The organism is Sphingobacterium sp. UBA5639, assembly GCF_002421245.1.
Lineage (GTDB): Bacteria > Bacteroidota > Bacteroidia > Sphingobacteriales > Sphingobacteriaceae > Sphingobacterium > Sphingobacterium multivorum.
The window spans coordinates 57,672-113,702 of record NZ_DIJR01000011.1; the positions used below are offsets into that span (position 1 = coordinate 57,672).

Annotated in this window: 70 protein-coding genes (1 of these 70 cut by a window edge); 5 read left to right on the forward strand and 65 right to left on the reverse strand. The window is 38.7% G+C overall.

Annotated features, from left to right (window positions below):
- From B4Z90_RS08020 to B4Z90_RS08225, 43 genes are all read right to left on the reverse strand, one after another.
- Positions 1-501: the beginning of a phage tail tape measure protein gene (locus B4Z90_RS08020; RefSeq protein ID WP_286801853.1), read on the reverse strand. The gene continues 2,931 nt to the left of window position 1, outside the view; the window shows 501 of its 3,432 coding nt (coding positions 1-501); the start codon lies at positions 499-501; its stop codon lies off the left edge, out of view.
- Between the two features lie 82 nt (positions 502-583).
- Positions 584-2,656 carry a hypothetical protein gene (locus B4Z90_RS08025; protein WP_286801854.1) on the reverse strand — a complete coding sequence of 691 codons (2,073 nt, stop codon included), beginning with the start codon at positions 2,654-2,656 and terminating at the stop codon, positions 584-586.
- Position 2,657: 1 nt separating this feature from the next.
- Complete coding sequence (locus B4Z90_RS08030; RefSeq protein WP_349681256.1) at positions 2,658-3,047, reverse strand: N-acetylmuramoyl-L-alanine amidase; 390 nt, start codon at positions 3,045-3,047, stop codon at positions 2,658-2,660.
- 336 nt (positions 3,048-3,383) lie between these two features.
- On the reverse strand, positions 3,384-6,155 hold the full coding sequence (locus tag B4Z90_RS08035) for a hypothetical protein (RefSeq protein WP_286801855.1): 2,772 nt from the start codon (positions 6,153-6,155) through the stop codon (positions 3,384-3,386).
- 4 nt (positions 6,156-6,159) lie between these two features.
- Positions 6,160-6,528: a hypothetical protein gene (locus B4Z90_RS08040; protein ID WP_286801856.1), complete on the reverse strand. Its 369-nt coding sequence runs from the start codon at positions 6,526-6,528 to the stop codon at positions 6,160-6,162.
- Between the two features lie 8 nt (positions 6,529-6,536).
- Positions 6,537-8,123: a hypothetical protein gene (locus tag B4Z90_RS08045; protein WP_286801858.1), complete on the reverse strand. Its 1,587-nt coding sequence runs from the start codon at positions 8,121-8,123 to the stop codon at positions 6,537-6,539.
- 140 nt (positions 8,124-8,263) lie between these two features.
- Complete coding sequence (locus B4Z90_RS08050; RefSeq protein WP_286801859.1) at positions 8,264-8,734, reverse strand: hypothetical protein; 471 nt, start codon at positions 8,732-8,734, stop codon at positions 8,264-8,266.
- Entirely contained in the window at positions 8,731-9,561 is an 831-nt protein-coding gene (locus B4Z90_RS08055) for a hypothetical protein (protein WP_286801860.1), read from the reverse strand. Before B4Z90_RS08055 ends, B4Z90_RS08050 begins: the two co-directional genes overlap by 4 nt.
- Positions 9,533-10,063: a hypothetical protein gene (locus B4Z90_RS08060; protein WP_286801861.1), complete on the reverse strand. Its 531-nt coding sequence runs from the start codon at positions 10,061-10,063 to the stop codon at positions 9,533-9,535. The genes B4Z90_RS08055 and B4Z90_RS08060 overlap by 29 nt, the downstream gene beginning before the upstream one ends.
- Entirely contained in the window at positions 10,053-10,775 is a 723-nt protein-coding gene (locus tag B4Z90_RS08065; protein WP_286801862.1) for a hypothetical protein, read from the reverse strand. The genes B4Z90_RS08060 and B4Z90_RS08065 overlap by 11 nt, the downstream gene beginning before the upstream one ends.
- Positions 10,776-10,907: 132 nt before the next feature.
- A complete protein-coding gene (locus tag B4Z90_RS08070; RefSeq protein ID WP_286801863.1) occupies positions 10,908-11,429 on the reverse strand; it encodes a hypothetical protein in 522 nt (173 codons plus the stop codon).
- A 148-nt stretch (positions 11,430-11,577) separates the two neighbouring features.
- A complete protein-coding gene (locus tag B4Z90_RS08075; protein ID WP_286801864.1) occupies positions 11,578-12,039 on the reverse strand; it encodes a lysozyme in 462 nt (153 codons plus the stop codon).
- Complete coding sequence (locus tag B4Z90_RS08080; RefSeq protein WP_286801865.1) at positions 11,996-12,406, reverse strand: hypothetical protein; 411 nt, start codon at positions 12,404-12,406, stop codon at positions 11,996-11,998. Before B4Z90_RS08080 ends, B4Z90_RS08075 begins: the two co-directional genes overlap by 44 nt.
- Position 12,407: 1 nt before the next feature.
- Positions 12,408-13,451: a DUF6712 family protein gene (locus B4Z90_RS08085; protein ID WP_286801866.1), complete on the reverse strand. Its 1,044-nt coding sequence runs from the start codon at positions 13,449-13,451 to the stop codon at positions 12,408-12,410.
- An 11-nt stretch (positions 13,452-13,462) separates the two neighbouring features.
- Positions 13,463-14,827, reverse strand: a complete 1,365-nt coding sequence (locus tag B4Z90_RS08090) for a hypothetical protein (protein ID WP_286801867.1) — start codon at positions 14,825-14,827, stop codon at positions 13,463-13,465.
- Positions 14,824-15,099, reverse strand: coding sequence for a hypothetical protein (locus B4Z90_RS08095; protein WP_286801870.1), 276 nt, complete (start codon positions 15,097-15,099; stop codon positions 14,824-14,826). The genes B4Z90_RS08090 and B4Z90_RS08095 overlap by 4 nt, the downstream gene beginning before the upstream one ends.
- Positions 15,100-15,382: 283 nt before the next feature.
- Entirely contained in the window at positions 15,383-16,216 is an 834-nt protein-coding gene (locus B4Z90_RS08100; RefSeq protein ID WP_286801871.1) for a DNA adenine methylase, read from the reverse strand.
- Positions 16,217-16,366: 150 nt separating this feature from the next.
- Entirely contained in the window at positions 16,367-17,881 is a 1,515-nt protein-coding gene (locus B4Z90_RS08105; protein WP_286801872.1) for a hypothetical protein, read from the reverse strand.
- Positions 17,874-18,458: a hypothetical protein gene (locus B4Z90_RS08110; RefSeq protein ID WP_286709567.1), complete on the reverse strand. Its 585-nt coding sequence runs from the start codon at positions 18,456-18,458 to the stop codon at positions 17,874-17,876. Before B4Z90_RS08110 ends, B4Z90_RS08105 begins: the two co-directional genes overlap by 8 nt.
- Positions 18,451-19,158, reverse strand: coding sequence for a hypothetical protein (locus B4Z90_RS08115; RefSeq protein ID WP_286801874.1), 708 nt, complete (start codon positions 19,156-19,158; stop codon positions 18,451-18,453). The genes B4Z90_RS08110 and B4Z90_RS08115 overlap by 8 nt, the downstream gene beginning before the upstream one ends.
- 28 nt (positions 19,159-19,186) lie before the next feature.
- Entirely contained in the window at positions 19,187-19,435 is a 249-nt protein-coding gene (locus B4Z90_RS08120) for a hypothetical protein (protein ID WP_286709565.1), read from the reverse strand.
- A 68-nt stretch (positions 19,436-19,503) separates the two neighbouring features.
- Positions 19,504-20,211, reverse strand: a complete 708-nt coding sequence (locus B4Z90_RS08125; RefSeq protein WP_286801876.1) for a hypothetical protein — start codon at positions 20,209-20,211, stop codon at positions 19,504-19,506.
- A gap of 33 nt (positions 20,212-20,244) precedes the next feature.
- Entirely contained in the window at positions 20,245-20,733 is a 489-nt protein-coding gene (locus tag B4Z90_RS08130) for a hypothetical protein (RefSeq protein ID WP_286709563.1), read from the reverse strand.
- Positions 20,734-20,817: 84 nt separating this feature from the next.
- The gene (locus B4Z90_RS08135; RefSeq protein WP_286709562.1) at positions 20,818-21,789 is read right to left on the reverse strand and encodes a hypothetical protein; all 972 of its coding nucleotides are present in this window, start codon (positions 21,787-21,789) and stop codon (positions 20,818-20,820) included.
- Between the two features lie 33 nt (positions 21,790-21,822).
- Positions 21,823-23,106: a S49 family peptidase gene (locus B4Z90_RS08140; protein ID WP_286709561.1), complete on the reverse strand. Its 1,284-nt coding sequence runs from the start codon at positions 23,104-23,106 to the stop codon at positions 21,823-21,825.
- Between the two features lie 60 nt (positions 23,107-23,166).
- Positions 23,167-23,643: a hypothetical protein gene (locus B4Z90_RS08145; RefSeq protein WP_286709560.1), complete on the reverse strand. Its 477-nt coding sequence runs from the start codon at positions 23,641-23,643 to the stop codon at positions 23,167-23,169.
- A gap of 107 nt (positions 23,644-23,750) precedes the next feature.
- Positions 23,751-24,239, reverse strand: a complete 489-nt coding sequence (locus B4Z90_RS08150; RefSeq protein WP_153848611.1) for a hypothetical protein — start codon at positions 24,237-24,239, stop codon at positions 23,751-23,753.
- Between the two features lie 433 nt (positions 24,240-24,672).
- Positions 24,673-25,248, reverse strand: a complete 576-nt coding sequence (locus tag B4Z90_RS08155; RefSeq protein WP_286709559.1) for a hypothetical protein — start codon at positions 25,246-25,248, stop codon at positions 24,673-24,675.
- Positions 25,249-25,254: 6 nt separating this feature from the next.
- Entirely contained in the window at positions 25,255-25,713 is a 459-nt protein-coding gene (locus B4Z90_RS08160; protein WP_286709558.1) for an RNA polymerase sigma factor, read from the reverse strand.
- Entirely contained in the window at positions 25,706-25,885 is a 180-nt protein-coding gene (locus B4Z90_RS25165; protein WP_376745401.1) for a hypothetical protein, read from the reverse strand. Before B4Z90_RS25165 ends, B4Z90_RS08160 begins: the two co-directional genes overlap by 8 nt.
- A gap of 11 nt (positions 25,886-25,896) precedes the next feature.
- Complete coding sequence (locus B4Z90_RS08165; protein ID WP_286709557.1) at positions 25,897-26,112, reverse strand: hypothetical protein; 216 nt, start codon at positions 26,110-26,112, stop codon at positions 25,897-25,899.
- Between the two features lie 7 nt (positions 26,113-26,119).
- Positions 26,120-29,686 (reverse strand): DNA primase, encoded by a 3,567-nt coding sequence (dnaG, locus tag B4Z90_RS08170; RefSeq protein WP_286709556.1) that lies wholly within the window; start codon positions 29,684-29,686, stop codon positions 26,120-26,122.
- 73 nt (positions 29,687-29,759) lie between these two features.
- The gene (locus B4Z90_RS08175; RefSeq protein WP_286709555.1) at positions 29,760-30,062 is read right to left on the reverse strand and encodes a hypothetical protein; all 303 of its coding nucleotides are present in this window, start codon (positions 30,060-30,062) and stop codon (positions 29,760-29,762) included.
- A gap of 65 nt (positions 30,063-30,127) precedes the next feature.
- Positions 30,128-31,006 (reverse strand): hypothetical protein, encoded by an 879-nt coding sequence (locus B4Z90_RS08180; RefSeq protein ID WP_286709554.1) that lies wholly within the window; start codon positions 31,004-31,006, stop codon positions 30,128-30,130.
- A 15-nt stretch (positions 31,007-31,021) separates the two neighbouring features.
- The gene (locus tag B4Z90_RS08185; RefSeq protein ID WP_286709553.1) at positions 31,022-31,450 is read right to left on the reverse strand and encodes a hypothetical protein; all 429 of its coding nucleotides are present in this window, start codon (positions 31,448-31,450) and stop codon (positions 31,022-31,024) included.
- 92 nt (positions 31,451-31,542) lie between these two features.
- Complete coding sequence (locus B4Z90_RS08190; protein ID WP_286709552.1) at positions 31,543-31,890, reverse strand: hypothetical protein; 348 nt, start codon at positions 31,888-31,890, stop codon at positions 31,543-31,545.
- 2 nt (positions 31,891-31,892) lie between these two features.
- Positions 31,893-32,234: a hypothetical protein gene (locus B4Z90_RS08195; RefSeq protein ID WP_286709551.1), complete on the reverse strand. Its 342-nt coding sequence runs from the start codon at positions 32,232-32,234 to the stop codon at positions 31,893-31,895.
- Entirely contained in the window at positions 32,231-32,563 is a 333-nt protein-coding gene (locus B4Z90_RS08200) for a hypothetical protein (protein ID WP_286709550.1), read from the reverse strand. Before B4Z90_RS08200 ends, B4Z90_RS08195 begins: the two co-directional genes overlap by 4 nt.
- Positions 32,564-32,670: 107 nt before the next feature.
- The gene (locus B4Z90_RS08205) at positions 32,671-32,952 is read right to left on the reverse strand and encodes a hypothetical protein (protein ID WP_286709549.1); all 282 of its coding nucleotides are present in this window, start codon (positions 32,950-32,952) and stop codon (positions 32,671-32,673) included.
- A gap of 12 nt (positions 32,953-32,964) precedes the next feature.
- The gene (locus B4Z90_RS08210) at positions 32,965-33,381 is read right to left on the reverse strand and encodes a hypothetical protein (RefSeq protein ID WP_286709548.1); all 417 of its coding nucleotides are present in this window, start codon (positions 33,379-33,381) and stop codon (positions 32,965-32,967) included.
- 18 nt (positions 33,382-33,399) lie between these two features.
- A complete protein-coding gene (locus tag B4Z90_RS08215) occupies positions 33,400-33,726 on the reverse strand; it encodes a hypothetical protein (protein WP_286801880.1) in 327 nt (108 codons plus the stop codon).
- Positions 33,727-33,731: 5 nt separating this feature from the next.
- Positions 33,732-34,313: a response regulator transcription factor gene (locus B4Z90_RS08220; RefSeq protein WP_286801882.1), complete on the reverse strand. Its 582-nt coding sequence runs from the start codon at positions 34,311-34,313 to the stop codon at positions 33,732-33,734.
- A gap of 18 nt (positions 34,314-34,331) precedes the next feature.
- Entirely contained in the window at positions 34,332-34,556 is a 225-nt protein-coding gene (locus tag B4Z90_RS08225) for a hypothetical protein (protein WP_286801883.1), read from the reverse strand.
- Between the two features lie 139 nt (positions 34,557-34,695).
- Here B4Z90_RS08225 and B4Z90_RS08230 point away from each other — a divergent pair, with 139 nt between their 5' ends.
- Genes B4Z90_RS08230 through B4Z90_RS08245 form a run of 4 tightly spaced genes read left to right on the forward strand, consistent with a single transcriptional unit; the run spans position 34,696 to position 36,326 of the window.
- Positions 34,696-35,100, forward strand: coding sequence for a helix-turn-helix domain-containing protein (locus B4Z90_RS08230; protein ID WP_286801884.1), 405 nt, complete (start codon positions 34,696-34,698; stop codon positions 35,098-35,100).
- A gap of 22 nt (positions 35,101-35,122) precedes the next feature.
- On the forward strand, positions 35,123-35,551 hold the full coding sequence (locus B4Z90_RS08235) for a hypothetical protein (protein ID WP_286801885.1): 429 nt from the start codon (positions 35,123-35,125) through the stop codon (positions 35,549-35,551).
- A 46-nt stretch (positions 35,552-35,597) separates the two neighbouring features.
- Positions 35,598-36,143, forward strand: a complete 546-nt coding sequence (locus B4Z90_RS08240; RefSeq protein ID WP_286801886.1) for a hypothetical protein — start codon at positions 35,598-35,600, stop codon at positions 36,141-36,143.
- Between the two features lie 9 nt (positions 36,144-36,152).
- Positions 36,153-36,326 (forward strand): hypothetical protein, encoded by a 174-nt coding sequence (locus B4Z90_RS08245; protein ID WP_153847543.1) that lies wholly within the window; start codon positions 36,153-36,155, stop codon positions 36,324-36,326.
- 134 nt (positions 36,327-36,460) lie between these two features.
- Here the strand turns inward: B4Z90_RS08245 and B4Z90_RS08250 are convergent, their stop codons facing one another.
- From B4Z90_RS08250 to B4Z90_RS08340, 20 genes are all read right to left on the reverse strand, one after another.
- Positions 36,461-36,907: a hypothetical protein gene (locus B4Z90_RS08250; protein WP_286801888.1), complete on the reverse strand. Its 447-nt coding sequence runs from the start codon at positions 36,905-36,907 to the stop codon at positions 36,461-36,463.
- Between the two features lies 1 nt (position 36,908).
- The gene (locus tag B4Z90_RS08255; RefSeq protein ID WP_286801890.1) at positions 36,909-38,216 is read right to left on the reverse strand and encodes a hypothetical protein; all 1,308 of its coding nucleotides are present in this window, start codon (positions 38,214-38,216) and stop codon (positions 36,909-36,911) included.
- A 72-nt stretch (positions 38,217-38,288) separates the two neighbouring features.
- A complete protein-coding gene (locus B4Z90_RS08260) occupies positions 38,289-39,500 on the reverse strand; it encodes a phage tail protein (protein WP_286801891.1) in 1,212 nt (403 codons plus the stop codon).
- On the reverse strand, positions 39,500-40,012 hold the full coding sequence (locus B4Z90_RS08265) for a hypothetical protein (RefSeq protein ID WP_286801892.1): 513 nt from the start codon (positions 40,010-40,012) through the stop codon (positions 39,500-39,502). Before B4Z90_RS08265 ends, B4Z90_RS08260 begins: the two co-directional genes overlap by 1 nt.
- A 1-nt stretch (position 40,013) precedes the next feature.
- Positions 40,014-44,804 (reverse strand): phage tail tape measure protein, encoded by a 4,791-nt coding sequence (locus B4Z90_RS08270; RefSeq protein WP_286801893.1) that lies wholly within the window; start codon positions 44,802-44,804, stop codon positions 40,014-40,016.
- A 157-nt stretch (positions 44,805-44,961) separates the two neighbouring features.
- Positions 44,962-45,357, reverse strand: a complete 396-nt coding sequence (locus tag B4Z90_RS08275) for a hypothetical protein (protein WP_286801895.1) — start codon at positions 45,355-45,357, stop codon at positions 44,962-44,964.
- A gap of 670 nt (positions 45,358-46,027) precedes the next feature.
- Positions 46,028-46,564, reverse strand: a complete 537-nt coding sequence (locus B4Z90_RS08280) for a hypothetical protein (RefSeq protein ID WP_286801896.1) — start codon at positions 46,562-46,564, stop codon at positions 46,028-46,030.
- Between the two features lie 84 nt (positions 46,565-46,648).
- Positions 46,649-47,050, reverse strand: coding sequence for a hypothetical protein (locus B4Z90_RS08285; RefSeq protein WP_286801897.1), 402 nt, complete (start codon positions 47,048-47,050; stop codon positions 46,649-46,651).
- A 2-nt stretch (positions 47,051-47,052) separates the two neighbouring features.
- On the reverse strand, positions 47,053-47,679 hold the full coding sequence (locus tag B4Z90_RS08290; RefSeq protein ID WP_286801899.1) for a hypothetical protein: 627 nt from the start codon (positions 47,677-47,679) through the stop codon (positions 47,053-47,055).
- Between the two features lie 46 nt (positions 47,680-47,725).
- Positions 47,726-48,103, reverse strand: coding sequence for a hypothetical protein (locus B4Z90_RS08295; protein WP_286801900.1), 378 nt, complete (start codon positions 48,101-48,103; stop codon positions 47,726-47,728).
- Between the two features lie 87 nt (positions 48,104-48,190).
- Positions 48,191-48,457: a helix-turn-helix domain-containing protein gene (locus B4Z90_RS08300; RefSeq protein WP_286801901.1), complete on the reverse strand. Its 267-nt coding sequence runs from the start codon at positions 48,455-48,457 to the stop codon at positions 48,191-48,193.
- A gap of 155 nt (positions 48,458-48,612) precedes the next feature.
- Positions 48,613-48,894, reverse strand: a complete 282-nt coding sequence (locus B4Z90_RS08305) for a hypothetical protein (RefSeq protein ID WP_286801903.1) — start codon at positions 48,892-48,894, stop codon at positions 48,613-48,615.
- Between the two features lie 211 nt (positions 48,895-49,105).
- Positions 49,106-49,540 carry a hypothetical protein gene (locus tag B4Z90_RS08310; protein WP_286801905.1) on the reverse strand — a complete coding sequence of 145 codons (435 nt, stop codon included), beginning with the start codon at positions 49,538-49,540 and terminating at the stop codon, positions 49,106-49,108.
- Positions 49,527-49,841 (reverse strand): hypothetical protein, encoded by a 315-nt coding sequence (locus tag B4Z90_RS08315; protein WP_286801906.1) that lies wholly within the window; start codon positions 49,839-49,841, stop codon positions 49,527-49,529. The genes B4Z90_RS08310 and B4Z90_RS08315 overlap by 14 nt, the downstream gene beginning before the upstream one ends.
- Positions 49,842-49,879: 38 nt before the next feature.
- Positions 49,880-50,254 carry a hypothetical protein gene (locus tag B4Z90_RS08320; protein WP_286801907.1) on the reverse strand — a complete coding sequence of 125 codons (375 nt, stop codon included), beginning with the start codon at positions 50,252-50,254 and terminating at the stop codon, positions 49,880-49,882.
- A complete protein-coding gene (locus B4Z90_RS08325) occupies positions 50,247-50,618 on the reverse strand; it encodes a hypothetical protein (RefSeq protein WP_286801908.1) in 372 nt (123 codons plus the stop codon). Before B4Z90_RS08325 ends, B4Z90_RS08320 begins: the two co-directional genes overlap by 8 nt.
- Positions 50,619-50,863: 245 nt before the next feature.
- Positions 50,864-53,467, reverse strand: a complete 2,604-nt coding sequence (locus B4Z90_RS08330) for a bifunctional DNA primase/polymerase (protein WP_286801909.1) — start codon at positions 53,465-53,467, stop codon at positions 50,864-50,866.
- Positions 53,468-53,599: 132 nt separating this feature from the next.
- On the reverse strand, positions 53,600-53,863 hold the full coding sequence (locus tag B4Z90_RS08335; RefSeq protein ID WP_286801911.1) for a helix-turn-helix domain-containing protein: 264 nt from the start codon (positions 53,861-53,863) through the stop codon (positions 53,600-53,602).
- Positions 53,864-53,867: 4 nt separating this feature from the next.
- Entirely contained in the window at positions 53,868-54,044 is a 177-nt protein-coding gene (locus tag B4Z90_RS25170; protein WP_376746124.1) for a helix-turn-helix domain-containing protein, read from the reverse strand.
- A 128-nt stretch (positions 54,045-54,172) separates the two neighbouring features.
- Positions 54,173-54,349, reverse strand: coding sequence for a hypothetical protein (locus B4Z90_RS08340; RefSeq protein WP_286801913.1), 177 nt, complete (start codon positions 54,347-54,349; stop codon positions 54,173-54,175).
- 196 nt (positions 54,350-54,545) lie between these two features.
- On the opposite strand from B4Z90_RS08340, the gene B4Z90_RS08345 reads away from it, so the two are divergent.
- Positions 54,546-54,836: a hypothetical protein gene (locus B4Z90_RS08345; protein WP_286801914.1), complete on the forward strand. Its 291-nt coding sequence runs from the start codon at positions 54,546-54,548 to the stop codon at positions 54,834-54,836.
- Between the two features lie 527 nt (positions 54,837-55,363).
- On the opposite strand, the gene B4Z90_RS08350 is transcribed toward B4Z90_RS08345, so the two are convergent.
- Positions 55,364-55,588 (reverse strand): hypothetical protein, encoded by a 225-nt coding sequence (locus B4Z90_RS08350; RefSeq protein WP_286801915.1) that lies wholly within the window; start codon positions 55,586-55,588, stop codon positions 55,364-55,366.
- Positions 55,575-55,967, reverse strand: a complete 393-nt coding sequence (locus B4Z90_RS08355; RefSeq protein ID WP_286801916.1) for a hypothetical protein — start codon at positions 55,965-55,967, stop codon at positions 55,575-55,577. The genes B4Z90_RS08350 and B4Z90_RS08355 overlap by 14 nt, the downstream gene beginning before the upstream one ends.
- Positions 55,968-56,031: the final 64 nt, after the last annotated feature.

The window sequence follows — 56,031 nt, forward strand, 5'->3', positions numbered from 1 at the left end:
CACATCTTCGACTGTAGAATAACCCAATTTACCAGCAACCTGAGCTAAGCCTAGCAGTTCATCTTTTGCCGTCCTAGTATCAATTTTTTGAAGGGATCTATTTACGGCTTCAACCTGGACTTCAGTTAATCCAGTGGTTTTCATAACCCCGGCAAACGAATCAGAAAGTTTACTGTTTTGAGAAATAATGTTCTTAGCAACATCGATGAAAGATCCACCTATGGTAGCACCGATTGCCAATTTGGCCAACTCAGCAAGCTCGCCCTTGAGATTAAAGAAACTTTCTCGCGTGCCCTCGGCTTCGTCTCGCAGGCTCTTCAGACGATCCTTGACCTGATCAAGGATTTTACTTTTCTCAGCGAATTCCTCTGATCCCCTGGGCAACAATGCCAATTCATTCCGCAACCTCGTGGCTGAGGCTTTAAGCTGCTTTAACGTGTCGTCAGCTGCATTTGCATTGAGGTAAATATTTACCCCTCTATTTTCATTATTCGAAGCCATGCAACGAAATTCCTTCCGGAATTTTTGCATGAAACGACAACGGCCCCTGGAAGGAGCCGTCTACCAAAACTATAAAACTTGATTAATAAGGAATGTATTGACCATCTAGCTGAACAACCCAGTGACCCATGATTTCAAATTTATCATGCAATAAAGAAGGATCGCTTACCACATAATACATTAGGGCGTCCCTTCCGTTATACCTCCACCAATATCGATCGACATTTGAAGCCAGGACAACAACATTCTCAGATACTACATAATCATTATAAGGTCCCTCTTCCCGGATGGACTGATCATCAAAATTGACGATTCTCCTGTCAACATGTACATTGAGTTTATTTACAGAGAGAGCAGGAATAGAAGTTTGACTGTCCTGGTATAACTCTAATATGAGATCAGCATAAGTTCGATAGCTATTGCCGTTAGGTTTATTCTTTAACAGGACCTTAGCATAAAGCTTTCCTTCCGGATCAATCGTCTCTGGAGAATTGACAACCACCCTAAATCCGGATGCTATTGCATTTAGATCATAATGTGGATAACAGATCACCTTCGCATCGATGCGCTCAGAATTATTCGCCGGCTCAAATGTAACCTTGTCGATCAGTGCCTCTACTTTGGCTTTATTTACATCCGCAATCAGCAACTTTTGCAGTGGATTAATAGCCATAAACTGAATAACATCAAACTTTGCTGAGATTTCCACCTGTTCAGAGATGCAGTAATAAGCATACCATGCCAAAGAAAAACGATTGATTACCCCCTTTTCACCGCCCAGAGCTAGCGAATTATTAAATGTTCTATTAAGATTGCCGATATCATCCGCTGTAGCTTCAGCGATCCATACTGGACCGCCAAATCCGACCGAACCTTTATAGGAAAGCAGCCGGAAAGCAAAAGAATTTTTGCCATAGGTATTATCTGCATTGTATGCCGGCATCTCGGATAGAGCGACCCCATAGCAATTGCCCATCTGAGTCTTCCGGGGCAACCTTACATTTTCAATATCCCAAAGTTTATCAGCCCACATAAACGGCCGGCCAATAGCCATCTCCACTTCTTTAAATGAATCCGTATACCCCACAATGACCGATCCTTCATATGGCAGCACCTTGTACATTTCATCTGCATCATCTACTTTAGCAAGCAATTTATAGGCACTAATTGACTGCCTTTTTATCGACACAGAGTCTTTGATCTGCATACCGGATATATCCAACCGGTTAGGTTCGGACAATATCTTGGTAGCTTTCTCAAAGTAGGCCTTTTTGGTCTGTGAGTCAAAATAGATCATCACCCGATGATCATTGCGCAGCGCCTTGAAAAAATCTGCAATGGATAACTTCGGCAAATGCTGCGCAGGGTTTATCATACCATTTGCCAAAATATCATCGCCAGTCCTAGTGCCGGTATTATCTATGATCAGCGATTTTATAAAACTGTCATCCAAATAAGATCCATCAGCCTGAAATCCGAGATAAGTACACACTTCTTTGATCACCCAGGTCAAGTAGAAAAATGCACCATACAACCTAGTTCCCCCTTTTATTGCATACCCATCCGAAAAATCATTGATTACAGACTGTTCGAAATCAACACCATTCGAGCCATCATTTTTAGTCTTGAGCTCGCCATCGGCCATAGGATTAAAATAGGTCGGCATACAAAATGGATAGACGCCGATAGAGCTATTTATAGCTACAATTTTATCATTGATCCCTGCTCCAGGTCCATCGATCCGGATCGATTTATGAGAAACAAACTTTGAATTTACCGTCGTGGTGAATACTTCAGCAATTGTCTTATCCCTCATTAGATCAGCCACAATTGAATTGTCAATCGTCAAATAACCTTCGTATTTGCTTCGAGCGGAAATATCGTACTCCAGTTTCGCGCGCTTCCAGGACATTCCCAGGAGCGAAATATTCACATCGATGGACTTTCGGCCAAGCCGGTTCTCAAGGAACCGGCCATAGCCCAAAGCCATATCATTTTTCTCCGTCGGCGGAAAAGTCACCGGATACGTATAGGATCCCTTCAAAACAGTCTCCTCATTAAATGTCGTCGCAACGAATTCAACGGTCAATTTACTGTCTGGGGAAACATCCAGCACGACGCCATCATCCGTAATAATTGCAAATGGTAGAGTCATTCTATTTAATTAGCGGTTTGAACTTTGCCCAGGGGAATTGTGGTCCTGGATCAGGCTTTCTTCCAGGAGCGATATCGGAGTGGCCAATGATCTCCTTGATTGGATAATTGGCGATTAAAGTTTTGCAAACTTCAATTGCCGCACTGATCTGCACATCTGTATATTGCTGTGTGCCTGTGTTCTGAAGCTCGATTCCGATGCTATAGGAATTTAACCCGGTTAAGCCTCTCCATTTGCTCACTCCAGCATGCCAGGCTTTTTGATTGAACGGCACCAGCTGAGTGACCACGCCATCCCGGCTAATATGCAAATGCGCCGATATCTGGCTCTTTGGATCGGTCATCCAGTTGATCGCACTGGTCGCATTCGGTGCTGCATCGTAATGCATCACGATATAAATTGGGGATATTACGTTCCCTTTGTTTGGAGTGGGACGGAACCCGACTTGAGTTCCGTCGCTGTTGTATAGAAGATTGTGTTTTATTTGCATAAATTTATATTTTTAATTACAAAGTATCCAATGAGCATCTCTCCCCGGCTCTTTGGATATATTGTATTGATTCTTTCCCGGTCTTCATCCCCTTTTTAAGTTAATGCCCCCGAAGGGGCTTTTTTTCAATTTAATTCCCACTCCCAATGTCTTTCAAAAAATGGATCTGAACCATTATTTAAAGGCAGTTTAGCCATCAAAATATTATGTCTGTATACTTTTATTTCCATCTTTTTATTAAAAATTGAAGTTTTCATCAAACATTGCAAAAACTACTTCTTCTCCCAATTGATTGAGGTGAATACCGTCAATTGTGAATGTTTGGCCTGTTTGTCCACTACCAGCCAAAGAACCATTATAGATGTTAACATTGTCCTCTACTGATCTTTCAATAGCTACTTCCGTAATCCTGTTGAATAAGTCGATGACTGGAACATTTAAGTCGCTAAATCGTGACTTGATATTCTCTACATCAGCCTGACAAGACACAAATTCATTTGTAGATGTATATCCACTAAGGAATTCCCCTGTATTGCTAATAAAATTTGAATAAGTCGCGCCCCATAGAATATATGGCATCACTAGATACCCTTTATTTTTTAAATTATTATATTTTTCGATAAATTGAGCTCCATAATTCTGCGATGATAAATTTCTAGTCGGCACACCAAAGGAATGGTTAAGTACAGGCAATTGCCAAAGTATTAAATCAGGTTTGAAAGCGTCAACCATCCAACTTTCATATCTTTGCAGCATCGAGATATTATGACTTCCTTTGCTCGCACAGATGTATGTGAACATGTGTTCATAAGGACTGTACTCTATGCCCCAATAACCAAATCGGCCCGGCCCAACATTTTTTACGGAAATTACCTTTGAGTTAAGGTTTGTGAGAGACCTAAATTTTAAACGTCGTTGTGCATCATCTTTATAAAAACCCAATGTGCTGGAGGTATCAGCTTCCTTGAAACTTACAGTGTACCCATTTGCTTCTGCCCATGACGACCCATTCCATACCTCCACAATCCCATTACCTTCCGATATGTTAACCATTGTCATAGTCGCCCAAGATTTATCTGTGTGAAGTATAAGCGACAATCTTTTGATGTTTGCAGGCATCGCAAAAGTAATACCGGCGTTATCACCCCCATCAATAACCTTTGTTATTGGGTAATAGTATGACCCACCTGTTAATCCCCAATTATCATTATCAATTTCTTTTATAGTAGAGGTACCTCCACCTAAAACTTCGTTAAAAATTCCCTCATAATCAAATCTTCTATATTTTTGTTCTTTCCAACGAAGCTTTTCTTCAAGATATGAATTAAGATTATATTCAGTACAAAAAGGAGGGCGTTGATTTGCATCAGGTCTAGTCGGTGACCATTTAAGATTCGTACTTATACTGTCCCCAATCTGAACTAACGTGACATCTTGCTGTCTTTTATTGTATTTGTCAACGAAAGACAAAATATAAGATAAAAAAGGCGATTTACTTCTTGTTTTTTTAGGCTTCCAATTATCTACTATTTTAGGTTCTTTAGTTTCTAATACTGTTAATCGACCATTTATGCTACCTTCATCTATTTTGTAAAGTCTGATATAGTCAATTAAAGCATCAATGTTACTAGGTAGCCTCAACATAAAACCTATAGTCCCATCCGCCCTGATATCACTAGAAGTAAGGCTCATTGTGCCTTTTAAAATTTCGTATTCACCCTTAATTTTTGAATTTAAGACAGCAAATGATTTTAAATTTGGAGCATACGTCCATATCCCTAATTGCACTGCCTCATCAGAGATTCTTTTTAACTTGATTTCAACCGTATAATCTCCAGCTCCATTCGACAATACTTCTGTTACGCCCTGTAACAATCCAGCGTTACCATAATTAACAACTTGAACACGAGCATTACCATTTTCCCAACTTAAATTCCATTTAGCTTCATTAACTGCCCAATTGCTTAAATCATTGTTGAAGTCGGAGTTTTTTAAAAAATTCTTCGAAACACCAATAGTTTCGGTAAGATTTTCCACATCTGAATTTAACTTATCGACATTTTCTTTTATAGGAAGAGTGCTTGAAACTTCAATGACAGAAACATTGTAAACTTCGATTTGTACATTTTTATTCGCTCCAACAACAATTAAATAAGATCCATCTTCAGTAATATCAACATCAAGACTTATCTGCTTCCTTTGATTCACTGAAAATGATACAGAAACATTTTTATTAAAACCTGTCTTCTGAACAAGCAAGCGAATATCAGTAGACGTACTGCTCAAAAGTTTTATGTCTGCGGACGCTTTATATTTCTTCCCCGACTGTAAATTCGCTCTACTATATACTCCGGCGTCAACACTATTATTTGTGTTTACAGTCATTACTTTGTCAGTTACACTGTAATCAATGACAGGTTCATTTTTTAACCAACCGGTCAAGCCATAAGTGAAATCGCCATTGCTAAGAAGATTGGTGTTTGTCCCAAAAATTTCTTTATTAATGGTTTTAATATTATTTATATCTGTCCAGCTACTTAAATCGGATAATAAAGCGGTGTTATTACTTTTCAGACTGACATAGGTAACACCATCAGCACCGCGTACCTGCGCATCTTTATCGTAGCCGCCGACTTTAGCAGGGTCGAAAAGGGGGAGCAAGCCCTGACCATCGGCTCCTTTAGGCAGCGCCACACTACTTGCTAAGCTCCAGGTTGTACCGTTCCACCAGTTAGTATTTTTCTTCCCTGCAGGTGCTTCCCAAGGCGTGCCAGTCGCTACAGGAGGATTGGCTGCAGTTCCGTTAACAAACCACCCAATAACATCCTCCATTTTTCTGTTTGCTCCTGGAGGTCCAGGAGCCAATATTGTTGGAGTAGCTGAGCTTGCCCCACCTTTGATCGTTTTCAATTGAATAGATGCTTCAATCGTTGCATTCTTTACCTGTTGTGCCATATCCGCGACAACTTTTGTCCCTGCAAATACGCTTACTTTATATGATTTTGCCATTATTTTACTTAGTTACAATTCCGGTTAATATTAATTTTCCCTTGACAAATGTTGTCCGCTCGGTACCGTCGATTACAAGGATATCATAGAAATACACGTCCTTTTTAAGTTCGATCGTATTTAATCCAAAATTCATAGTCAATTTTGTCGGCTCGATCGTTAGGCCTCCATTTGCTTTAGTAAGTTCAAGAGCTATTTCCGAAGCGTTTAAATCGTCTTTGAACTGTACACGAATTTCTTTTCCGGCCAAGCTAAAAGGCACGATTTCACCAGTGTCTTTCTCGATCACTTCCCATCCCCAAAATTGATATTCTTCAGTAGTCCCCCGGACGAGAGTAATATCAAACTCATTTAGATCTATATTATAATCCATATCAATATTTAGTTATCAAAAAATTGCTCTTGAGAATGTTGGCTACTAATTTCAAATGACACAGCAAATAGACCGTTTCCATCTTGAGACTCATCGATGGATGATGATGAAATATTCACTGGCCACCATTCTTTCTTGAACAGCTCCAGTTTCCAACGACTTAAAATAAAATCACGAAAGCCAACGATTTCAGAATATGATTTATATCCAGAACTGATTTTCTCCTTATTCTCAAGAACAATATCCAGGTCAATATTCTCGCCTTTCTTCAGATCAAACGTTCCGGCTTGAGATATAATAGCATTACTCTTTTCAATTTCGTAGGAAATAGCTTTTTTCCCTGAAGTGAAAAGCGTCTCAGGAGATCCAAGAGAATTTTGAAAAAGAAAGACACGCTGATATTGATGTAATGTATCATCAACAAAAAATCGAATTATATTTGAAATCTTTTTACCCTCCGCATGCAGCCAAACCTTATATGAGACGATATCCAATTCTGGATAATAGGTATTTGCATTTATTTGAACGAGTCCAACCGGAATAATTACCTTCTCAAATTGTTTAATTTCAACAATTGAATAAGCTGTAAATGAGAACGGCATCCCATCACTGTAAACCACTTCAACCTCCACTTTGACTTCCGTATATGTTTCATTTAGATTGAACCAGGACAACCAATTCGGTTGGTCAGGAATTACTTTTTTGTCTTGAGTTGTACAGAGAAAACGAACTGATTCATTTACTGAAATTGATTCTCCAAAACTTAAATTTTGCAAGTTTTTTGGAAGCCCTCCATAAACGGCGAAAAACAGATCCGTAACGACTGAAGTCCTGGGACCTTGGGGCTCTCCGGATAATTCTGTTGCTCTCAAATAGAATTGCTTGATACATTTGCTTTTTACAATACCCACATCCTCTACCGATAAGATATCTGGTCCGTCACTTAGACACAACGAGGATAGAGGTTTTGAGAAATCCCAAGAGGCATTGCCATTGATATCAGGAACTAAAGCCGCAGAAACAACAGAGCGTTCAGCCAACGAAAGATCGATCGCAATAAGCTCTACAAAAATTTTAAGATTAGGTGTATAATTTTTTGACACTGGCGTTTGAGGTGTCTCAATAGCCACAGCAAGATCATTAGTAACATCTTGAATTTGCACATCTAAAGAAACATCATTCTCAATTGAGCTAAACTTGATTTTCTGACCGTCGACCTCTCCAACAAATAAAGATGACAGGTTAAATGCATTCAGTATTGCATTCTTAACTTTTACCAACCAATCTTGCTTTGTCTCAGTTGGACCAATTCGATGAGGAATTTTAAACTTGTTAATAGGACTCGCATATTCACATGAGAACAGAAATTTCGTTTGTTTTACAATTAAAGTGAACGACCAATCAAGATAATAATAATAAGTTTTTTCAGGAGTATGGAGTTCACTATCTACGACATTATCAACCTGGCTAAAGTCCAAAGTAAATATCAAAGGACGACCAGCCTCTAAAATTACTTGATCAGTATGGAATTCAAATACTATTGGATTTCTCGACCAGGAGACTTTATTGGGTTGCTTAACGATTGAAATTGCCATATCACAAAGATGGCTCTCAAAATAAATTTTGAAACGACAATTAATTGGTAAACTGGGATACAACAATATGAGAAATACGGTAAATAAAAAAGCCGGTGATATCTCATCAGCGGCCTAACTAAACAAATTAAAAAAAGAAATTACAATTTTATACTATCTCTTATTCCCAATTCAGCGTAATAACCGAAATGATTATCACCGATTGGGCCGATCGAGTCTCCATTCCAAATTTGAGGATCGAACATAAAAGGCTCCTGTCCCGGCACTTGAGGAGCATACCTCAATCTGTTGAAATACAAATAAAGCCGATCCAATACGCTTTCAGCTTTATCAATAACTTCAGTTTTCCTACGCATGTTGTCCAATGGCACAAATTGTACACATACAACAAGGCCTTCTTTAAGCCAAATATTACCATTTGCATTATTCTTTTTCGGGCTTTTGGCATAAGGAGGGACAAGCAAAACCATTCGATCCCCGATATCCTGTAAAATTGCAGCAGCTTCATCTGCACTGCAATCGAAAATAGCTGGAGCTTCTTCAGTGTGCAGAAGATCAGGATCCGCGATCGCGAACGCTGTAATAAGCTCCATGTATCTTGTTAGCGTCATTTCCTATTCTTCTTAATTTCTTTAAATTTAATCTGACCACGTTCTAAGCTCATTAGCGTAGTATGCACAAACTCACTTTCCAACGTTTCAGCTGTCCTACCTTTTTCACCGACAAGATCATCAAAAGTTCCTAACCATCCATAACGAGGCACTTTCTGTTTCGGCGTGTCAATTTTCTGATTCTTCTTTTTAGGGAAAATATGTGGATAATTGTCAAAAGCTTTCCATCTGGAAGCTAGATAGTACAAGTAGATACCGTCTTTAATAGACAGATCGAGATCCTTAAGTTCTTCAGCCCGGAATTCAGTCAAATTAGAATTGAACTTTTCACGGAGATCTCCGCAATATTCTACATTTCCAATCTCATGTGCAGCACCCTTTCCTTCCGGTCTATACAATACAGCAATCAACTTATTCAAGGTTTCAGGTTTCTTATGTTCCCAGTACTGAAGAAAGTATGTTTCAGCCATCACGAATTCTCCAAAACGCATATTACCTAAAAGCGGATCAGGCCCTAAATAACGGATATCGTTATGTGTAAATTCCGGAAGTATATTGATTGATATCTCCACTTTGTTAAATACCCATTCAACCAATTTAAAAGCTTGCTGAAGGTGTGGCAGATCAAACCGGTCTATTCCATCTTTTGCGCTAAAGGCCAACAAATACAATACTCTAACCAATTTATCACTGACCGTCATTCGAGGAAGTTCCTTGAGATATAATTGAGCAAGATTCGGATATATATTCAAAGGGACTTCATCCCAGCTCTGAGGTACATCGGCTACCCATTCCTGATCAGCGCCGGTTATTGTTAGTTTTTCCATTTTTATCGTTTAATTTTTCAGGTTCTTCAGGTAGAGGACTAGATAAATACTCCCTCTCAAATTCCTTTTGACTTTTTTCTTTTGATAGATGTTCAAGCCATGTTGGATCGAGGCTGGGATTATAATTTAGAAAAAGCTGACGTTTGAATTCAGGAATTTCTTTAGCAATTTTCAACCAACCGAGTGCCCCTACAGATCGAGCTTTAAAAGTTTCAGATATTTGTGACTGAATATATTCGGTCATTGTTGATTTATTAATAATATTTTTACCCGGAACAATATCAATTTTGTCAGGGAAAAAACCTCCTGCTTTAATCCTATCTCTCAAAACCAACCGCCCGAAGATTAAATTTATCCCAGGATTCGCCGGATCAAATGAGACTACGATCCGCATTTCATAACATTTAAGTTCCCTTGCTTTTTCAACATATTTCAAAAGGTCTTGTAAACGGACCGCTATTGGAACATTTTCCCTAAATACTTCGACAAACCTATACGCCATTATCAACTCCTTTCACGGCTAAAATAGCCATCTGTTTAACCCAAAAAGTTGTCATAAATTCACAATACTTTACTCCTTTCTCTTTCAACCAATCTGAATAGGTTTTACCAACACCACGTTCCAAGGTTAACTCAGCAATCATCTTGTCGATATCATATTGCGTTTTACCAACGCTTCCTATTTTCTCAATAAAAAACTCAGTAAAAGATCTACTTGCAATTTCTTCGGATTGTAGCCACGCATCAAACACTTTTCCACGCGCTATTGTATCCGCCAGTATAGGGCCACACATAGCCATTGCTTTACAAAATTTCATCATAGATTCTCCAGCCAATGAAGCTGATCCTCCTAGCAATGAAATTTCTCTAGCTCTCTTTTCGGAAGATTCAATCATTTGTTTTTTAAGCAGCCCCATATTTTCCCACAGATAAAATGGTGTTGCTTCCAATTCTGCTAAGCTCAAGGAATTAACCAAAGAATTATGGTATTTAGCACGCTCATAAGCTTTTTGATCTTTTTCTAAAAAGAAGAAATAGCCCTCTTCCCAATCACTTGAAGTTCTATAAGCAAAAAACTCTTCGACGGAACATTTTACACCATCTTCTAAGAGCATTTTGCCATCCCGAATAGTCATCCATTCGTGCGATTGAAAGTATTCATGGCTGATTTTAGAGCCATCTTTCATAAACTGCAAAGCTTCCTCCCTATTCATAACCTAGCTTAAAACCTTTTCCTAAATAGTACTCCTTTAGTAAAAGAGCCGGCACATAGTTAATTTTGGAGGTATCCAATTCAATGAATTTTTCATAAACCGGACAAAAACTAAAAAACAGATAATAATGTCTCATGCTCTGGGTTTAAATATTGCTGCGATTCGACTCCAAATGGCTGGCCATCCTACATTTGAGAAGACTAAAATCAAAACTATAGCCAAAATAACTCCGCCGACGATAAACCACCAGGAAAACCATTTATCCACTTTAACTCCAGCATCCGCGTGTACCTGCTTATTGAGATTAGTCGAATCCTGGACATGCCCCGAATTACTGGAGGTGTTGCTTATATAACTTGAACCAGTGGCCGAGGAATCTTTTGTGGTTCCGCTGTACAGCAATACACCGTTTTTGCCTTTAGCATTGATATTTCCTTCTTTATCGATATTGAACTCATCAAAACCTCTAGCTTCAAGCGCTACTGAACCAGTGCTATTTTTAACAGTGTAATTTCCCTGCAGTGTAGAAGCATTCGCTATATGCCAGGAGCTATCTCTACCAGCAGAAAAAAGGGTGCTCTCCGTTTTCTTACGAAACAGATTGCACCCAGTCAGGGATAGTAATAGAAGAATGAAAGAATAAAGCCTTACCATAACTTGATCAAAAGAGGGTGGCCAACCAAAAACCACCCTCACGCATTTATACCAGGAACCTTTAATTTAACATTGGGAACCAGGAGCAAAATTTGTTCTTAATTTCATCCCGGATCAGATTTGCAATAAATCACCAACAATAACAAACCTATATTGTAAGAAACAATTCACGCTCCCTCAAGCGTCTACGTTTCAAATGTCCTAATTCCCTATTAAATCTCATGCGACACTTTTCGGCTGGAATTTCAAGAATTGCATCTGCTGCTTTGAAATACTCTCCGTCATTTAATAGACCTAGCAATTTAGAACGGTTGAAGGCTAAACCTCGTATACTATAAACAATTGATACCAAAGTATCAAACTGATTTTGGGTCAACCTAACATCCACGTGAGAGTTCACTATCCTGGACGGAGAAATAAGTGAATATTTAAGGAGCTCGCTCGCCTCAGCTTCATCCTTTATACGATCTCCCTGGCGTACTTTTTGACCGTCTGGCCATCTTACGGTACCATAGCCCAAAGTCCACACACCGAAGTTATCTAAGTAGGCGTTAAGCCTAAGCTCCTCAAACCCCTTGACGAGTCTCAGCGCGTTTTGCGATATCTTCATAAGTGGCTAATTTTTGTTCATACTTCAATTTTGTTGCCTCCAAATTTTTGATGGACAACTGACAAGCCGCAAGTTCTGCAGAGAGCGAATTTGTTAGGCTATTGGCTTTGTTTAAAAGCGCAATGTACTCCTGCTCCCTTTTGAGAGCCGTTTCTATCTGATCCTGAAGAAATCCGATCTGTGTGCGTTGATCTTTGATCATTTCCCCATAAGTTGTCCGCACCTGTTCATCAACAGTGGCATTCGTTTGCTCGATCACAGCATTTGTCTGCTTTTTGCTCGTCCAATAGGTTACGATTGTCGATAAAACTCCAGAGCTAATTACAGCCATTAGAAGCTGCATAAGTGAGAATTGCTCGTTTTCCATATTACATTCCAAAAATTCCGCTTTCAGGTTTATTAATTACTCTATAACTCATTTCCGTTTCAACATCCTTCGCATCCGGAAAATCCGCCACATTCGCGTCGATGTAATTTCTCGCTTCATCTAAATATTTATTGCCATCATTCGTGAGCTGCTCGATCATTTTTTCGCGTTCATTATCGCCTCCTTTTTTACGGGCATCTTTTAAGGTCACATAATAGGTATATAGATTGATCTGAACGCCTAGATCAGTGACTTCTATTGCACGCTCAACGATACCCTTAGCCACGGTTAACAATACAATACCTGGCACCAGAAAGCGCTCCATCAGAATCTTTTCTTTCGTGGTATATCCGGACAATTGCTTCTCCTTCAGCTTCAGAAACAATGGTTCGCTGATCTTAGTCCGGACATCATTCCATTCAACCCGCTTCATAATGTATCGAAGTGTCAAATAGGTCATCCGATTAGCATTGATCTGATAGTTTTCAGAAAAGATCTCAGCAGTTTCGACAAAGAATTTCTTTTGTTCAAAATACGCCTCACTAGCTGCCCATACCGGGAAATCAGTCAAGTTTGCTTCCAGATAAAGTAGCAGCTCATTGAGCGCATTAAAACCATCACTGGCAAATTGGTACTTCAGATTATCAATCTGCCACTGGAAAGCAGTCTTTTTCGTATCATTGACAGAAATGGATACTCCGGTGGCTCCGATACTCACCTGAACCTGATCAATCGCATTCATGAAAGTTATGTTAGCGATCGCATCTTGCACGATTTCCATTACAGGCCAATACTTTTCGGTCATCAACAAGTACTGGGTACCGGAATCTTTAATTTTCTTTTTTTCAGCTTCAGGCTTTGTCTCCAAAATAGCTAAAGCTCCTGCGTAAGCTTCAGCCAATTCATTATAGAACTCATTGCCGAGTAAAGGCAGTATTTGGGAGCGTTCGGTCCTGCTAATCTGAGGACGAATTTCTTGTAGCTTTATAGTATCATTTAAGGTTACTTTTTGCTTGATCTCATTGATATCTGAAAATAGTCTCATGAATTACCTCCTTAACTAACAATTTTACTTCCCTTACCTGTATCCGTAGTAGTCAACACTTTATCCAAGGTCAAAAGCGTCATATCAGGATTCCAACCGTTGTAATCCCGGACAAACTCAAACATTTGATAGATGATCGCACGATCAGCGGCATTGATGGCATTCATCACTAACCAGGACTCTCGGATATCGGAGCCTCCCTGGTTGGCACCGCCATACGATCCGCCTGGCATCCCTAGCCCAAATATTGCCGGGTTAACCAACATTGAAAATAAAATCTCTGCATTGGCCGCTGCGCCATCAGGGAGATAAGCATCTGACTTGAGCTTATCGTCTATGGCCACGATTTCGATACCAGGAATACTTGTACCATTCAGTTTGTTAATATCGAAGAATGAAACAAATGTTTTCATCGCATTTTCGGTACCGGTTAAATACTTGTCCATTTCATCATACTGATCATTTACCGCCTTTGTCCTTTCAGCTTCACCCATTGATGCCCATTTGGGATATTTGGTTAACCAGTAAGACATGGAAATCTTTACATGATATTTAATGGCTGCTTGATTTCTAAAGATTGCCCGTTTGTAGGAAGGAATCGAGTTGGATATCTCCAGCCATCCATTAGAACGGACACCATCCCAGTGAGCCAGGGAATAGTAATCAAACTCCGGATCAGGATAATACGTAGGGAAAACATAATTATGACCTTTTTCAACATATTTAATCCGGTCCACCTCCGAAAACCAGTCTCGCGAATCGATTACATCGAACTCATCAAAATCATCTGCAGGAGAAGGAAAGTTTGCAGATCGCATAGCCTTTTCAATTCGTCCACTACTTTCATTGTAGGGGCGATATCGAAATTTTCTAGCTTTATCATGTCCGATCCGCACAATTTTTGAACGATCTTCATTCAGCATTAAAAGCGGAAATGAGTTTGCCAATGCATTATAATCCTGAATAATTGCCAGCCGGGTAACATCGAAATTCGAGCGCTTAAAGAAATCGCGTACATCCTGATCCTTTACAAGGTCATATTTCATTTGGTTGTTGTCGTCTAATTCTCTAGGAATAGCCGGAACGACCATTTGACCGAACAATTTTAGATTCAATAGCCTCAGCGCGCTCATGGCTACGCCGCTTTTGCGCACCATGGCCCACATTTCATCCGGAAACTTATCACTTTTCCCCCAGGGCACCCAATCACGTCCCCCGGAAAACTCATTTTTATTTGGAAGGACAGTGGAAAAATTTGCTATGCCTGATTCCCCGGATTTACCAGCTGAAGCATTTGTTAGAACTACAGAGCTTCCTTCTCTGAAAGAATATAGCGGAAAACCATCACTGGAAAATTGTGTATGCCTAGTACTCATTTGAAAACGCGTTTGCCATTTATTTCGAAAACTAACTGGATATGAAAAGCTGACTTGATACCTGATTCCAGGTTAACAATACCACGCATTTCATTTTCTCTAACTGAATATGGCAGGCCGCAAATCTGCGCCTTTTCAATCGTTTGCCATTGCCCTCCAGTTCCACGCTTGCGATCGCATTTCAAAAAAGTTATTGATAGCGTTTCGTCTGAAGACTGATATCGGCAGCGATCCAGTATCTTGAGCATTTCCGTGTAAGAAATTTTATCCATGCTCAAAAATCTATTTAATAAGTCCATTAGAAACGACAAGAACATATTTCAACTGATTTTCAACCTGTTAGTATGAATGTTTCAAAAAACTTTACCAAAAACATAACAAAACCCTATAAATCAATAATTTAAACAATTTATTTTTTCCAAAAATCATTAAAAGTGTCGACTTGAAGCCCGCCGTGCCCTGTCCTAAAAGGGCAATTGCCGTTTGCACCCCCACGGAATATGATTTCGACCCGGGAGAATAGCGCAACAAAAAAGCCGCTTAAAAGCGGCTCTTTTATCGTTTGACAAGCATTATGTCAGTGAACTTTGAATTATAACTAGGATTATTGGCATGGGAAATAGCTATCGCATGTTCGAAAGGATTAGCCCCAGGAACCTTCTTTGATATCCATTCACATAGCTCTACAACATTAGATTTATTGGAGGTAAAATAGAAGTATTGCTCAACGTCAAGCACATCCAATACATCTAAGTAATCAGATAATTTCCAATGAGATGATTTGTAGCTTGAAACATCTGTAGATAAGTAAGGCGGATCAACGAGAAATATAACATTAGCCTGATCGCGATAAAATTCAAATAACTCTTTGTAATCCATGGAGACCCTTTGGACACCATCTAAATAACCAATCGCATTATAAGGTGTTTCTCTGAGCGTATTGTAAAATACCTGTCTTGTTAATTCATCATAGCTCAGGGCATAATTCATGGCAAAGAGTAAATTAGATGATAAGGTGATATAATCAACGTATCCTAAACGCTTTTCTTCTGAATATACTCTATCTAATATGGAATGCCTTCTTTCAAAGGGTATAGCTTTATCTTTAGGAAGGTCGCAGATTAGATTTCGTATATCCTGAATCAGCTTATTGGTCTTAGGAATCCACGCAATCCTTTTGGAGAAATCATCATAATCATTGTATATGACTTGCGCATCCGGACAATGTTGTTTAACTGTATGGCTCAACAAACCACTTCCCCCAAACAGATCCACATAAGTGGCATTAGGATCACAGCTCTGGAGCTCAATTTTAAATTTTGTAAGAAATCTTCTTTTTTGTCCCATAAACGGCAGCGGCGACGAATTGTAATTTTTACTTGCTTTCATATATATTTTATTAAATTTGTGCTCTCACAATCAAAAACTTTATTGCATAACTCTAACATCGCGTCAGATTATACCCCTCGACACGTCGGTGTGTTATGCACTGTATGGTTTTTGATTGTGAGAATTTCGAAGGCAAGTCGAGGGGCTTCTTTAACTTGAAGACCTCGATGGCACCCACAATCCCTGGCTACTTTCAATAAGATGTGAATATTTGAAATATCCAATCATATCCATGGCATCGCCCTGGTGTGTGGTGTATCGTTGATCGACATGAGTCTTACGTTCATCGGTCTTTACTTTCTCCGGGCCAAACTTACCCTCCTTAGCTGCCGAGTTGTTGATCGATTCGATGAGATACTTACACTTTGTCCTGTTCCATTTGAATATCGGTAACAATGGATGATCGTTACGCATGGCAATCGACCAGAACTTATACTTATCCGAGTGCTCAGGTGCTGCACCATAATATTGCTGATCCACATCCCACCCATTCTTGATGAGCACCTCAACTACGATATCGGCATAAGTCTTAGGCGATCGGCCGTCTTTACCTATCGCCGTCTGATCATACCAATACGAGACGCGCTTAGTGGGATGTGGCTGATAGTAATCGCACCAGCGCTGCACAAGTACCTCCAGCATTTCTCCAGCTTCCTCAGGAGTAATCGAAGAAAGGAAATTGCATTCGTTCAGGAATGTCTCCTGAGCCGTGACTATACAACAGAACTTTCCATAGTCCAGGGCGATATCCAGTGGTGTGCTGGGTATGATATCGGTTACCTCACGGCAATCCAGTTTTTCAAATTTAGTGCGATCATAACCGACACCCTCATCTACCAACCCCCTCAGATAATCATTGTCAAAAGAATCATAACAAAGATTCCTTTCATTGAATGCCGGATAGAATCCCCCACCAACAGCCCTGGGCCGAATATTCTCTATCTCGATATCGTATTCATATTTGGACATGATACGACGCTGCATCTTAAAATAATTGTCAGGAAGATTCTCAGCATTTATCCGAGTAGGAGCTCGTAAATAAAATACCTCGTCCGGATTTGTTATAGCTGCCTGCTCATAGGTGTATATGTGCTTACCCTCTTGAGTTCTGGGAATAGAGCTGACATACACTTGAGACAGCCACCGCTTCTTATGCTCGAAATGAGACTTACCTCCACGTAAAGTGGCATAGGTCTCTGCCTGGAATTTCACTGGATCAAGCTCGCAGTATTCATCAGCCAAACCGGAACACGTGTTGATACCTCTGGAAGAAACATCTTGAGACAACATCACCCAGACAGCTCCGGTCCACCAGGCAATAGTTTTCCCCCAATCTAAAGGTGGTTCATAAGGAAGATTGTACTTCTTCCAGATAGGCTTTTGTCCAATAGTAAAGTGTATACCATTCTTATAACCCAAAGTCTCCAGAGAAAGAATGGTAGACGGCAATGTCCTGGTCAAAATTTGCTGATAGGTTCTGCCCTGAAGGAAATTTGTTGACCGGGGCATATCGCATGCTGTTTCGGACATCTCATCCGCTAAAACTGTCGACTTACCTACAGCTCTCGCCCCTTCTAATACCTTAATTTTTTGCGGTGCAGTCCGGATCAGGATTTGTGCCAGATTACGACGTACCTGGAGTTTAGGTTTCGAAATCTCAACCATTGTTATTTCCCTCCCCAATCACCTGAGCTTCTTCAGACATGCTATTCAAGATATCGCCAAGATCGATCACTCCCCCGGCGTGTATTTTTTGCAATGCACGCTGAGCTGTCTGATCAATTGAAATGATAACTTGGTGTTGCTCGATCTGATCAGCTATCAAAGCGCCTGCTTCATCGTTGACTCCAGCAGCTCTCAGCTCTTTGGCAATTTCCTTTAAGGCCATCGCATTGTTTTGCTTTTTGGCCATGATCCGGGCATCTAGGAGAGTCTCAATAACAATATGGTTGATCACATCTGCCTTCATACGACCAACCGATCCAAAAATTTCAAGCGCATCATTAATATATCGCCGAGCAGTTGAATTGGATATCGGATTATCACGAAGGCTTCCTAGTTTTTTGAGAACGGTTATCGTTTCGGTCATCGAGCTGTAATTCCTGAATAGTGTATAAGCATCCACATACCACTCAAGCAATTTGGTTTGCTTTGCAGTGAGATCGGACTCTTTTGATTCGGGATCTTTAAGATAGCTCAGGATATCATCCTTATTGGAATCTATTGATATTGGTTTAGCCATTCAAAACCTCCAATCTTTTTTTGACCAGTTCCAGTTTAATTTGGTTAAGCTGAAAGCGAGAAAGCACCTTTGCTTTTTGGTGGCCATCTGGTAAGGTTTCAAGCTTCTTTTTATCCTTCGAGATATTGGGAGGAATATTCTTGAGGTGAGCAAGCAATTTATCAAGCGGTAATTCATTGATTTCCTCCTGAATAGACTTCGCTTTCTCTACTAAAATTTTACCTGACAGCTTGTATTCGTCAATAACAGCCCAGCAAGCATTAACCTGATCATGATCATTCAGCAATGTTTCAGCCATTGCAAGCCTATTATCAGGATCATCCGTAAAACCAATTTCAATAAACAATTGCTGTGAACGTCGATAATGCATATTTTTTCTCCGGACTACTTCTTTGATCTTTTCGGGAAATAAAAAGTAATCGTCATTCAAAGCCGCTTTGGCAGGGATATCAAAAGACTCCAATGGAGCAATGATCGATTTCTCTACTACATCAGCAACAACCTCGACTTCGGATGGGCGATCCTCCTGGGATAGCTTCTTCAGCTCCTCAAGTAACCGGTTAAAATGAAGCGGCGATGATCCACTTCGAAAAAATGAGATCAGAACTTTGCTCGAGGCAAATTTTTCGAACAACACACGACCTTCCTCATAGCTACGATGCGAGTTTTCTAAATACCTTTGAATAACGGAAATTGCCATAAATCAAAGGTATTTGAGCCAATTTTAGCTAAAACGACACTTTCGGCTTATAGATATAAACCATTACATTTGAGTCACTTAAAAAAGCAGGTATCTGTAAATAATCAAGCGCCTCAATAACATCTATACTTTCCCAATTATTCTCCTTCTGCCAATAGATATTCACCTGAGCTTCGATCTCATCACGCTCCATCAAAATATTCTCACCGTCAGTTCTTACTGGCACAAAAAACTTCTCCTCCAGGATATTGATAATCTTTACAATCTTATCGTTCATATTATATGTATTTACAAAAAAGGCTCTTCAACAAGAGCCTTTTTATTTCACGCATTAAAAATATACTATTATGGACCAACCGGTTCCAATAGGATTGGCGGTTCATAAATCGCCGGTGGAATTGGTGATTTTGAGATATAGGTCTGCACCAAAGTATTTGGATCCTCGATCAACTTACCGGTGCCACCTTCAGCAGTCTCCAGCTGAGCAGGAAATTGTTTCGTACCCAAAACCTTTGCAGTACCATTCTGCTCAATGGCAATGAATACCATTCGGCGATTCGCAGTTGATGCAACAAATCCAGAAATTGTAGCATCATTTTTAGGATAGGATACTTCCATCGAGTTCTGGAATGACTTTCCATCACGAGCGCCGATCAGCGAATACTTCAGTTCACCAGTTTCCAAAGTAACATACAGCTTCTTGAAGGACTTACCGGTCTTAAATTTGAAATCATCGGCAGCCTTTACCGTAACTAAATCTTCAAAGTCAGTAGCGGTTTCAGTCACAATTTTTGAAAGCGCAACGGGCCACGTTTCTATATCTTCAGTAAAAGCGTAATAGACCTCTCCTGCTACGCCACCAGGATTGAAAACACCCTGTTGAAAGACAATATCTTTCGCGTTCAACCCCATTAGTAAAACACCAGCGCTTTTTAACGGGACAAAAGACCCGATAAAGATTGCTGAAGCAAACACTAGTCCAACAGAATTACTCCCAGTAGCTGAAGCAATGGTATTGCCAATAAAAAGGGAAACCATGATCAAGCATAGCATCCCAGCAAAAAATTTAATTGCACTGTACATCAATTAGTCCTCCTTTACTTCTTTTAAAAATCCTACACCAAGTTTCAACAAGCGTCCAACCAAATCAGAATCTTCCAAAAGATTCTCAGTGGTGAATTCCTTTCCTTCGAAAAAGAACGTTTTACCATGGATAGAATATGTTTTACCATTATGCTCCAGCGTTTGGAATCCATCTTTCGCGGCTTTTTGAACCTTTTCAAGTGATTTTGACATGGTAGTCATCAGCTCCATTGCTTCGTCGCGCTCTGTTGTTAGGGCATCCACCGAGTCGCTCAATGACTTATTATCTGCTTTCAAATTACTGTTCTCGGTATTTGTTATAGCAAGATCAGACTGAAGACCTGAATTCTTGGTAGTGAGTTCTTCATTTTTAGACTTCAGCGAATCGCGCTCTTTTGTTAGAGCAGCAATTTCTTTATCCTTTCCAGCGATAATCTTTGCTGTCGCCGTATCCAACTCCTGTTGAGTCGATTTATTTTCATTTTCAGCCATTGCTTTAAATCTTTTAATTTTTAAAAATTTGATTGTGGGACAAGCCCACAACCAAAACAACTATATACTTAACTATGAAAAAGCCTATGCAGCTACTAAATCCTGGTCATTATGGTACACATAAGGCAAGTACCAGAATCCTAAGCCGATCCACCAGTCAGAAAGCAACTTAACATCTCGATCTTGCTTTTGAACATCGAATCTTCCCTGATTTTCTCCAGCCTTCATTGGATTTGCCTTATTGAATTTAGGAGTAGCATAAATCAAATCACTACCATCCATAGCAGGATATCCCTTTACAGTAATCTGCGGATGATCGATCAAAGTTGAAAGATTTGGCTTTTGCTCGTAATTCGTATTGTACTTCTTACGAACCCCTTCTCGGTATGTCTGTTCAACCTGTAAGCTAACAGATACCTCATCCAATTCGACACGAATCAATGCAGGAATACTTTTAACAAAGTTTTCAATATACGTTACTAATGCTACTGGATCAGATGGCAAAGCCCCTAAGACAATCTGCTTTGTCTTACCAGCAGCAAATCCATCTCGGATTTTTTTCCGGATGCCATTTAAAGAAGCACCAGCTGCTGTAGCTGTTCCATCTACAATAGCGCCCTTAACACCTTTAAAAGCTTCCAAGAGCTCTAAGTCAGCATAGTACTGCTTAATAATAAGTTGCTCTGAAATGTAACGGACAATAGGCCAATCCTTACGCTCCAGTTTATTTTCAGCCAAAAACCCTAGCCATGACGGCATAATTTCGTCTGGAGAGATCAATTCATCGATCTTAACATGATCAAGCTCAATTTTCTCCAACTCAAATTTGACCTCATTACCAGCAATCGGCGTAAATTTGCGCTGAAATGCCTGTAACACCCGTTTGATCGATGCTGTTGCTTTATAAACAACAGTACTATCCGTAGGCAATAAGGGAAAAGATTGTGTAAAAACAGATCTCTGCATCAAAACCGTCTGAAGGTTCTGCATCCCTTGCCCACCATCTACATAATAGCTGCCAAATTCGGCTACTACTTCATCAATATTAATTCTCATTATACACGGTTAAATTATAAACACTTAATTCTACTAACCAAAAATTCCGCGATCGGCGATCTGATTGTGAGCAGCAACAGTAGTAGGTTCCTCCTCTTCTATTTCAGGATCCTCTGTTGATTTCTTTGCAGATTTAGATTTCGTTCCAGGATCACTAGCAGCACGCTTAGCAATCACACCTTCCAAAGTTTGAATGCGGGTCTGATTCGCCTGAATTGTTGCTTCCTGGTTAGCGATCGTCGTGTTCGCCGTAGCTAACGAAGCATTAGCAGTCGCAAGTTCAGCTGTCACGCGCGCCCCCTCATCGATAACTGATTGCTCGACGATTGTAAAGTCCGTAATACCAGCTGCTGTCAGATCAGCGTTAGCCAGGTCTAAAGCGGCCTCAGCTCCTTCAGCTTCAACAGAAGCCAATGCAGCCACATTGTTAAAATTATTCATATTAAAATTTTTAGTTTTCTTGCTTGAAGTGAGTGTGCGGAGATGCCTTATAGCATCATCCATTGTCCCAATACCGTCGATGAGGCCCATTGTCAAAGCTTCATCAGCGAAATACATTTTGCCGGTTGCCCAGCTGTCATTTTTTAATCGATCACCACGGCCCAACCTTACAGCGTCTAGAAGTTCGCCAGTAACCAGGGAAATACGATCCTCCAGTTCAGCGAGCGCATTCTTATCTCCAGCCTTCGCAAGTTCATAGACGGTATTTTTGTCCTTAGACTGCTTGGCCTTAATAACAATTCGCTTAACCCCCTCTCTCTGTTCACGTTCAGTAGCGTCAAGTAAAGTGGAATAACCACCAAAACTTCCTATCTCACATAATTTGGAAGAAGCAAATACAGCATCTGCAGCAGCAGCAATAAAGCCACCACCACTCGCTGCCATACCTCCATTGATATAACTCAAGCTAGGTTTTACAGAAGCCATAATTGCCTGCATAAATTCAAGCACACCATCAGCTTGTCCCCCAGGAGAATCGATAAGTAAGAAATGGGAAGTTATATTGGACGCATTTTCAGCTTCATTAAATGCGCTATGGAGCTCATGCGTTCCATCGCCACAAAAGCCATAATGCATGATTGGCCCACGTAAATCGTAAAGTGCTATTGAATCCTTACCTGCTTTAGTCCAGCCATCCCGATAATTGTATCTAGCCAAACTTGGATCAAGAATAAGGTTTGAAGGAGCCGAGGATTTGAACGAGACGGATTCTCCATTAAGGAGCATCTGGATCAAACTCCAGTTTGCGTCGATCCAGGATTCATCCAGAAGCCACGATGATCTAAGAATTGAAGAAATTACATTGAAACCATTCATTAAAAAAGCCGATCAATTTGTTAAGCACAAAGATTGATCGGCTTTTTTACTTGGAAACGACTATAAATTGATGGTATAAGGGTATATCGGGGCGCTTTCGAGGCATTTACCTTCAAAAGAATATGAATAGCGTTTGTCTTTTGCTGAATAACTGTACGTAAAAAATAAATCCCCATCAAGCCCGGCAATACGCTGTTTACCCAGCAGATCTACAAATACAATGACATAGCGAACCGTAAAATTTCCCATGCTCTTAAACAAGTCCTGAATTTCGGAAGAGTCACCAGGAAAAGCACCGTCTATATTTGTATCGAAATACCCTCCATTGTCAGAGGTCTGATATTTCTCGCCAAAATCCAATGAATCAGAGCTTGCATAACCAGTGTACCAAAAAGACGAATTCTTAAACACCACCTGCTGTTGAGCCAGTCCTCTATGAACTCTCGGAATTTTCTCTATTTCATGTTTTGGAACGAAGTAGAATGATCCTAATCCTCCAGGATTTAAGATCGGACGCTTTGGGAAATTCTTTATCATAATACAAACTTGATCTATTGACCAGGATAAGAAACGACATTCAAAAAGTGTTAAATTTTGCGACACTTTCGTCCCCTAGTTTTTTGTCATTTTAAAGTCAGAAAGAATTAGGCGATTGATTTTTTGAAGAATTGTCCTAAAATTTCATTTTGACGATCCCGATATCGCTCGTAATCTTTCTCCAATGTCCTTATGCCGATGATATCCTCATGCAAATTGCACTTCTTCATAAAATCAATAATGCACTGCCTGATCTGAGACCGATTGTAAGTAACATGGAAATCCATGTACGAATGGAACTCATCCAGGAACATGAACCTAACCATATTATTGAAATCAACAAGCGTCTTACTGGGTACACAATAACCACTGTTTTTAAAAGCACGCTCCGTTATCTGAACCGTTAGCTCCTGATCATATTTACTCAAGTCAATACGATTATTGTTGATCGGTAGATTCTTTTTTTTACACAATGAATTCAAAAGGAAAATACCGAAGATATTTTTCTTTGATAAAATGAAAGGATCAGTATCAAACTTGGAAGAAAGATATAGCTTGTTAACCTCGGTTACTAAAATTGGTATGTCTACGACCATAGCGCAAAATTATCCTCTTTTGCATTCAGATCACATCAAAACCGTTGAAAGTGTTCCAATGTTCCAATGCGTTCCTACTGTTCCAATCTGTTCCAATTGACTTTTTTAATAAAATATAGCTTTAAATATATTTAAATAAACTTTTGGAACAATTGGAACGATTGGAACACTTTTTCATGCATTTGAAACGTTTGTTATCTTTTTCTTAATTAACTCACAAAATCAGCCCCCACAGCTGAGAAACGCACCTTGGAAAAAATGGCCGGAAATAATCAGAAAATTGGAACAGTTGGAAATTATTAGGAAAATAGGCCCTTAGTGACCTTTTTTAATTGGAACGATTGGAACACCATCTTTAAATTGCTTCATATGCTTAGCAATTTCCTCATTATCTACAAACAAAAAAGCCAATCATGTCGATTGGCTTCTTACTTTAAAGTACATTGGGTTTCTGTTCAATGTTGTAATCCGAATCTATTTCGAAACATTCATTTTCAGAATTAATTACTAGTGGTAGCTTAAAATCCATATAATTACATATATGATAAAGTCCTTGCCTGACATGCGTAAAATCAAATTTCACACCACGCAGTTCTTTATCGACCAATTCTTTCTCGTTAACAGCGTGGAAATGGACTGTGATAAGCTCTAACATTTTCTCTTTAGCGATCATTACATCTCCCTGAATTAGGTCTACTATACCACTATAAGATACATCCATACCAATCCCACAATAATAGTTGACATTCTGGTCAAAATTCAACCTGTCAATTTCAGCAGCTATGAAAGCAGCTGCCTCAGCTAACCTTTCAACTTCAGACATGTTCACAAATTTGTTCAAAACTTCATCCGGCCAACCTAATGGCCAAAGATTCGGATCACCTGTAAGCAAGGTAACTGCAACTTTGGTTAAGCTTCCATCTCCATACTTTAGGTCGTCTACAGGTCTATGATCATGATGAAAATGACCATCTCTTTTTTCTTTGATTAAATCTATTCCTGATTTCATAATATATTAGGCATGTTCAAGTAATTTGGTTTTAATTTTAATTCTTATATATCGCATCGATCCAACAGCAGTTCCTTCAGGTATATCCAACATCTCGGCAATCTCTCGGAATTTGTAACCGGCCATATTTAGCCGAAAAACATCCCTATGTAAGGGGTTTGCTGTATCGACGACCTGATCTAGCTCCTTAAGATAAAACTTGGTCAGTGCATCGTTATGGCTGATCGGCTCACTATCCAACAGCAGCTGCATATTTTTCTTTTGTTTCCTGATCAAGCTCACAAACTTTTGCTTAAGGACATATTTAAAATAGCCGTCGGATAGGTCATTTGTACGATCGCGAGATCGCCATATTGAGATGATCGCTTCTTGTATAATGTCATTAGCATCATCGATATCTTTGGTAAGGCCCATAGCATAACTAAGAAAGCGTTTTGGTGCCTTTGCTAAATATTGTTCAATCATTTTTTTCGTTGGTTGTAAATTTTCGACTTTTCAAATGAGCAGTAATCAACAAGCTAATGCTGCTCTCACTGACTTGGTATTTTTGCGCTAACTCTTTCAATAAAAAACTTCCGGTATAAAATAACTCTATAACCTCCTTCTTTTGCCGTTTTGATAGCTTTCTATATACCATCGTTATCCAGTTTACCTTATCTTCATCTGGACATTAAATCCAGCTTTCATTAATTGCCCTACGTAATATCGAGGGCCAACAGGAATCTCGTTAAAAGATTGGTAAGGAAACACGTCAATCTCCCTGAGTCCAGGATCGATCGTAAAGTCTGCCTCTCTCACTTTTCGGTATAGGTAGTTTAACCTCGATTGTTTTAAACCACCTTTTTTTAATCCATCCTTTTTCATAGTTGTCTTAGTTGAACAATTCGGCCTGATCCTGAACAGGGACTGAAGGACCTTCAGTAAATTCAATATTTTCTACCAACATGCTGCCTCGACGTTTATCTCCAGCTGTATACTCAGTATATAGTCCTTCAACCTTTATCGGTGTACCAACAGTCAAGCGACGAGCCTCATCCAGTTTTCTGGAGAAACAAGAAACTTGAATAATCTTCTCAATTTTGTAATCATCCTTTTCGTAGGATTCATCAATTTCCATTGTCCAGGATACTTTAGTCTCGCCCAAGGCCTCTACAATTGAAGCATCTTTATACCGGACCGATCCGATAATGGCACGCTGAGTTCCCATTGGAGCAACTTCACGTTCCAGATTTAAGTTCATCATATCATAATCAAACACGAAAGCACTTGACGGCGTAGATGATCCGCCCTTTTTCTTAAATACTGTTGATTTAATATTCCCGATAAAAGATTCCTGTTCCCTCATATAGGTTTGAATAGTCTCACTGTTTAGCCCTGTTTTCCCTGTCTGTTGCCGAGTAGCATTCATATATAATGGGTGAATATTGGTCATTCGTACATACAAGAGCTTTTTAGGTTCGTCGAAAGTTTTTACACGAGTGTTTTTTCCATCTTCACCAACTTCAGCTCTCGATACCATGAGTGGCACCGAGTCTCTAACATCGATCTTGAAATCCCAACCGTCAATGATCATATCCTGCTCGAGTAAAAATTCCATTGTTTTCCAGAACGTTGCTAGAGAATCAGATTCGGTAATTCGCTGAGATAATGAAATAATGGATCTCTTTACATGTTCAAAAAAATCTTCGTAAGAAAATGGAAATTCAATCTTTCCATCGAAAAGCTTACGGCATGTCAGCATAGTACAAAAATTGTTTTGGATACGGCTTTTTACCCGAATACCAACCGCTTCAAATGCCTGTGACAGCTTCTTAAACTCTTTAGCGTACAGCTCAGCATATTTGCTTTCCATTAAAGAGCGATACTGAAGCAACTCAACCAAAATTCCGCCCAATCCCTTTTTCTCCCAAGCTTTTAAACGGTCATAGTTATCTATCTGTTCCTGTGCCCGGTTTGTTGCCGAGATCTGCTCAGGGATAGACCTTGATAATACAGAGGCATCATCTTTTGTCGATAGATATTGGCCAATAAGAATAAGCGTACAATAGATTTCCTGAACTTCTGTCTTTTTCCGTTTTGTCATTGAACCTTTCTCACGGCCTTCCCCGTCGAAAGCAGCCTTGATTGCACCGAACCATTCAGGCTTAATTGCATTCTCATCAAACTCATTGAATCCTACCGGGCAATTACGGAAGCTTTCCATTCTTGAGAAAAATGCAAAGTCGGTACCGTGATTCAGGTTAAAGAATGCCATTTCTTTAAAAAATAGATTTGATATGGATTCTGCAAATACAGACTTTCCGGATCCGACTGATCCGTAAACATAGAAATGGGGGCATGAAGAATTGAGCGCGTAAACGATATCCCGAAAAATAGAGATAAAAACAAACATTAATCCAGTCCAGGCATTACGACCATAGGCTCCCACGAACATCTTCGCCCACTCTGAAAATGAAAATGGTGCAGATGACCAGGAAAGAAAGCGAGCGTTTTTATGGAAATCTTCTTCAGCCCGAACATCCTTTGATAAGGAACTCGCAGCCATCGATAGATAATTTGTTCCTTCAACATCCGTAAAGCCATATTCATTAAATGCATGTAAAGTATTATTATAGTAAACTTGGTTATAATATGACCAAAAGCCTTCTGGCTGCCATCCTAATGTTTTCAGCTCAAAGCATTTTGGATATTCTCTTAACAAAACAGATTTAAGTTTATTCAAATGGGATTTGGCAAAACCATCCTTCAGAAAAAAATTACCTTCATTTAATAATATCGTTTCTAGTTGGTCGACTGAAGTAAAGGCTTTGGAGGGTAATTCAAGAACAGTTTTTGATATCCCGTTGTCCACCTCTGTCAAACGCCGATTGGAATTTTCATCTTTTGAATAGACGTGGATCAAAGGTTTGATTATAAAATTAGTCAGTTGTTTTGGGCCCTTGTCCCCAGTATGAAAGTATATACCGGTATGCTGATCACCATCTTTTTTGGAGTCGAAACCAAGGGTGTAGAACTTTTCTTTATTGATCCAAGAAGGCATTATTGATTCCTGGTGCTGTTTCTTTTCCTCCAGTATTGCTCTCTCTTCTAAGAGCCCCTCAACACGTTTTGTCAACGTACCGAGCTTCATCTTCTTAGCTTTCGAAATCTTATCGATGTAGCTCTCGCGTAAAAAGTCAGATTGCTCCAGTGAAATCATAATCGCGATATCAGCCAATGCCTGGTCCTTTAGATGGATATCGTCCTTCGCATGATCTAAAAGATACATAGCTTTCCACATTACCCCGTCTTGAGTATGGTTTTCCAGCCACTCCTCGATCGGATTTTTACGACCATCTAGTCCTTTAACAGGCATTTCACCATCTTTTGGAAGCAATTCACTACCTAAAACTTTACATAATGTGTCAGGATCGTCCTCTTTATCCGGACGCGCAACATTGACGCGAAGACCAGCAGATATCAGGATATCAATTGACTTTAAAGTAGCTTTATGTCCAGCATCGTCTCCGTCAAAAAATATCGTCACACTTTGACAATGCCGGGCAAGCTTTTGAGCGTGACTTTCGGTTAAAGCGGTACCACATGACGCGACTGTATTGCGGATTCCCAACTGGTGCATCATGATCACATCTACGTTTCCCTCAACCAATATTGCACTTTTCTTCTTCCGGATCTCCTGCTTAGCAAACCAAAGTCCAAATAGGACCTCTTCTTTTCGATAGAGTAATGAAGTCTTAGAATTTATATACTTCGGCCCCTCCCTCTTTTCCTCATCATTTTTTCTTCCGGAAAAAGCAATGATATCGCCCCTATCACTATGAATAGGAAATATTACTTTGTTGATGAAAGTGTCATAAACATTGCCATTATCATTCTTTTTCACCAAACCAAGTTCTTCAGCAATTGCATATTGGCCATTGTTCAGTACATGTGGAGTGATCGATTTCATAGCATCTGGAGAATACCCGATCTGCCACTCCACTATTGTATCCATCGAAAGCCTTCTATTTTCCAAAAGGTAATTTACCGACCAATGGTTGATCGGTAGACCTAGAATATTGTTAGTCCACGACTTCTGAACAAACTTGTTAAGGTCGATCATCGTAGCACGTTTTTCCTTAACCTCCTTATCTTCTTCATTGGAAAGCGTCTCCTCAACCGTCATTGAGTATTTGGCAGCTAGTTTATGTATAGCATCCGGAAACTCCATCCGTTCCTTCTCCATCAAGAAAGTAACCACATTCCCTCCGGCACCACAGCCAAAGCACTTGTACATCTGTTTAGATGGACTTACCACAAATGATGCTGTCTTTTCATCATGAAAAGGACAACATCCGTGCAGGTTAGATCCCTTCTTCTTCAATGTCACTACTTCGCCAATTACATCTTCTATTTTTGTGGCATCTAATATTTTATCTATACTTTCTTGAGTTATCATGGATTTTTAATTGAATTATAATTGCAAGTATTTTAATGAGGAAAATGAGCATGTTATTTAATGATGTTGACTTTTAAATTTCTTCTAGCCAATACAGGTATCGCTCTTCTAACACTTCAAGTACTCTTTCAGTCACTTTAGAGAATGTACTGGCACCAGCTGTAGACGATGTAAAACAGGAAATATGCTCCTCTCCTAACTCCGGCAAACGATCCTTAACCATTACCTGTCTAAAAACTTTAATGCCGTCTGAAGGCAAGAAATTGGTTACTTCTTTTAACTGATCAATAGAAAAAAGGCCAAAACCCTTTTTACAACTATTGCAGTCACCAAAATTGAATGAAAAGCGATTACCAGATTGTTTTCTTTTGACCATCACTATTCCGTTTTCACACGCATTGCAATGATAATTTCTAATTGTAGTTTTAGTAGCCATTTCTTCTAGTTCTCCGATTTTACAACCTCAGTCTTATTCTCAACGGTGATCCTATTAGCTCCAGCTCTTTGGGACATCACTTGCTTTCCAATCTCAGTAAGCCCTTTCGATTCATAGATTTTCATTGCTGTAGATACGTCAATAGCTTGGCGTGTTTGTTCGTCGAGATCAAATGAAAGTGTGATAAAATTCAAATGAACACCAAGTTGCTCCAGGACTTTATTGCTCTCGGCTAGTAGATGATTTTCGATTTCAGATTGGTCGAGCTCCACGATATCCTCATCGACGAATATCCTTTTGGCTACATCCTTGATCCTTTTGTCGATCACCATGTTCTCAGCCATTTCAAATGATTTACCAATTGCTTCCTCATTATCAGCATCGACATTGGCTTTCCCCAGGAACTTAGCTTGTTTAATAAATGCAAGCGCATCAATAATTGAATAATCATAATCAATATGGACATTCGCGCGAACTTTATCTTTTAAATTGGAAATGAAAGTGGCTTCACCCTGCATAGGAAAATTCGGAACCACAACTTTCATATAGCACATATTCAAACCACCTTTTGGCACAGCTTCACCGGCATTGATCTTTTTCCAGGTCATACCACAATCCTCCGAGACAACAACCTGCTGATTTGATTTCGCATAATTGCAAGATTGAAAAGTTATCGCAACTCCAATAATTAATAGTGCCCAAATACGCTTTGTTGCTACATATGCGCCAGCGACCAATATGATATAGGCCATTAAAATAAAACCGAAAGTAAAAGGATCATTCATAGCGTAGTTTCCTACGACCATTTTATAAATCCCATAAGTTCCGCCTAAAACGCCTATGGTGATCATGAGCGTAAAACAAGTTTTTGCTAAATTTTTCATAATGATTTAATTGATTTATTTGTTTAGATTTTTACTTTTAATCAGCTTTCCATCAAGCAATTCAATAAGCTGCTCTTTGATGTATTCATAAGGTTGACCGGTGATCGTGGCCACTGCCCGAAAAATCTTCTTTTTCTTACTGTTGCTTAGAGTGATCGTTGAGGTTCGATTGAGAAGAGTTTCCATTTTTTGGATATCCAGCTTTTGTCCCAAGCATTTCCGTTCAAGTCCGTCTATCTTCTTCTTCAGATCACGGATCACCTGGGCTTTGTTCTCCTCTATCTGGACATAATTTCCAAACTCGTGAACCATTGCAACACTCAATAACTTGGTTGCATGTTCGAAGCCTTTGGCATATTCCTCATTAAAATCCTTTGGAATATCAGTTGATCCGATGTGCTTGATCTTCCTGTATATCCTCGAAAGTGTAGCTTTGATATCCATTATTTATTTCCCTTTGTTATATTGTCCATCAATCCATAGCATATAGCCGAGACCGATACAAATGATTATAAAAATTGTTAACGCTGCCATAGTTATTCCTCCGTCATTTGAACGTCCAAACAATATTCAGCGAACTCGTACCTTTCAAATTCCTTCAGCTGAATTCCATAAGTTTTCCCAAATGGAACAAAGCCTTCATGATCATTGAAACTTCGGATAATTCCTTTTAATGAATAGTTTGCTGAGGCGGATATCTGGAAAATGCGCAACGCATACTTTTTTATAATTTCAGAAATGATATCGGCTTCTTTATCCCAATCCCAATCAAAGAATGTCAATGCCTGCATAGCTATATCTTCATTAAAAATCTTGGTGTCTACCTCAATAATGCAACTGGCATCACCGCACTGGTAGTCAAATTCATAGGTTCTTTTTGCCATGATTAACTTTCAAAATATGTTAGACCTGGACGCCATTGGCTATAACCAACAGAGCATTTTGGATATTTTTTGCGCAAGCGTCTAAACTCTGCAGTTTGCTCGTCGAATGTATTATGGGAAACTTTTACCCTTGCCAACAGAGCCATTTCAGGGTAGTTGTGACATTCAATTACTTGTTTTGCCTCGTCTTCGATCGTATAGCGGTATCGGTTCTTTTCGAAGCTATCGGGGTACTTATTTTGACTTTCAGTTACCCAAGCAGACAAAATTGACATGGAGCTATTCACTACTTGTATAAAGCTCTCAAGCTTTCCATCCCTTTCTACTAAACACCACTTCTTCATATCACCTCCTCAAAATAGTCCAACTTAACACCCTCTTCCTGATAGTGGCAATAATGAGCGAGCGAACAATTGTTCTGAAACTTCTCAGACAGCCGTTTCTTTTCTTGCTCTATTTGAAGTGTGTCCATATGGCGTACATCAACACGAGCCAAGACATTGTGCCGAACGTAGACCTCAATAAAAGATACCTCTACCATTTCCGGGTACTTCCTTTCTAGACTATCTGACTTCGCATGGTTCAAACCCATGTCGTAGGCCATTTTTATTCCTTCGAAATATCCGACGGACAGATCACCATTTAGCGACCAATTAATAAATTTTGTTTCCATTCTATTCTTCTATTACTAATATTTTACTATATCCCCTGACCTGATCAGGACACCGAAAACTAAGGGCGGATCAAAGAACGATTCAGGTCGTCAAGCCCGTGTTAATTCTATTTTTGATTGAAATTAATCTCCCTAATTGCAAAGGGCCTAGACCACCTGCTTCTTTTCATTCCTGAATTTTTGAGCAATAATTCAAACGCTGGATGTTTATAGCTTGACTTCCCAGTACGGCTCATTTCATCCCAATTTATAATTTGGGCATAGCTCAACCGTATATCGATAACATCGTATTCAGCTTCCGGCAGATCTACCTTTCCGGAAAAGAGTCCTCCAGAGAATATTTGCTTTGTGCCTACTAAGGCTTTGTATTTTTCGGGGATTATTGACATATTGTTACTATTTTAAAATTGATTTGAATACCATTTGCACCAGTTGAACAGACAGACGATGACAGTCACATAATGATCGTAGAACCTGGATCGCGGACTTGGAGCGATTTCCAAGATATCCGACTCCAACATAATTACTTTCTTGACCAATAATTTGAGGGAATCCTTTTCGTAGTAACTTCGCAGCACAAAGTCGATCCGACGTAATGCAATATCTTGACGTGAAGTCATGTGCATTGCAAGCGCATATTGGCGCTGTTTCATAAACTTGGCCAACACATCTTTAATAAATACTCGTTGGCGAATGGACCAGATATTAAAAGCCTGCTGATTCGAGTAGAACTTGACAACCTCATCCTTTCTACGGCAGAGAACCGGATATTTTAATATCATTTCTCCCTTCGATCTATCAATTGTTGTGTTGATCATGGCTATTAAGGCTAATGGTTAGATAAAATTTACAACTGGAGCGGGAGAGACGAATGCCGTAAATTTTCCGATCACACATCCCGGATGAAATTTCCGAAGATTGTCCAGGGCTCTCTTTTTTCTACCTCTAGAAATACCGGTGATATCTAAACGAGCAACCAGAGTTCCATTTTTCCAGCAAGTGATGTAGGACAAAGTTTCTTCTTTTGGAGTTACCTGTAAACCTGCCTGAGTAGTATTTTTCACCAGCTCATGCATTTCACTGAGACATTTTGAAAAATCCTTGTGCGATTGACCATAATCTATTCTCATAGCATAGCGGTCAGTTAAAAATTCTATTTTCATAGTTTTTATATTAAGTTCTTGTCTTTGGCAAACAGGATCATTTCATATTTTTTGAAGAAATTCCCCTTCTGCTGTATATTGGTTATATGAGAATTTACTGTGTGCTCAGATATATTCATAATATCCGCAATCTCTTTGTTCAACTTACCCTTGGCCACTAGCTTTAATGTCTCCAGTTCACGCTTGGTTAATTCTCCGTTTTCAACTTTCAGAGTTGTGCAGATCCTGCCTTCATATTTACAAGTGCCACGCTTTCCGCAGTCAAAATATTCAGCATAACCTATAGTCCCATTCGCTTGGATATCGGGTTCCGTGTCGTACTTTCCAAATCTGCAGAAGATGTAAAGAGCGATCATTTCTTCTTTGTCAGTCACATTCCAGTCCCTGATATCAAGTATAACTTCCGGATGCGCTGCCATGTCTTCACAAACAATATCGATTGCTTCTTGAGGGAAATCTCCCCATATCCAAACCCTCCCGGCGTGCGTACACTTAAGAACCTGATCACGATTCGACCAAAAGAATTCGTAACCGTTATCTTCAATACCAGCAGGGAGTTCTTGGTTTAAAACTGAAAGATTTTTCATAGGCTTGAATGCAATTTGTTAGATATTTGCCAGTGCCGATTTCCATTTATCCTGTTGCTCTTTTGTGTCCTCTGCTATTTTTAAGGCCTCGTAAATAACGTTCTCATTAAAAAAATCACCCCTTAAAACTTTGCTTACGGTACTTTGATCAACATTTAATTTTTTACTTATTTTTTTTATGCTCCCATGTGGAAGCTTAGCTCTAAGTTTTTCTAAATCGCTAGTACTTATTTGGGATTTCATATCAAAATTATTAAAGTCAAATTTGTTTCATCAAATCACGTGAAAAATTTGATTTATATCAAATTTTTGTCAATAAAGTATCAAATTATTTTCATAAACAATTGATTATTAGCTAAAAAATATTTCAGATTTTTGTTAAATGGATTTCATAGTTGGAGCAGAAATAAAAAAACTGGTACGTAAGAGAGGACTCACCAACAAGGCTTTTGCGGAAAAAATGAATATGGAAGAACGTAATCTTTATCATTTTTTTAAGAAAGAGACTCTTGATGTTGACATTCTTTTGCAAGCAAGTGAAGTACTTGATTTTGACTTCCTTGAGCTATATATAAAAAACTCTAAGTACAAGAATTACTCTTTCAATAAACAAACAAGCCCTAATTCAAATGTTAATACAAGTCCAGTAGGATCGGTAGAATTTCAAAATCAAATTTCTTTCAGTATAAATCTTAGAGGCGATTTCGACAAAGTTTCTCAAGAAATGTCAAATTTCTTACAGTTAGTGAAAGAAGAAGCCGAACTAAGAGGATTTAAATTAGCCTAATTTATTTTAACCAAACTTATTTATGAAAATAAATTTTTGTGTTCCATTTCTCATAGCATTCATTGTTTTTGGATGTAGCAAGAATAACTCAGAACAGATTGAAAGTGAAAAGCTATATTCGGAATGGTTGACTTTTTCCACAATTGGCAATGTTACCTATTATGAAGTCATAAATGTAGATACCAAGAAAAGAATAGCATATGGTGAAAACCCTAAGTTTATTCGAGAAGAATTAGATAAAATTGACTTAGCACATTTTAGACGTACCTATAAAGAGGTTATAAAAGTTAAGCCGGGTGAAAAGCTAAGGCTGATTTTACCTTATTATGAAAAACGCAGAAACATTGCAATTTATGGTTCTAATATTTCTTCACGTTCTGGTATAAATTCACGATTTATGGATAAGATACAATTTTTAGATTTTAACATGGCTACTAAACTTTACGATTAACACCTGTTAACCACAATACAGCATATTTATTAACGAAACACTTTATATGAAAAATTATCTTTTACTATCGGTATTTTTATTATCGGCTCCCTTCGTTTTTGGTCAACAAAAAGATTTGAAAGCAAAAGAGGAAAAGGAGAGCAAACTTGAAATGTTTTCAGCAGAGACTGGTTCATTGATTGAAAAATCAAATGCTGAAATAGGAAAGATTGGACCGATTTCAATTAATACTTCTTTATTAACAAATCTTATTTCAGGGAGTAAAATAAAAGGGTTGAGGATTGAAAAGCCATCAACCAAAACTTATGGTTCGGACGCGATTAACTTTTTAGATGAGGATGAAATTGATGGCGTATTAAAGTCAATCGAAATTTTAAAGGGTAGAATAAAAGAGAGTCCAAGCAATTATACTGAAATAAATTTTACCTCTCGATCAAAATTCGAATTTGGAGCCTACTTCAGTAAAGAGTGGAAGTACTATATACAAGTAAAGAAATACGATTCAGATTCAATTTATTTTATGGGCGAAAACAATTTGAATCAATTTGAACAGTTAGTAACTCAAGCTAAAGCTGCACTTAAGGCACTATAAATAGCAAATATGAATAAAGAAGAAGAATACGAAGGAAATAAGGTAAGAATTACGTTCGAGCTGGCTGCTCCATATTCTACCATTCAAGAAGAGCTTGATGATTACATCAGTGATATCCGGGAATTGGCAGAAGTAAGGGGATTCAAAGTATTGCCGTGCACAAATAGTACTACCGACCTATAACTATTTGATTACATGGGCCTAGGTACAGAACTGATTGGCGTACTTAAAAGCTCCTTTGTATGACACAAAGGGGCTTTTTTATTGGAATGTTATCGGTTTTGTTATCGCTTTTTTCGATCTGTTATCGGATCAGACTAAACCGATATGTTTTTTAAGATATATTCCATATCGTCCTCTAATTTGAAGGTTGCGGAAGCTAGGACGGTTCTATTGTGGTTGCTTTCTAGCCAACTTGCATACTCCATGCCGGCAACCAAAACAACACCCCAACCCTCAGTTATTCTAAGTTGACTCAATGCAAGCTCACGTCCGGCCTTTAGGCCCGGGGCCTTATCCGTCCCATAAGGCGCAAGCTCGAAATTCTCATGTCGTATTTTTCCATCACGATAGATAATATAACCAACGGAAGACCTCAATTGTCCCGTCTGGTCGTTATAGCCTTCAGGTGACACCTTGGCTCTTTGAATCGCTATCCGTTCATCGCAAAGCTCAACAAGCCGCTGAAAGAATAAATTGTCTATATCCTGCAATTGCTTTTGAACAATTAGATCAAAATCTAGCTTTGTTGTTGTTAGTTTCATATTAAAATGGATTTGTTGCACTGCCGTTTGAAACATAATCAACCAGCAAGCCGTTAATGTAATTGAAATGATAATAAACCGTACTCGATGCGGTGTTTGCTAAAGTGATCTTTCCGGTATAACCTTTTTTCCCTTTTACACGGATATCTCCACTATTTATGCTCAATGCGTAATTTTCATTCGATCCACTAGCTTCAAGTTCCAACGCCACATTGGTGTTTGGAAACAAAGGATCAAAATTGTTCATAGTGTTAAAAATGGAAACCGCGTTATCTTCATTAACTGCAATTTGATTCTTATATAGGTTCCATGAAAACTCCCGTCTTTGCCCCGCAACGGCTCCGTTGTCACGCATTAAAAAGTAATCGCCATACAGGAATACTGATTTGCCAAACGGCTGCCATGTATCTTTTTGCCCGATATACAACTTGTTGGCGTCCATATTGAAATTACCAATTTTTCCATTCTCAGCTCTCATGCTTCCGTCGTTCAAAACATTGAATGGCGCTTTGTGCTTCTCGTTCTCATCCGATCCGGCCCAGAATCTGACAGACTTATTTGGATCATCACCAATAATATTCCAATTATCGTCATAGATTTTGCCATCAGCAAGCCCCGAAATACCTGCATTGTTATAGCCGTCGCTTCCCACTGTCACAACCTGGGCGAATAAACGGTTAACATTAATCATGTAAGCGCTGATAACATCGGTCTCGATACTTCCACCACTAATCAAAGTAAAACCTTTCGTAGGCTTGAAAGATCGTTCGCCTTCAATCACACTTGAAAGTACCCCAAAATTGAAATGCCAATAACTAGGCTCCGACTCTGTTCCCATTTGCTCAGATGATAACACCCATTCACCGGTTAGCGCGGTGCGGCTCACCTTAGCGGATAGATAATAGCTTTCCAGTGGATCCAAACCTGTAATACTAAAAGGATCGAGTAACCAAATATTGCCTAATCCCTCAATCTTGAATACCTTGTGGATCAATCTACCTGCAGTCATAGCAAAGCTGTTCGGGTCACCACCTGCATTAACAACCATCTGCACATCATCCAAATCATAATACATGGATTCGGTACCAAACCAACCAGCGATCGCCTGCATCATTGCCTGCTCAAGGTTCCCGTCCGGATCAAGTACTTTCGAACGGAATTCTGTCAATGCCTGGATATTCCGTCGGTCGCGTTCCCAACTTGCTTTATTGTACTGGGTGATAACCTCCTGATTTTTCTTGATGTCATTTTGGATCTTTTGCGATAATGTATAGGTGACTTCATTCCCTATGACTGCATTGAATTGCATTCCATTTTCAAGCACATCAGGATAGTGTGCCGGATAGTTTACCTCAGTGATCCTAATATTTGAATCAATCCCCTAGTCTATATCTATAACTTTGATTATGTCGCCAGCTTCTAGCATTTCATTCGATTTCTTTAACTGTATAATATCAATTTCAAGGTCATACACCACTCGAGGAACACTGTTGCTATCTAAGTACTCTTGACGTTTTGCCGTTAACTCTGTGACCGCAGCATCAATATATGATTGTGGCATACGAATACCAATCAATGTGTATTTATCGCCGATCTCCGCATGTACAACCTCTGTAGGGAACAAAATTCCGTTACCCTCGTCATTAGCCTTGAAACGAATTGTTTTATTTGCAGGACTATAAGATTCTATTTCAAAAGTATTTCCTTCCAATAACCCAGACTTAAAGACGATTTGCGGTGTTACCCCATTCACTCTTTGAGCGTTAAGATCAAAGTCAATTGAATTATCGGAAATGGTGAATTGCTGCTTGTTAATTTGCGACACAGCAGTAACGGTGCCGGTTCTTTTAGGATATATTTCTTCGTCGATAAATTCTCCTTCTGTAAGACCGTAAATTGATACGTTCTTTTCAACATATCCATCAATAGTAAAATAATCCCTCATTCCAGCCGGAAGATTATTGGAGCCGCCCCGAGCATACGCCCGGGTAACTATTTTCTTATCATCTATGATTTTACGGGTTAAACTATATAGTCCTTCACCTTTACCATATTTGAACGTCAAAGCTCTTGCGGTACCGACTGTTTTCTTAAGAGATATTACTTTCCCTTTCACGCCCCATTCGCCTTTCATCGCTTCTGCTACCATTGTAAGAGCATCAAGAATATAAGTCGAATCAAATTCAATCGTTACTCGGCCCATATCTTCAAACTGGCCCACAGTCCAACCTGAAGATTTGCTATTGACGCAATCGACAATAAAATTTAACCACTCCTGAGCCGTCCCTGAAAACGAGAACTTACGAGCGCCAAGATGTGTAATGAATAATTTCGATAATAAGTGTCGAGGCCCCTCAAAAGCAAAATCATATTCGAATGAAAAACGACTTGTCTTCCTAATGCTTGGGGTATTGTTCAACATGTATTCCTCGCCCTTGTACAGCAAAGTATCACCGACCACCAGGTCGAGTAGTTTTGAAGTTTGGAAACTAAACGATAACAATTGCTCGGCCATTACTTTGTTGGCATATATTCCGGCATTCAATGGTATCTCTATTGTATTGATGCCTTTTCTTTTTATTTGGATCTTCATTAAAATACTTGTTTTTGTTGCTCGAATTGTATAGGTTTACTAGGATAGCTCAGAATTAAACCGTTAATATCTGCCAGGTAGAAATCTACACCGACAGGTGCGAAGTTATTTTCCAATGTCAGGTTAAATTCAGTGTAAATTATACCCGTAGTTCTACGGGGATTAAAAATGCTTAGATCAGGCGAACCGATATACCGCAGCGCGAATGATCGCCCCAACGCATCAACTCTTAAGTTGAAGCCCTCAGGTTTTTTAAGAATATTCAGCAAAACCTCCCTTTGCTCTTGTAATCGAGTAAGGGAAGTTGAAGATAGGTAGCACCCGATATTATACTGTAGCGGTTCATACACCGTTGGCGAAAAATCGTCATAGTCCTTTCCGTGTTCATCCGGCCAATCATAAAAGGCCCTTTGTTTGGGTTTAGGAAACTTCAATAACTCGCTCCAAACACCGCGTTTAAAAAACAACTTAAATTCTGTAGCTGTATTTTTGTTATCAATTGCAAAGCCCATATTATCCTCCTCCGTATGCCCTCATTGATTGAGGTGATGTATTTTTATTGATATTCTTCAACTCGCTTACTGCGTTCTGTAGTTCAACAACCGTTGCTGCAGTATTATTTTGGATATTGTTAAGTACGACTAACCCGTTGCTGGTCATTTCAACTATCTTACCCATTGATATAGTTTGGCTTTGTGATTCTTGTAAGGATCGCTTCGAAAGTTCAAATGTTGATCGAAAAAGACCAGTCAACTCGCTTGCGGTTGCTTCCGTCATTTCCTTTTGAATAGATCCTTTAAGACCTGACGATTTGGTATCACCTTCATATCCTATTAAACCCATTATCTCCTGGTACCGCTTATTGCCAGCTTCAGCAATAGCTTGGTATTGAGCTTTCAAGTTTTCTGACTCACTTTCCGTCAAGGTACCATCCGATAATGAGTCAGTAACTTTATCATACCATTCTTGAATACTTTGAGTCATCTTACCGTCTTGTACCAACCGCATCACTGCTTTTTGCATATGCTTATAGAATGAGTCGGATATATCTCCAAAAGTTAAATCAGCCTGAGAAAATAAACTTTCAAATTCTCCGCGTATATCATCTAAAGAAATACCGGACAAAGCTTCTTGTAAGGCGTCGGTCAATTCTTTTGTTTGGCCTTTTGCATCTATCATACTTTGCCCATACTTGCGCACTTCTTCCGGCAGTCTAGCCCACAATGTTGGCTGTTTTAATAGCAGATCCGACCATTCTTGACTAGTCATATTCAAAAGTTTTTGCCGACTCAATACATTACCCAGCTCTTTGTCATAGTTATACCAATTAGAGTGCTTAAATAAACTGGCGCCTTGGGAAAACCAAGCTTCAAGACTTTTTCTATTAGCGATCAGCTTTGAATTTACTAGATCAATAGCTTCTTTGTAAGCATCCATAGAGTCTTTGCCTGATTTCTGCGAAAACAGTTCCTTTTGTTTATCAATTAGGATATCGAATGTCTCCGATAGTGTATTGTAATAATCTTGCTCTTTTTTCAATTCCTCATTGCGTTTCTTAGACGCGCTGCTCAAAAAAGAAAATAAAGACTGGACAACAACTAATGCGGCCTGAATAACAGCAAGGATTACAGACGCTCTCTCCGCTGTTTTTATAGCGGAGGTAACCGCAACCGCTGCTACTGATAGAGCTGTCAATGAAGATAACGCAGTCGCCCCGACTTCCCCTATAGCATCTTTTAAAACTGATGCAGATTCAACAGCATTAGATATGAAGTCAAAACTGTTTTTTGTCGATTTAGAAAGGTTGACCCATGCCGTTTTTGTCTTCTCAGCAGCTTCTGCCGAATCGTTACCGGCATTGTTCATAATTACCTTAATTGATGATGCCAGTTGTGTAAACGGATTTTTCTCAATTAGGACGTTTTGAGCTTCTCGCAATTGACGTTTCAAGTTTTGAAGGTCGATTGGATCGAACTTGCCTTTCAGATCGTCGAACTTAGTTTCAATTGTTGAAATAAGATTTTCAATTTGTTTGACTCCCATCTCGTCCATACCGGAAAACAACGTTTCCCATTCAATAGAGCCAGTCAGTTCTTCAACGGCTACCTGAGAGGTGCTGCGTCCCTTTTGTTTATTAAGCAGTTTTTCGCGATCAGGAGTTAACTCGTTATTATCACGCAGGGATTTGATTTTATCTTGATAATCTTGCTCGATTGCAACCAATTTGTCATTTACAGTTTGTGCGGCTCTTAGCGCTTCGATCAATCCTTTGCTTTCTCGTTGACGCTTATTTTGATCTATTTCAGCGATACGGATGCTCAATTTCTTCAACGCTTCTTCCTCGGCCTGAGTAAACTTCATGGTGCTGACATACTGTGCGAGGTCTGCTGTCTTTTTCTTTGTGACCAAGCTATCGTAAGTAGCTCTTACATTTTGCTCATAATCTTTGAAAATAGCTAACTCTTTTGCATACCGCTTGTCAGCTGCAGCCTTTGAAGTTTGTTCCGCATAAGCATTATATTCGTCCAAGAACTTTTTCTGAGCATCAAACTGAGTTTCCGTTGCCTTCGTATTTTGTCTAATCTCTGCTTCACTTACTTCGAAATTTTCACTTGCGACTAGCCCAGACGTATTTACTTTTAAACCTTTGTTCTTGGGGTTTCTATAAAACTTGTCAACTTCTTCCCGTATTTTCGCATATTTATCCTTTACAGATGCAACTTCGGATTCATCACGGGAAAGTTGGTTCCTAGATGCCGTTTCGTTGATCTTGTCGATTTCTAGTTGAAGCGAGCGTTGACGCTCGGTGGCTTGGCGCAACTGTTCCGCTGCTCGTTCCGACTTTCTTTTATCTTTATCTGAAACACCAAAATCAATTTTAGAAGTATCAACATCAGTCTTCAAAAGGCTCCTCATTTTCTTTAAATTCTCCTCCAATACTGGATTAGCAAATGCTTTATTGAGGGAATTTTGCTTTTTTATCAATGCTTCCTGATTAGCAATCATTTTTAATTGCTCGGCTCTAGTCTTTTGTGAGAACTCAGCGAAAAACTTAGAATTATCTTCTGATGCCTTTTTAGAGTCGTTAGGGAAAATCCAATTTGAAACTTTATCAAATCCACCGCCAGTTGCCCAATCTACGGCACGACCCGGAACCGTCATTTTGAAACCAGTTGATATATATCGAAAAACACCTTCAAAGATGTTTGCAGAGTCTGCGATCTTATTGAATGCTTCCAGCATATCAGCTACATAACCGATTATTGCGACTGAGGTTTTTCCAATTGCTCCAGATCCATTTTCTATAGACAATACCAAGTTATCCCAGGCAATATTGATTCGCTTGATCTGATTAACCAATTTACTTGCCCCTGTTTCGAACTCCGCCTGCATAGCGCCGCTAGCGTTCTTGGCGGTGTTCATCGCATTCGTTAAAGTGTCATAACCAGTTGATGCTAAAGACGCAATAACTCTTTGATCCCGAACTGCTATAATACCAGTACGTTCCAGTGCTTCATTAACGGAGCCACCTGCTTGGTTAATTTTGTTCAAACCTCGAATGTAATCCATGAAGACACCGCTGGCATCAGTTTTAAAACGCTTTTGTAAATCAGATTGAGTGCCTCCGATAATTTTTAATAAATCATTTACACCTTTTCCAGATCTAGTCATTTTCTCGAACTGTCCGAGTGTACGTGAGAAAGTTGAACCGACAACCTCCGCTTCTAGACCTACTGCTTTCGTTGCTGTAGCGTATGCAAGTACGTCTTTACGGCCGATCTTATATAAACCAACGTTTTGCCCTATAGCTTCGGCATTCGTCAAAATCTCAGATTCGGTGGCCGCGAAGTTGTTACCAAGGTTTACAATCTCGTCTCCAAATTCTTTAACATTCTGGACGCCGCCATCAGTAAGGGTAAGGAGCCTAGCTATTTTTGTCGCGCCTTCCTCTCCGCGTATATCTGATGCGGTTTCAAGTTTTGCTAAAGCATCCGAAAATGCTAATAGATTGTCCCTGCCTTTAACTCCTAGTTGTCCCGCAACCTGTGAATATTCAAGGAGTTGCTTTGATTCTACCGTTTTCAAAGCTCGCGAAAGCTGTATTATGTCATCCGAATACTGTTGAAGCGCCTTGCCGGATAATCCTGTTGTTTTACTAACGCTCTTTAGGCCGTCATCAAATTGGATAACAGTATCTTTGTTAGCCTGGAATAGTGCGAACAGTCCGCCAATGGTAGCAACTGCGGCTCCAATTTGAGTAGAGACAAACGCCACCAAGTTTTTGAATGCACTAGTAATACCGGCTCCAATTTCTTTAAATATCCCTGGTTTACCAGCAATATCATCGATCGATGTCCCGAACATCGCAAGCTGACTATTTACACGGCCAACAATTGGAATAATGTTATCTAAAGCAGCAGCATAGTTTCCGACATTGCGTTGATGAAGACCAAGGCTTGCGTCAATCTTTTTAATACCCTTATCTAGGTACTGAGTTTGGGCAACAAGGTCTTTTGACTGGTTTTCCAACAGCTCATACGCTGCACTATTCTTAAGCCCCTGGCGCTCCAACTTGAACATTTCGGCCAAGACATCTTTAGCTTCTTTACGGACACTTCCTAGGGCTTTATTGAGCTGGTAATACTCGCTACTTTCCTTTTCAAGCTGCTTTCTTCTCTTTTCTGCAGCTTTAGCGGCTTTTTCAGCTTCACGTTCAGCGTCCTTACGGGCTTTCTCAGCTTCCTTTACCGCTTTTGTTGCTTCTCGTTCCGCTGCAGTTGCTTTACGACGTTCCTCGGCTTGTTCTTTAAGCAGTCGGTTATACTCCTGCATTTCAATCTGACCTTGTTTATATTGGATATTTAATTCCTTTTCTGTTTGGGTCAGATCTTGCGCGGCGGCCTTCTTTTCTGCTAAGGTTGCCTTATGCTCTTGTTCAATTTGCTTTAAAAGATTTAGTTCGCCTATTTCCTTCGAGCGTTCCTCACGTAGGCGGCGAATAGATTCAATATTATCTAATTGGGCTTGTTTGAGCTTCTTTTGCTCATCACTTAATTGACGGATAGCACCCGTTGACCTTTTTGCATCACCCGATCCGTCAACGTTTAGTCCGCCTATGGATGCGGTTTTGCTTTTTACCTTTTCGAGATTATCAAGTACCCTTTTTAACCCCTTTTCCGTCTTATCGAAATCAATGATACTTTTCGTCTTCGATTCCCCACTTTTTAAGAATGCCCAAAGATCATTTAGCTTCTTTTTGGCCTCGCTATCATCAACTGTGACTTTGTAATTAATTTCTGACATAATATTTGTTGCTCAATATTTATCAGTAAAAATAATTTTATAAAAGCCTATATTACATTATATTGATTTATATTACCTAAACCTTTTATTAAAGTTTAGAAAATAAAAAAGGATGCTCTCAATTAGGGCATCCTTTAGCAAAAAAGCCTGATTAATACTAAATTACACGCTTATCTACGACGTACAACCGTTCAATATTATCAAATTCAATATCGAAATCAGGGAAGAAGAATTTGTTCTTATTTAAGCTGCGCAAAGTGAGTCGATCTGAATTGTCAGAAATAGATAGGAGGGATTTAACAAATATCTCGCCGTCTTTCATCACGAAGACACAAGAGTAATGAATTAGGTTTGGCAACTGATCATTCCAATCATCTTTTGGTATTTTTGTACAGTGAATTGTTGAGCCATTCGGTATAGCATTATAAATGCTTCCGTTATCCATACTTTCGCCGTACACATCAAAGATGTAAACTGTTCTTCTACCATTTGCATTTTTAATGGCGATATCTAAATTATTAGTGTTGCTGGGGGTAATTGTTTTGTTTGGCATTTTTATAACAATTTTGATTAATTAATATTTTTTCTATCCGGTCTATGCTTGGTTTATACACATTTCTTTTCTAATTCTAATAGACGATTCCATAGGTCAGTTAGGAAACTGGAAAGATAACCTATCTTATTAAGCATCGTTATTGCAGCGTCGATCTGATCACGATTATTAGCGTCTCTTTCTTCAATTAACGTGTAGATAATGTCATTGTCATTATCATAATTGCATTCATTGTTATACCAGTGAGCTTTGTAGATAAGATCACGAAGCTGGGTAACTTCGTCGTGAGTTAGTGAGAGGTTTACGCAATTTGGCGCTTCATTTGGTGTTGTTTTGTTTGGCATTTTAGACAAATTATCCGGCAACAAAAAAGCCCTGCCGTATGGGTCGCCAAACAAAACAAAGTCAGCACAAGGCTGGAAATTGTAACCACACGGACAGAGCAAGGTCTGTATATTTTACCAATACCTAGTAATGGTATATATGTCTGTTTTGAAGAAATTTTTAAAGCTCTTCTGACTTTATTTTGTTTGGCATTACTAATATACAAAATTCAGCAACACATAACAAATAAATTTGATGCAAATATATAATATTTTTTTTATCGAAAAACAGGGAAAACCGTATTGAAATATAACAAATTATACAGCTGTACATGTATTTAACGCATCTACCTAGTTACTAGCTCTATAGCTTTTCTAAACAAAAGAGAATTTTTCTTTTTGATATCCAAATTCTCTAAAGTTTTGTAGGAATTATTAAGTCTTGCAGATATTAAGTCATTTTTAAGTATTGTGTTGACATTTTCTTTTGATAAATCATACTCAATCTCTGCTCCAGGAACGCCGCTCAGGCGCAAACCTACAGCACCTTTTCCGATACTTGAATAAATATTCTCCCTTGGGTATAGCTCGATGACTTCACCGTTAGAAAACTTCAAGAAAAAGGGTTGATCTGTACGGACTTCAAAATCTTTTCCATCATCGATGATGACTTTTATTGATAATGAAACATCATTATTAATTCGCGAGAATTTGAATGCAACAGAGGATGATAAGAACAACTTACTGTCAGAAAAAAGCGTTTCATATTTAGTTGACGTAACGGATTCGTTAGTAAATGGCTCTATATTCTTTTTATCTAACTTTTGAGCTTTAACTGCTCCAATGGATGCAAAAGCAAACAGCACATAGATTAATCTTTTCATAAAAAATCGTTTAAAACAAACTTAAGGAAAAGTTAGGAGAAAGAAAAAAGGGTAGCCAAACAATAGCTACCCTATGGGCGCGGTTTAATCGTCAAACCGTATTTGTCCCATAATAGACATTATTTCCAACGCGCTTTGAAAATCAATGTTTTGGTAAACTTGGCCTACCGCATCTTTTATTTGCTCTACTGTCCAGGTTTCAACAATACCGCTTGCGACTTGTTTTGTTAAGTAAGAGGGAACCGCGCAAGCTGTGACAACCATATCAACGTATCCTGCCAAATTACCATCAATGACTGTCATTAACTCATTCGTCTCTTTGCTTTTCAATACAATACCAGCGTTTACCAATTGGCAAATCTCTAGAGTAGTTTTTCCAGAGTAAGGGCGGAGATTAAGCGTTATGCTCTTTCTCCACCCTAAACGAACACGAAACCACTCAATCACACTATATTTTGATTTTATATTTATCTTTCCTAATTCCATTGTTAATCACTTTCTTTACTCATTCCGTTAAACAAATCCCACATATCAACCTCTTTACCTTCTTCAGGTTTACCACCGCCGGAATCTTCGGGGCGCGAAGCGGACAATACCGAGCAATACATCAACAAATTCGTATAAGACATGTTCCATTTAAGATCATATTCATTACACCCTTTGAAGGATACCATCGCATTAACTAATAAAGCCCAAAAAGAGTTTGACCCCGGGTAAGCCGTGGCATCTTTTGAATGCTTGAACTGGAAATGCTCCGATAGCTCCCGAAAACTAACCTTAGCCAGTATTTCCCTCAGAGCAATTAAGATATCCGGCAAGCTGAGTTGAGTATATACCGCATCGACGATTATAGGATCAATAGGCTTTGGGGAGTTCTGACACGCTGCTGCGATAACCTTAGAAAGACGGTACAACGAATTTATCAAAATCTCAATAGACGCATTCCGAACGTCTAATTCAGTGGTGCTGGATGCCAACGTCTTGATTAAAGGTGATACTGGATCCAAAAGTAAGCATATACGCTCCATACAGCCCAGTGATATTGACTCCAATACTAACTCATGCCGATACTCGTTGCCCTCGGTATCGGTAAGCTGTACGGAGCCAATGATCACCGGCTCGTCAACAAAGGTCGCTGCTATTGCTGCTCGTTGCATATCACTATTGCTCTTGACTTTCTAATACTTTCCCATTATCGTCTACCCATTCGCAAGCATGCTGATCAACCGCAGCATTGTAACAGGCCCTAAACCCTTTGCCGGGAAACAAAACTTTCCATGGTCGGTTAATGAGTTGCCTTGACTGGTCTAATAATTCCCATATCTGAAAAAGGCGTTTTTCAAGTTCTATTATTTTGGAAATGGTATAATCGGTTAATGTAGGATCGGACGAGTTATTGAAATCAATATCTATTAAAATATTCATCAATCGTTGATCCTTCAATAAGTCGGGATTGACGGAGATATCCCAAATGAATTTCTTCAATTGCCCGATCTGTTTTTCTTGCTGCTTGACCAGCTCTAAAAGTTCACTATTCATTGCTTTTTCACTTAAACCGATAACAATAACCGATAACAAATAAATGATAAATGTAATAAAGTAAATTAAACGATGTTTTTAGTACGCCTATCGGGTTTCGGAATCATATTTTCTTCGTGGCATTTCGATCAAAATAGGCTGATGACTAACCGCAGGAAAATCTGTTGAGATTTGAGTTTTGCCGGTTTTAATCCTTTCTTCTAAGATAGGCTTGATTTCGTCTGCGCTTATGTAATATTGACTGTCAAACTTCTCCATTTTGATTTTACCTTTGTTCCTCCATGCGTAAAGCGTCGTGCGCTCAATGTTAAGCATGCGACTGGCTTCTTTGGTGCTATAAAACTTCTGTTCCATATAGCTAAGGTAAATACATAATATCTTATATTATAATATAGTATAATACAATATCTAAACCTTTACATAAAGTTTAGATATTAACATTTTAAAAAATAGGGGATCGTATTTCACGACACCCTATAAGCGTCACACGCGTTATGATGTTGGAAAATTCAATCTGTCAATTTCTTAATATTATCGCTAATATAATTGCTTGTTGGTAACCCGAATACTTTCTTTTCTTCGTTGTCCGCCCTATATCTCAAGTAAGAAGCAGCATTTAGAATAAGATGGATTTCGGGGTACCCTCGATCGCGAATCTCCTGTAAGGTCTCTATATGCCTATTCTTGATAAGTAATTCCAAGAAGAAACGATAATTATCAGTGCCTTGCTCAATGATACAACCACCGGCATACCATTTGCATTTGTCAAAATCTATATCTCGGCTATTCATGGCATGGGAAACAATACAAAACCATTATCACTATTGTATTTTACAAAATTCAAAGGATGATTTTTTATTTCCAGACTTTCCCCTTCATTGATTATTTGAATTGGTTGATCAGGAAATGATCTAATCTTTCTTAATGGCTCTGTGAAGCCAAATTCAATCAAAGAAATTAAGCATTGCTTATATTCTTCCGTTTTCGGGTTAATTGTTCTCATTATGTCAATTGTGCATGATTAATAACTGGATAGCCAAGCTTTCTAGCGATCATTTTAGCATCCTCGCTATATAACATTACTAATACGATAGGGGCTCGATGCGGTGGATTTATCAAATTTAAGTCAATGTACGATGCTCCGTCAAACACGATATCCAAATCTTTTTCTTTGTTCTTGCCGAATACTTTCAATGCTTCGATATCTAAATTGATTAAGAACTCTTTTTTAAAATCAATGTAAGCAGGGGAGTCATTGTCCGCATGCCAGCCAATCAGCTTATCATCGAATCCTAAAATAGTGCAAAAGCCGGGCAATCTATAAAAGTGATAGACAAATGAACCATCTTCTGTTTTGCGGATACTTTCTATAGTTCCGCGCTTTATTTCTTCAGGAGAAATCCCTGCGCCATTACTAATTTCTTCATGTATTCTCATCTTCTTCCAAAATTTGATCTATCAATGTGTTTAATTGCGTAGCATTCAACTTTTCCAATTTTGAATTTGATTCAACCTTGGCATCAATTGTTGTAGATTGTAATGTTGGAATAGCGTACTTCATCATTTTGTCCATAAACAGGATTTTATCTTTGTCATCCAATCTATCCCAAATTTCATAAACTTCGTTCCATTTGTTTTTCAGAAATGCGTCAATTCCACCTCTCAAATCCGTTGTCACTTTGTTGGGAACTCCCTTTGGTCTTCCATTGGGATTGTTAGTTTTTCCTTTTACTGCCATATTCTGTATTTCTTTGTTGTTTTCAAAAATTACTACCTCTATTCACCTTTGAAATTTTCGATATAAGTGTCTTTTCTTCTGTCTTTGCCGAACCATCCGGTTTTCTTTATCCAATACTTTGAACCATATTTTAGAAACACTTCAACTATTGATCTATCAACATGATCTTGATTGAAAGGAAGCTGATAATCATAATTGTAGATAAGATTCTCTATTGCTTTATTCGCTATTGCGTTTAGCATATTAAATGATCGGTAATTTTTATTTAAGACAAAAAATGCTCTACGCATAACATATCTTTTAAACCCTTCCTCGCAAGACTGCATCTTCTTTCTTTCATCTGAAACTTTCTTATTCATAAAATCAATGCTCCATTGATCTTCAGTATTCACTTTTACTTTCTTACTACTCATAAATCACATTATTTAATTTATCCAATATTCTGTTTGCTTTTTCTTCTATATCTGCATAATGCTGGTACTGAAATACCGCTGTAGTTATTTTCTGGCTGATAGCTCCCTTAGTAACACCTTTTACACGGGCCATTTCCCCAACCAAGCCATGAGTCACCCTCGAATTGTCTACTATGGTATTCGGAGAATACTTCAATAAACAGGCACAAATAAATATATTAGTCCGCTGCTCATACATACCAGAGAAGAACCAAGCTAGGTCAACAAGGGTATTATTTATGCTCCCTACATCTGTCGCTTTTATTTTCGCATAGACGTCAGGGTGTCTTTTTTTTAGTATTTCGATCATTTGTTTATCTGTCATTTTTCTTGGTTCCAAAAAATCTATAAAAAACGCCTAAAACTTTTTTTATACAGGAAATAAAAATCATTTTGTTTTTAACCCCACTGTTTTTAGCGTATATTTTAATCATCATTCTTTTTTTATTTTCTGTTGAGTTTTAAAGAAAATACTTTGGTTTTTTGGAACCATCCTAAAAATATTGCTTTAAACATATTTAAAGGCTGTTTTTAGGTTCCAAAAAAAAACCAAATTGTTCCAAAAGAAGCTTAAGGTTCCAAAAAATCTTGCTCTATAAACTCATATATCCAATTTTTTTCATTTTTTTGATTGTTCATCCCTTTGCGTTTATTGTAGGAAAATTCAAATCCTTTTTTCTCTGCGAAATAGGAAATGAGTTCGTAAATTGAAAAAGATGAAATTTTTTGGAACCGATTTTGGAACTGATCAAGGTATGATGCTATCTCATCTTTTAGATTTTTAACGAAACCCATCGGACGATCGTCGATTAGTTCATCAGTAAAGTCACTGATTCTCTCAAATAAGTCCTCACCATATTTTAACACTAATTGTTTGTACTGCCCACCTTCTGACAACACAACTTCGTCGATCTGTCCATCTTGTTGTAAATGATATTGGATACATTCAATTATCACTTCATCATAGCTCATCCAATCCTCTGCGGTAAAATCGTCAGGAAACATTTTCCCGTGTACTTTTTTGACACCGCCGTTTTTTGTGTAAAAAGGTGTAAACTCTATAGGCCTTGCTCTACGCTTAAGCCCTCCGTCGGATATATCATAAGAAAAATTAGTAGACGCAACAAACTTTGGTGATAATTCGAATGGTATACTGCTTTCGTCCTTGTATAGCTTTTTGATAGTCATGTTATCAGAAACAGGGTTCTTAAGCATTGGCCAGTAAAAATTCTTTCGAAGATCTGACATAACGAAAATATTTTGGCCGTTCCAAGACTGCAGCATCTTTTCGTCAGTTTTTACTATAGCCCCATCAACCTCATGCACGGTTGTAGTCCAGCTAAGAGACCCTGTAAATACATTCTTTCCGGATCCTCCGCCGTCTTTAATATTGGGTACTTCCTCCGTCAATATTATAAGGTAGGCTCTATCCTTTACTTTTTTCTTGTGGGCAAGGTAGCCCAAGCAATTTTTCACATGGTCTGTGTACCTAGTGGCGTTGGTTAGATAAGTTTTATAAAGGTCGGAACTGGGTTGATCGAAATAATATTCTCGCTGCTGTATCTGAGAATCAAAAACAAATAGATCCTGACCTTTTAGCCATTCATAATCCAACTGTTTGACTCCATCGGCAGATATTGCCAGGATACAATTAGTGTAGCATTTATAAGCTACGCTTGCTTTGTCAGCTAATATATATTTCATATCCAGCCTTGGTAGTCGGCTCCTAATATACTTTACTTTTGTGCTTAGCTTTTCTTCGATAGCATTGAATATATCGTCCAGCAGGTTACCATCTTCAATTTTCACATAATCACGTAGACTATCAATCAGGTTATTTAGTTCATCTTCGCAATTAGACACAATACGGGTGTCAAAATTGAATTTGCATAGTCTGCCTAAATGGTCACAAAATCCCAACCCTTTGAGGACAAAAATAACATCGCTCAAATGGATGCTTATGCCGTCATCTATTTTCCAAAACTCACCAAAAGGATGGGCAATAATACTTTGCTGAATACCTGTATTGATTTCGTTTTTACCTCCTTCACTAAGATTGGCTGGGCCATTGATCTTTTTATTTACAGCTTGGGCAATAATCTTTTTTTCGACAGCAGGTTTTATTTTACCATATCCGTTGTCAACAAGATACTTATATGCTTTTTTCTTATCCCCTGAAAATCCAAACTCAGCAAGCAGAGATGCCGGATTGTATCCGCGATTGCTGTCAAGGTCAGTAGAGCTAGTAAAAACAAAGAAAACACGTCTCTCATGGTTCCAGCTTGCAGAAACACCATCCTCTTTACCCGGACGTGTAAACCAAATAAAGCGTGCATTTTCACGAAGGAACTTCCAACCTTGCGATTCCATGAGCTGCACCGGATCACACTGGTTATTGAAATCCTCAAATGGATTGGTTGTATAATAGTCGTTTTGGGATTTTGTTGGCTGCGGTGTAGGAGCCACTTTAACCACTTCGTTGTACGTCCGACATAAATTGATTAAACCACAACGCTCTTCCCATGTAATTACTGGGATTGGCACATCTTGAACTACAGAATAGCCAAGGGATGGAGGGTATAAGAAATAACCACCTTCACCACGCGTCTCCAAGAAGTTCACCGTTTTGGTTGGGCGTTTCTTTCCGGCCTTTATTTGGTCTTTTACTTCATCATCGGTCGCAAAACGTCCAGCGAGCTTTAAATTTCCTTCAACGTCATGATCTTCGATTCTGTACATAACATGCCTACCTCCTGAAGGTGTAGCATGAATACGTAATTTAGGAAATATCTCAGGATACAATTTTTCAAAATCCTTTAATAGCAAGGCTTCTATACCGGGCTTATACTTGCTATCAATATCTATAAGCTCTAAACGGCCTGATATTTCACCACACACAACCCCGATAGCTGTAGTATCATATTGGTTCATTGCTTCCCATAACTCAGCTTCGGTCATGCGTTCGGTCTGTTGGGGCTTCCAAGAAACCATACACGGCGATTTAGCTTTTTTATCCCCGTGATCTTTATCTCGAACGGGAATTAAAGATATACCATCGGCCAACAAAAGTTTTATTTGGGGCCAAATATCTGATAGAGAAATATTGTTATTGTCAAGGTTGTTTTGTGTGTATGTAATGCTTTTTTGTGTATGTTCTACATTACCGTTCTGCATAATACATGAGTTATATCCATTTGTTATTCAATAATTTGCATAATTGGACATAAATCTTTATCTTAGCACTGTTATAGATTGTAAATAAAGAATTTGTCCAAAAGCTACTACCTGCATTAAGTAGCTTTTTTTTTATGCGTTGTTATTTAAATATTGATCTAAGTCCGACTTTCTAAATTTCAGGTTCCGACCTATGTTCGATTTTTTTAATTGACCAGAGCTAGCAAGTCTTGTGACAGTGTCAACATGTACTTTTAAATATGCTGCAGCTTCCTGGCGAGACATTAGACGATCGTCAATTGCGGAGTTCAATTGCTTTAAATCTGTTATTTCCTGCTTTAATTCCAAAATAGCATCATAGAGCGTTTGGAATGGGTTTGATACAATGTCATTCATAGGTTTAGTTTAAACTTTTGGCAAACGCTAATACTTCGTCTAAGTCGTATTTTATATTTCTTCCAATCTGATAAAATGGAATCCAATTCTTTTTGCGCCATTTGTATAATGTGGTCCGGTGAATATCCAGGATTCTGCATAATTCTGAATCGTCAATCAAATTTTTAGTTTTTTCTTTCATTTCTATTATCGTTTAATATTACTTAATCAACAAGACAAAAGTACCTTGAAGGGTTGGTGAAGGAAAATAGTCGTGGTTGTCATTCGTTCTGTGGACAACGTGGACTTTCCAGCAGAGTATTATCAATGTTATAAATATTTGGTATTACTAAGCTTACTTTTAATTTTAGCCAGTTTTTTATCGATATATTTTAGTCTTTTCTTAGCTTCTTCTTGGTCTGCTTTGCCTTGTATTACTTCTAAATATAAAACACCAAGAAGATGAAATAATTCGTTGTTTTTTTGTCTTATTGCTTTATTTGGCATCTTTGAGTGTGTTAAGTATTTTGTGTTATTATTTAATCAACATAACAAAGATATGTTCCGCATAGACTCAAAATTCCCCCATCTATACCCTGCGGTAAGTATGGAGGAATTTATTGTCTCACATAACGCTCCATAGCAAAAGCGTTATTAAAATGAGTGTTGAATTCCCATTATCTTTGAAAAAATAATGTTTGATATGCAATTAGATTATAAACTAGCGGCGATGCTTAAGGATGCTGCAAAATTAGGTGCTCAAGAGGCGCTAGTACAAGCGAATATTGTTCCTGGCTATATAGCCAAAAGTAAAGCATATAAACTATACGGAAGAACAAACGTTGACAGATGGATGCGTGAGGGAATCGTTCATTTCCATCAGGATATACCGAATGCTAAATGTCTATTGTTAGTAACAGACTTAGCTGCAGTGGCTGCATCACAGTCATTGGTGCAATATATTGCTTGGGATCAAAAGAGTTATAAAAAATGAGGAAGTTAAGAAGGATTTTGTAACTCGGCCTTTTTTTATTTTATTAAAACCAAACGTTATTCGATATTGTATTATATGTACTTTTCTAAGTAGGTAGTATTTAACAAACCTTGAGATCCCTCCCAGACTCAAGGTTTTTTTATTTAGCAAAACAATTCTAAATATTACTTGTTATACAAATTCTCAATAATAGGTAACTATAAAACATGTCTAGGTCGAGATTCTCAGTCTCGGCCTTTTTTTTAAACAAAAGTGGAATTAGATTTGTACTATAGATACTTTTCAAAAATATAGGTTAATAATGGCTAAAGCCTTGGGTTCCCCACTCAAGGCTTTTTTAATTTTTATCAAACCAAGAGTATTTTGCTTTTGTCCACTGATTGACGATCCATCAAAGTCTATCAGTTCAGTTGGTTGATTTATTTGTATGGTCAGGTTTAAGGCCTGGCCATTTTTCAATGTATATCCCGGTCCAGTACGGATTTAATTATAATTTAGTTATGGCTGGTCGTGAGATCAGCCTTTTTTTATAACGTAGGAATTTCCCCTGATTCGATCATCTCAATCATTATATCCGCTTCATCCCGGGATAACCATGAATTGTTGTTGAAATGAACGCGCCAGCCTTCGGTGGTGTAAGAAATACTTGTTATAAAGTATCTATTGATGTACACATGAAAATAGCCGCCCATGAGTGAGGTAATCTCCAAAACCTGTGGCTCACCATCGACTTCAAAGTTATCGAATATCATCCTTTATCCACTTTAATTCGCCACGTTGGATCATACCAATGTACTTTTGAACGTGGTCGTCGGTTAATAAGCTGTTATCTTCAATATGATAATCAAAAGCCTTTGAATACTTATCATAATCGATGCTGCCAACATAGGAGTTGTTTAGGTAGATATGCCAAAGGCTATATTTCTTCGCTCTAACTTCCACAATCTGGCGCTTGCCTTGGTGATAGAATAGCTCAGGCACATCAGTATCAAAGCGAAGTATAAGAGCGTCGATACAAGCTTCCTTTATATCGTCGGCAAGTTCACCGTATGCTAGTTCCCAAAACCCTTGAGACTTCCTGAAAACATAAAAAGCAAGACCATTTTTGTTGTAAAGATGATAATCTTTCATGCCCATGCTTTTATCATGCACAGTCATTTGGACGTAAATTACGCGATTTCGGCAATAGACTTCA

Bases quoted from the DNA above. Each gene is read 5' to 3' on its own strand.
- B4Z90_RS08230 (WP_286801884.1), top strand. From the start codon at position 34,696: ATGGATTTCATAGTTGGAGCAGAAATAAAAAAACTGGTACGTAAGAGA.
- B4Z90_RS08195 (WP_286709551.1), bottom strand. From the start codon at position 32,234: ATGAAGAAGTGGTGTTTAGTAGAAAGGGATGGAAAGCTTGAGAGCTTT.
- B4Z90_RS08140 (WP_286709561.1), bottom strand. From the start codon at position 23,106: ATGAATGGTTTCAATGTAATTTCTTCAATTCTTAGATCATCGTGGCTT.
- B4Z90_RS08105 (WP_286801872.1), bottom strand. From the start codon at position 17,881: ATGGTTGAGATTTCGAAACCTAAACTCCAGGTACGTCGTAATCTGGCA.
- B4Z90_RS08065 (WP_286801862.1), bottom strand. From the start codon at position 10,775: ATGAATAGGGAGGAAGCTTTGCAGTTTATGAAAGATGGCTCTAAAATC.
- B4Z90_RS08245 (WP_153847543.1), top strand. From the start codon at position 36,153: ATGAATAAAGAAGAAGAATACGAAGGAAATAAGGTAAGAATTACGTTC.
- B4Z90_RS08035 (WP_286801855.1), bottom strand. From the start codon at position 6,155: ATGGCAAAATCATATAAAGTAAGCGTATTTGCAGGGACAAAAGTTGTC.
- B4Z90_RS08320 (WP_286801907.1), bottom strand. From the start codon at position 50,254: ATGAGTAGTAAGAAAGTAAAAGTGAATACTGAAGATCAATGGAGCATT.
- B4Z90_RS08100 (WP_286801871.1), bottom strand. From the start codon at position 16,216: ATGAAAGCAAGTAAAAATTACAATTCGTCGCCGCTGCCGTTTATGGGA.
- B4Z90_RS08210 (WP_286709548.1), bottom strand. From the start codon at position 33,381: ATGATCAACACAACAATTGATAGATCGAAGGGAGAAATGATATTAAAA.
- B4Z90_RS08215 (WP_286801880.1), bottom strand. From the start codon at position 33,726: ATGAAAATAGAATTTTTAACTGACCGCTATGCTATGAGAATAGATTAT.
- B4Z90_RS08040 (WP_286801856.1), bottom strand. From the start codon at position 6,528: ATGGATTATAATATAGATCTAAATGAGTTTGATATTACTCTCGTCCGG.
- B4Z90_RS08205 (WP_286709549.1), bottom strand. From the start codon at position 32,952: ATGTCAATAATCCCCGAAAAATACAAAGCCTTAGTAGGCACAAAGCAA.
- B4Z90_RS08175 (WP_286709555.1), bottom strand. From the start codon at position 30,062: ATGGTCAAAAGAAAACAATCTGGTAATCGCTTTTCATTCAATTTTGGT.
- B4Z90_RS08055 (WP_286801860.1), bottom strand. From the start codon at position 9,561: ATGGAAAAACTAACAATAACCGGCGCTGATCAGGAATGGGTAGCCGAT.
- B4Z90_RS08270 (WP_286801893.1), bottom strand. From the start codon at position 44,804: ATGTCAGAAATTAATTACAAAGTCACAGTTGATGATAGCGAGGCCAAA.
- B4Z90_RS08355 (WP_286801916.1), bottom strand. From the start codon at position 55,967: ATGAAAGATTATCATCTTTACAACAAAAATGGTCTTGCTTTTTATGTT.
- B4Z90_RS08350 (WP_286801915.1), bottom strand. From the start codon at position 55,588: ATGATATTCGATAACTTTGAAGTCGATGGTGAGCCACAGGTTTTGGAG.
- B4Z90_RS08090 (WP_286801867.1), bottom strand. From the start codon at position 14,827: ATGAGTACTAGGCATACACAATTTTCCAGTGATGGTTTTCCGCTATAT.
- B4Z90_RS08260 (WP_286801891.1), bottom strand. From the start codon at position 39,500: ATGAAGATCCAAATAAAAAGAAAAGGCATCAATACAATAGAGATACCA.
- B4Z90_RS08265 (WP_286801892.1), bottom strand. From the start codon at position 40,012: ATGGGCTTTGCAATTGATAACAAAAATACAGCTACAGAATTTAAGTTG.
- B4Z90_RS08145 (WP_286709560.1), bottom strand. From the start codon at position 23,643: ATGATAAAGAATTTCCCAAAGCGTCCGATCTTAAATCCTGGAGGATTA.
- B4Z90_RS08240 (WP_286801886.1), top strand. From the start codon at position 35,598: ATGAAAAATTATCTTTTACTATCGGTATTTTTATTATCGGCTCCCTTC.
- B4Z90_RS08255 (WP_286801890.1), bottom strand. From the start codon at position 38,216: ATGCAATTCAATGCAGTCATAGGGAATGAAGTCACCTATACATTATCG.
- B4Z90_RS08070 (WP_286801863.1), bottom strand. From the start codon at position 11,429: ATGGTAAGGCTTTATTCTTTCATTCTTCTATTACTATCCCTGACTGGG.
- B4Z90_RS08060 (WP_286801861.1), bottom strand. From the start codon at position 10,063: ATGGCGTATAGGTTTGTCGAAGTATTTAGGGAAAATGTTCCAATAGCG.
- B4Z90_RS08330 (WP_286801909.1), bottom strand. From the start codon at position 53,467: ATGCAGAACGGTAATGTAGAACATACACAAAAAAGCATTACATACACA.
- B4Z90_RS25170 (WP_376746124.1), bottom strand. From the start codon at position 54,044: ATGAAAGAAAAAACTAAAAATTTGATTGACGATTCAGAATTATGCAGA.
- B4Z90_RS08125 (WP_286801876.1), bottom strand. From the start codon at position 20,211: ATGCTATGCTTGATCATGGTTTCCCTTTTTATTGGCAATACCATTGCT.
- B4Z90_RS08325 (WP_286801908.1), bottom strand. From the start codon at position 50,618: ATGACAGATAAACAAATGATCGAAATACTAAAAAAAAGACACCCTGAC.
- B4Z90_RS08080 (WP_286801865.1), bottom strand. From the start codon at position 12,406: ATGGAAAACGAGCAATTCTCACTTATGCAGCTTCTAATGGCTGTAATT.
- B4Z90_RS08300 (WP_286801901.1), bottom strand. From the start codon at position 48,457: ATGGAACAGAAGTTTTATAGCACCAAAGAAGCCAGTCGCATGCTTAAC.
- B4Z90_RS08285 (WP_286801897.1), bottom strand. From the start codon at position 47,050: ATGGAATTAGGAAAGATAAATATAAAATCAAAATATAGTGTGATTGAG.
- B4Z90_RS08310 (WP_286801905.1), bottom strand. From the start codon at position 49,540: ATGAGAATACATGAAGAAATTAGTAATGGCGCAGGGATTTCTCCTGAA.
- B4Z90_RS08150 (WP_153848611.1), bottom strand. From the start codon at position 24,239: ATGGTCGTAGACATACCAATTTTAGTAACCGAGGTTAACAAGCTATAT.
- B4Z90_RS08225 (WP_286801883.1), bottom strand. From the start codon at position 34,556: ATGAAATCCCAAATAAGTACTAGCGATTTAGAAAAACTTAGAGCTAAG.
- B4Z90_RS08345 (WP_286801914.1), top strand. From the start codon at position 54,546: ATGCAATTAGATTATAAACTAGCGGCGATGCTTAAGGATGCTGCAAAA.
- B4Z90_RS08200 (WP_286709550.1), bottom strand. From the start codon at position 32,563: ATGGAAACAAAATTTATTAATTGGTCGCTAAATGGTGATCTGTCCGTC.
- B4Z90_RS08120 (WP_286709565.1), bottom strand. From the start codon at position 19,435: ATGAACGATAAGATTGTAAAGATTATCAATATCCTGGAGGAGAAGTTT.
- B4Z90_RS08340 (WP_286801913.1), bottom strand. From the start codon at position 54,349: ATGCCAAATAAAGCAATAAGACAAAAAAACAACGAATTATTTCATCTT.
- B4Z90_RS08180 (WP_286709554.1), bottom strand. From the start codon at position 31,006: ATGAAAAATTTAGCAAAAACTTGTTTTACGCTCATGATCACCATAGGC.
- B4Z90_RS08250 (WP_286801888.1), bottom strand. From the start codon at position 36,907: ATGAAACTAACAACAACAAAGCTAGATTTTGATCTAATTGTTCAAAAG.
- B4Z90_RS08045 (WP_286801858.1), bottom strand. From the start codon at position 8,123: ATGGCAATTTCAATCGTTAAGCAACCCAATAAAGTCTCCTGGTCGAGA.
- B4Z90_RS08295 (WP_286801900.1), bottom strand. From the start codon at position 48,103: ATGAATAGTGAACTTTTAGAGCTGGTCAAGCAGCAAGAAAAACAGATC.
- B4Z90_RS08185 (WP_286709553.1), bottom strand. From the start codon at position 31,450: ATGGATATCAAAGCTACACTTTCGAGGATATACAGGAAGATCAAGCAC.
- B4Z90_RS08315 (WP_286801906.1), bottom strand. From the start codon at position 49,841: ATGGCAGTAAAAGGAAAAACTAACAATCCCAATGGAAGACCAAAGGGA.
- B4Z90_RS08280 (WP_286801896.1), bottom strand. From the start codon at position 46,564: ATGAAAAGATTAATCTATGTGCTGTTTGCTTTTGCATCCATTGGAGCA.
- B4Z90_RS08135 (WP_286709562.1), bottom strand. From the start codon at position 21,789: ATGAGAATTAATATTGATGAAGTAGTAGCCGAATTTGGCAGCTATTAT.
- B4Z90_RS08220 (WP_286801882.1), bottom strand. From the start codon at position 34,313: ATGAAAAATCTTTCAGTTTTAAACCAAGAACTCCCTGCTGGTATTGAA.
- B4Z90_RS08095 (WP_286801870.1), bottom strand. From the start codon at position 15,099: ATGGATAAAATTTCTTACACGGAAATGCTCAAGATACTGGATCGCTGC.
- B4Z90_RS08110 (WP_286709567.1), bottom strand. From the start codon at position 18,458: ATGGCTAAACCAATATCAATAGATTCCAATAAGGATGATATCCTGAGC.
- B4Z90_RS08160 (WP_286709558.1), bottom strand. From the start codon at position 25,713: ATGATTGAACAATATTTAGCAAAGGCACCAAAACGCTTTCTTAGTTAT.
- B4Z90_RS08165 (WP_286709557.1), bottom strand. From the start codon at position 26,112: ATGAAAAAGGATGGATTAAAAAAAGGTGGTTTAAAACAATCGAGGTTA.
- B4Z90_RS08335 (WP_286801911.1), bottom strand. From the start codon at position 53,863: ATGAATGACATTGTATCAAACCCATTCCAAACGCTCTATGATGCTATT.
- B4Z90_RS08115 (WP_286801874.1), bottom strand. From the start codon at position 19,158: ATGGCAATTTCCGTTATTCAAAGGTATTTAGAAAACTCGCATCGTAGC.
- B4Z90_RS08025 (WP_286801854.1), bottom strand. From the start codon at position 2,656: ATGACTCTACCATTTGCAATTATTACGGATGATGGCGTCGTGCTGGAT.
- B4Z90_RS08275 (WP_286801895.1), bottom strand. From the start codon at position 45,357: ATGCCAAACAAAACAATTACCCCCAGCAACACTAATAATTTAGATATC.
- B4Z90_RS08190 (WP_286709552.1), bottom strand. From the start codon at position 31,890: ATGGCAAAAAGAACCTATGAATTTGACTACCAGTGCGGTGATGCCAGT.
- B4Z90_RS08085 (WP_286801866.1), bottom strand. From the start codon at position 13,451: ATGAGACTATTTTCAGATATCAATGAGATCAAGCAAAAAGTAACCTTA.
- B4Z90_RS08050 (WP_286801859.1), bottom strand. From the start codon at position 8,734: ATGACGCTAACAAGATACATGGAGCTTATTACAGCGTTCGCGATCGCG.
- B4Z90_RS08235 (WP_286801885.1), top strand. From the start codon at position 35,123: ATGAAAATAAATTTTTGTGTTCCATTTCTCATAGCATTCATTGTTTTT.
- dnaG (WP_286709556.1), bottom strand. From the start codon at position 29,686: ATGATAACTCAAGAAAGTATAGATAAAATATTAGATGCCACAAAAATA.
- B4Z90_RS08075 (WP_286801864.1), bottom strand. From the start codon at position 12,039: ATGAAGATATCGCAAAACGCGCTGAGACTCGTCAAGGGGTTTGAGGAG.
- B4Z90_RS08130 (WP_286709563.1), bottom strand. From the start codon at position 20,733: ATGGCTGAAAATGAAAATAAATCGACTCAACAGGAGTTGGATACGGCG.
- B4Z90_RS25165 (WP_376745401.1), bottom strand. From the start codon at position 25,885: ATGGTATATAGAAAGCTATCAAAACGGCAAAAGAAGGAGGTTATAGAG.
- B4Z90_RS08305 (WP_286801903.1), bottom strand. From the start codon at position 48,894: ATGAATAGCCGAGATATAGATTTTGACAAATGCAAATGGTATGCCGGT.
- B4Z90_RS08155 (WP_286709559.1), bottom strand. From the start codon at position 25,248: ATGAAATCAGGAATAGATTTAATCAAAGAAAAAAGAGATGGTCATTTT.